Source organism: Variovorax soli NBRC 106424 (assembly GCF_001591385.1).
Taxonomy (GTDB): domain Bacteria; phylum Pseudomonadota; class Gammaproteobacteria; order Burkholderiales; family Burkholderiaceae_C; genus Variovorax; species Variovorax soli.
This window is the reverse complement of record NZ_BCUU01000044.1, coordinates 1-41,551: the sequence shown is the minus strand read 5'-3', so window position 1 is coordinate 41,551 and position 41,551 is coordinate 1. Positions and strand designations below refer to the sequence as shown.

Genomic DNA, 41,551 nt, shown 5'->3' with positions numbered 1-41,551 from the left:
CCGCCGGTGCCGTTGCTTCCGCCGCCGCCGCCGCAGGCCGCCAGCGCGAGCGCGCTCACGCAGCCGAGCAGGATCAGTTGGTGTTGCTTCACGAGAGTCTCCAATGCTTCTTGGGTGGGGCGCCGTGGTCGACGACCACACCCAGCGCCTTGGCGGCCGATGTTGGAGCGCTGCATGCGCGGCCGAAAGGTCGTGCGCGGAACGCGAGGAGTCATTTGCGGACAGCGCGGGAAAGCCCCAGGTCGGGTTTCCCAGGGGCCTGCGCAAGCGCTGGCCCGGCCAGCGAGCCGATGACATCGAAGCACCGGCAAATGTGTGTGTGCGGCACATAGGTCCGATGGCGTGCTTTGCAGAGACTTTCGCAGCACAAGACACCCGCCGCGTGGCGCGCCGAGGCGCCTGCTGCGTGCGGCCACCGTTCCAACACCACTGAAGAAGGAGACAAGTCCATGACCGTTGTTCGCCACCTTGCCCGCGCCGCGCTGCCGGCCTCGCTGCTGCTGCTGATGGCCGCGGCCCATGCCGCCCCCGTGAAGATCGGCATGGTCGAGACGCTGTCCGGCCCGCAGGCCTCGTCGGGCCAGGCCTACCGCGCCGGCGTGCGCTATGCCATCGACAAGTTCAATGCCGCGGGCGGCTGGAACGGCGAGCCGGTGCAGCTGGTCGAGTACGACAACCAGGGCGGGCCGGCCGGCGCGTCCGAGAAGCTGAAGGCGGCGATTGCCGACGGCGTGCAGATCATCGTGCAGGGTTCGTCATCGGCCATCGGCGGGCAGATCACGGAGGACGTGCGCAAGCACAACCTGCGCAACCCGGGCAAGGAGGTCGTCTACATCAACGTCGGCGCCGAGGCGCTGGAGCTCACCGGCGAGAAGTGCAACTTCTATCACTTCCGCTTCGCCGGCAATGCGCAGATCCGCGCCAAGGCCCTGGTGCAGGCAATGAAGGCATCCAACGCGCTGGGCACCAAGGTCTACGCCATCAACCAGAACTACTCCTGGGGCCAGGACATGGAGCAGGCCATTGTCGACAACGCGGGCGCCGGCGGCTACCAGGTGGTGGACAAGACGCTGCACGACGTCAACAAGATCCAGGACTTCGCGCCCTACGTGTCCAAGATCAGCGCCTCGGGCGCCGAGACGGTGATGACGGGCAACTGGTCCAACGACCTGCTGCTGATGATGAAGGCGGCCAAGGCCAGCGGCCTGAAGGCGCGCTTCGGCACCGTCTACCTCGACCAGCCCGGCAACGTGAGCAACGCGGGCGAACTGGCCATCGGCAACTACGTGGCGCATGCCTTCAATGCCGAGGCGGCCGGCGCCGCCGGCGAGCGCTTCGTGGCCGACTACACCGCCAAGATCGGGCATGCGCCGGTGTTCGTCGAGCCGCAGACGGTGTTCGGCCTCGAGATGGTGACCGATGCGCTCAAGCGCACCAAGCCGGTCAACGGCGCGCTCGATGTGAATGCCTTTGCCAAGGCGCTGGAAACCGGCAGGCTCAAGACGCCGATGGGCGAGATGAGCATGCGCGCGGCCGATCACCAGGTGCAGATGCCGCTGGTGGTGTCGGTGGTGTCCAAGGACGCGAAGTACAAGGCCGACGGCACCGACATGGGCTTCAAGCCGGTGAAGGTGTTCAGCGCGGAGGCGGTCTCGGTGCCGGCGCAGGCCAGCTGCAAGATGCAGCGCCCGGGCTGACGCCCTGCATCGGGAAAGGACCGGATCGCCGGGGTGGCCGCTTCGCCCCTACGATCCGGGCATGCAACCCCGCCGCATCCAGGCGGCAGCAGCAAAGCGGAGAAAAGATCCATGGCTACTTCATCCCTCGCAGGCCAGCTGGCCTGGGTCACCGGCGGCGGCAGCGGCATCGGCCTGGCCGGTGCCATCGAACTGGCGCGCGCAGGCTGCCGCGTCGTCATCTCGGGCCGCGACCCGGCCAAGCTGGAGGCCGCGCTGGCGACGGCGCGCGGCGCCGGCGTCGATGAGGCCGCCATCAGCGCGATGCCCCTGGATGTTGGCGACAAGGCCAGCGTGCAACGCGTGGCCGAGGGCATCCAGGCGGCGCACGGGCCGGTCGGCATCCTGGTCAACAGCGCGGGCATCAACTTTCCCAAGCGCTACTGGGGCGACACCGACGGCGAGACCTTCGACAAGGTGGTGGCCGTCAACCTCAGCGGCGCCACCTACTGCACGCTGGCGGTCCTCCACGGCATGCGCTCGCTCGGCCACGGCACTGTGATCAACGTGGCCTCGTTCGTGGGCTGGCACCTCACGCACCTGACCGGCCCGGCGTACACCGCCACCAAGGCCGGCATGATCGCGCTCAGCCATTCGTTCAACATCGAGGAAGGCATTCACGGCCTGCGCGCCACCGCGCTGTGCCCGGGCGAGGTGGCCACGCCCATCCTCAAGTCCCGCCCGGTGGCGCCGAGCGCCGAGGACATGGCGCGCATGCTGCAGGAAGAAGACCTGGGGCACACGATCCGCTTCATTGCCGAGCTGCCGCCGCATGTGTGCATCAACGAGCTGGTGATCTCGCCGGTGTTCAACCGGCTCTACCTCGGCGGCAAGGAGTTCCAGCGGGGCTAGTGTGCCGTCCCGCAAATAGCTACGCAGAAAAGCGCGCCTTTCAGGCCATGGCGGCGTTGCAAATCCTCGCGATACCACTGGGTATCGCTGCGGTTTGCGCCTTGCCATGACCTGAAACGCATCGCTTTTCTCTGCATAGCTATTTGCGGGACAGCACACTAGGACGCGCGCCCGCGCGCCGGCGTTTCACTGCGGCGCGATCAGGCTCCACAGGCGCAGCGCCATGTGGATCTCCAGCGCCCGCGCGGCGCTGCCCCAGTGGCCCAGCATGTCCTCGATGGTGGCGAGGCGCTGGCGCACGGTGTTCACATGGATGCCCAGGCGCTGCGCGGTGGTCTTGGCATTCTGGTTGCAGTCGAAATAGCACAGCAGCGTGGATGCCAGCTGCGCATTGCGCTTGCCGTCGTGCGCGATCACCGGGCCGATGGTCGCGTCGAGGAACTGCGAGAGGCTGGCCTGGTCGTGCGTCTCGAACAGCGCCGAATAGAGGGCCAGCTCGTTCTGCCCGAGCACCTGCCCCTGGATGCCCAGCCGCCCGAGCACGCCCAGCGCGCGCCGCAGCGTGGCATAGAGCGCCGGAATTTCGGCCGGCGACGCAGCCGGGCGGGACACCACGCCGCGGTGCATGGCTGACGCATTGCGCCGCGCCCAGCTGGACACCTCCTGGCGCAGGTCGAAGGCCCGCGGCGCGCCGCACAGGATGACCAGCACGCCGTCGATCTCGTCCACCAGCGCGCGCTCCGTCGACGCCATGGCGCGAAAGTGGCGCGCCGCGTAGCCGGCGCCGGGCCCTTCCATCTCCACCAGCAGCAGGGCCAGCGGCTGCGACAGGTCGAGCCCCAGCCGCTCGGCGCGATTGACCAGCTCGGCTGGCGCATCCTGGCGCGGCGACACCAGGGTGCGCAGCAGGGCCGCGGCATTGCGGCTCTTGGCGGCTTCCATGCGCTCCTGCGAGAGCAGCACAATGCCGATCACGCTCGAGCTGCGCTCGAAGGTGCGCACCGCGACCTCCTCGAGCGCGCCGCGATGGAACAGCGCAATGGCACCCAGCACGTCGTCGCCGCCGAGCACCGGCATCACGCGGCAGCACTCGCCATCTTCCTCGTAGGCCTGCACGGACCGGCCCATCTGGCGGCTCAGGCGCAGGGCGTTCGCCAGCTCGGCGCTGCGTGCGCCATGCGGCTCGTAGCCTTGGGCGCCCCGGTCCGCATAGCCCGTGGCCGCGCCCTGGCTGATGACCTGCGCCGCCTCGTCCAGCACCAGCAGGCTGCCGCCGAGCAGCTGCGCGACCGACTGGCACAGCGTGGACAGCGAGGCGCCGCGTGCCAGCAGCGATGTCATCTGCTCGTGCGCATCCGCCGCGGCCTGGATGCCGCGCAGGTGCCGCTCCAGTTCGGCGCGCGTCGCGTCGGCCTTGGCCAGCGCCGCATGCACGGCCTCGAAATCACGCGCGTTCTTCAGCGCCACCGCGCCGAGGGTGGCCAGCGTGCACAGGATCGACAGGCTCTGCGTGGTGTGCACCCGGTGGTAGCGATCGGCCACGAAGAGCAGGCCGATGACCTCGCCCTCCCAGATCAGCGGCACGCCGACCAGGGCGGCGATGCCGTCCTCCCGGAAGATGTCGTCCAGCCCCGCGTCATGGGTGAAGCGGGTGTCGTGCAGGTAGTCCGCGGTGGTGAAGGGCAGGCAGGTGGACATGACCACGCCTGCCACACCGCGGCCGCGCAGCGTCACCATGTCGGACACGCGCGGCGAGATTGCGCCCTGCGCCACCAGCACCCGGAATTCGTCGCGCGCCGGATCGTGCACCGACAGCCACGCCAGGTCCGAGCCGAGCAGCTTGCGTGCGCGCGCCACGATGGCGCCCAGCAGGCTGGTGAGGTCGAGCCGGCTCGAAAGCTCCTGCGCCGATTCGATCACGGCCAGCATGCCGCTTTCGCGCTGCTGCAGGAGCTCGAGCCGGTTGCGCACGGCCATCGCCATGCGCACCGCCTCGACCAGGTTGGACTTGCCGGGCAGCCCGGCGGGCAAGGCCTCGACCTCGACCATGCATTGCGTGAACTCGTCCGTGGAGGTGCCCTGATGCAGCAGCCGGACGAGCTGCAGGGCGATCTGCTCGCCGGTCTCCTTGTCAGTGGTGCGCATCGTGTTGTCTCGATTCTTGTGTCGGCGGAACATGGCAAATCTCGTCTCCGTCGCTGCAACGAGGCTAACAGAGGGTGTCGCCGCGCGCATGAGGCGCGATGACATCCGAGCCGGGGAAAAAGTGTGCGCGCGGCACATAGGGCGGCGAGCGCCGGGCGCAGAGACTCTGCTGCAGACGACGCGGCGCCATGGGTGGCGACGCGCGATCGTGGAGGAACCTCATGCCCCTGTACGAATCCCTTCGACCCCTGCCGGAGCTGCGCGTGCTCGTGACCGCCGGCGCCAGCGGAATCGGCGCCTGCATTGCGCGCGCCTTCCACGAGGCCGGCTCGCGTGTGCACGTGTGCGACATCGATCGCGCCGCGCTGGACCGCCTGGTGACCGAAACGCCCGGCATCACCGGCAGCATGGCCGACGTCTCGGTGGCGGCCGACGTGGACCAGGTGTTCGACGATGTGCGCGGCTGCCTGGGCGGGCTGGACGTGCTGATCAACAATGCGGGCATCGCCGGACCGACCGGGGCCATCGAGAACCTCGACGCGGGCGGCTGGGAGCGCACCGTGTCGGTCAACCTCAACAGCCAGTTCTACTTTGCGCGGCGCGCGGTGCCGCTCTTGAAGGCATCCGCGGCCAACCCCACGCTGATCACGATGAGCTCGGTGGCCGGGCGCCTGGGCTATGCCTTTCGCACGCCCTACGCGTCGACCAAGTGGGCCATCGTGGGCCTGACCAAGTCGCTGGCCATGGAACTGGGCCCGCAGGGCGTGCGCGTCAACGCGATCCTTCCTGGCGTGGTGGAGGGCGAGCGCATGGACGGCGTCATCGCCTCGCGGGCGGCGGCGCTGGGCATCAGCGTCGAGCAGATGCGCGAGGACTACCTGCGCAAGATCTCGCTGCGGCGCATGGTCAGCGCGAGCGACGTGGCGGCGATGGCGCTCTTCCTTTGCTCGCCCGCGGCGCACAACCTCAGCGGTCAGGCCATCAGCGTCGACGGCAACCTCGAGTACCTCTGAACCATGGACTGGATCGTCTTTTCGCTCTTGAACGGCGTGATCCACGGGCTGCTGCTGTTCATGGTCTCGGCCGGGCTCACGCTCATCTTCGGGATGATGGGCGTGCTCAACTTCGCGCACGCCTCGTTCTACATGCTGGGCGCCTACTTCGCCTACACGCTGCAGGGCATCGTGGGCTTCGGGCCGGCGGTGGTGCTGGCCACCTTGCTGGCCGGCGCGGTGGGCGCGGTGGTGGAGCGCTGGTTCCTGCGGCGCGTGCACCGCTACGGCCACGCGCACGAGCTGCTGCTGACCTTCGGCCTGTCCTTCATCATTGCCGAGACGATCAAGCTGTTCTTCGGCAACTACCCGGTGGACTACCGCATTCCGCCCGCGCTCGACTTTGCGGCCTTCGCGGTCGGCAGCCAGCAGTACCCGATGTACCGGGTGCTCATGGGGGCGGTGGCGCTGGCGATGTTCGCCGCGATCTACCTGCTGCTGACGCGCACGCGGGTCGGCATCGTGGTGCGCTCGGCCATCTACAAGCCGCGCATGGTGGAGGCGCTGGGCCACAACGTGCAGCTGGTCTTCATGGGCGTGTTCGGCGTCGGCGCCGCGCTCGCGGGGCTGGCCGGCGCGATCGCCGGCGCCTTCTACACCACCAACCCCAACATGGCGCTCGAAGTGGGCGTGATGGTCTTCGTGGTGGTGGTGGTGGGCGGCCTGGGCTCGCTGGGGGGCGCGATGCTCGCGTCGGTGCTCATCGGCGTGCTGACCTCGCTGGCCGTGGGTGTCGACCGCAGCCTGGCCGACGCGCTGGCGCTGGTGGGGGCGGGCGACTGGGCGCGCAGCACGGGGGGCCTGCTCACGCTCAAGCTGTCGAGCCTGGCGGCCACGCTGCCGTTTGCGCTGATGCTGCTCGTGCTGCTGGTGCGTCCCTCGGGCCTCATGGGGGAGAAGGCGTGATGTCGACGATGCGCACACCCCTCCTGTTCTCCCTCGCGGCCATCGCCTTGCTGGGCGCACTGCCGGTGCTGCTGCCGGCCGGCCTGCTCAACGCCTCGATCCAGGCGCTGATCGCGGCGCTGTTCGCCTGCGCCTACAGCTTGCTGGCGGGGCGCGCCGGCATGCTGTCCTTCGGCCACGCCGCCTACTTCGGCGTGGGCGCCTTCGCCACGGTGCATGCGATGAACGCGCTCGGCGGCACCGGCCTGCTGCCCACGCCCCTGATGCCGCTGGTGGGCGCCGTCGGCGGGCTGGGCTTCGGCCTGGTCGCCGGCTGGTTCGCCACCCAGCGCAGCGGCACGGCCTTCGCGATGATCACGCTGGCCATTGCCGAGCTGCTGCATGCGCTGGCGCCGCAGCTCAAGGGCTGGTTCGGCGGTGAATCGGGCATTTCCACCATGCGCATGCCGGCCTGGGGAATGAGCTTCGGCTCGACCACGCAGGTGTACTACCTCACGCTGGCCTGGGTGTTGGTCTCGCTGGCGCTCCTGTACTTCCACACCCGCACGCCGCTCGGCCGGCTCACGCTGGCGCTGCGCGAGAACGAGCACCGGCTGCACTTCCTCGGCTACGACGTGCACGGACTGGGCGTGTCGGCCTTCGCGATCTCGGCCATGTTCTCCGGCATTGCCGGCGGGCTGCAGGTGATGGGCAACGAGTCGGCCAACTACGTCGTCTTCGATGCGGGCGTGTCGGCCACGGTGGTGCTCAACAGCTACATCGGCGGTGTCGGCAGCTTCCTGGGCCCGGCGCTGGGCGCCGCGCTGATGAGCTTCTTCGGCTATGCGGTGTCCGACACCACGCAGTCCTGGCTGCTCTACCAGGGCGTGCTGTTCGTGCTGGTGATGATGTTCATGCCCCAGGGATTGACCGGCCTGGTGGCCGCGACAGTCCGCCTGATCACCCGGCACGGATTCGTTGCGGTGCTGCCCCTGGCCCTGAGTGCCGTCTTTGCCGGGCTGCTGCTGGCGGGCGGGGCGGTCTTCGTGGTGGAGATGCTGCAGCGGCTGTTCTCGCAGGACTATCGCTCGCTGGCCCGCATGGGCGGCAGCGCGCCACCGGTGCTGCTCTTCGGCCGAGCCTGGTCCGCCGCGGCGCTTGGCACCTGGATCGTGCCGGCCGGCCTGCTGGCGGCCGGCGCGCTGATGACCGGCGTGGCCCAGCGCTGCCATCGCGCGCTGGCGCTGGCCGCTGCTTCGCGCGAGGCGCCGGCGCCTGCCGCAACCCTGGGTGAACGAGTCCTGCCATGAACGACGACGCCATTCTTTCCCTGCGCGGCCTGCGCAAGTCCTTCGGCGACACCGAGATCATCCGCGGCGTGGACCTGGCGCTTGGCGCCGGCGAGCGGCGCGCCCTGATCGGCCCCAACGGCGCCGGCAAGTCGACCCTGTTCCACCTGGTGTCGGGCAATCTCGCGCCGACCTCGGGCGAGGTGGTGTTCGACGGCCAGCGCATCACCGGCTGGACGCCGCAGCGCATCAACCGCCTCGGGCTCGCGCGTTCATTCCAAATCACCAACATCTTCCCCAAGCTCACGGTGTTCGAGAACATCCGGCTCGCGGTGATGCGCCACCACGAGCGCCAGTACACCTTCTGGCGCCCCATCGATCGCCTGTCCGGGCTGCGCGCGGCCACCGAGGCGCTGCTCGAGAAGGTGCGGCTGCAGGCCCAGGCCGGCACGCTCGCGGGCGAGATGTCTTACTCCGAACAGCGCTCGCTCGAGCTGGCGATGACGCTGGCCTCCGACCCCAAGGCCATCCTGCTGGACGAGCCCATGGCGGGCATGTCCACCGAGGAGACCCACTACACCATGGAACTGATCCGCGAAGTGACGGCGGGCCGCGCGCTGCTCATCGTCGAGCACGACATGGACGTGGTGTTCGCCCTGGCCGACCGCATCAGCGTGCTGGTCTATGGCGAGGTGATCGCCACCGGCACGCCGCAGGAGATCCGCAGCCACCAGGGCGTGCGCGAGGCCTACCTGGGCGAGGAGGCCGCGGCATGAGCGCGACGGCAACGCCTTCTTCTCTGCTGCATGTCGAGGACCTGCAGGCCCACTACGGCAAGAGCCACATCCTGCGCGGGGTCAGCTTCCGTGTCGCGCAGGGCGAGGTCGTCAGCCTGCTCGGGCGCAACGGCTCGGGCCGCTCGACGGCGCTCAAGGCCATCATGGGCCTGGTGCCGCCGAGCGCGGGCCGGGTCTCGCTGGGCGGACGCGAGCTGGCCGGTGCGAAGCCGCATGCCATCTGCCGCGCCGGCCTGGCCTACGTGCCGGAGGAGCGCGAGGTGTTCGCCAACCTCACGGTGGACGAGAACCTGCGCATGGGCGAGCAGCCGCCGGTGCAAGGTGCGCGGCGCTGGACCGTGCAGCAGATGTTCGACTACTTCCCGCGCCTGAAGGAGCGCCGCGGCACCAAGGCCGGCAGCCTCTCGGGCGGCGAGCAGCAGATGCTGACCATCTGCCGGTCGCTGCTCGGCAACCCGCTGGCCATCCTGATCGACGAGCCCACCGAGGGCCTGGCGCCCAGGATCGTCGCGCAGGTGGGCGAGTGCATCCAGGACATGCGGCGCCAGGGTGTGTCCGTGGTGCTGGTCGAGCAGAAGCTGGCGATCGCCCTCAAGGTGTCGTCGAGGGTGTGCGTGATGGGGCACGGCCGCATCGTGTTCGAGGGCACGCCCGCGCAATTGGAGGCCGACCGGGGCTTGCTGTCCCAGTGGCTGGCGGTTTGAACATCAGGAGAAAAGCAATGGCGCCAAGCCAGGACAAAGTGATCATCAGCTGCGCCGTCACCGGCTCGGTCCACACGCCCACCATGTCGCCCTACCTGGCGCTGACGCCGGACCAGATCGCCGAGCAGGCGATCGAGGCCGCGCAGGCGGGCGCGGCGATCTTGCATCTGCATGCGCGCGACCCGCGCGACGGCCGGCCGAGCGCCGACCCGCGCGTGTTCGACCAGTTCGTGCCGCGCATCAAGGCGGCCACCGATGCCGTGATCAACATCACCACCGGCGGCAGCACGCGCATGACGCTGGAAGAGCGCCTGGCCTATCCGCTGCAGGCCAAGCCCGAGATGTGCTCGCTCAACATGGGCTCGATGAACTTCTCGGTGCACCCGCTGGCGCGCAAGTACAGCCAGTGGCAGCACGACTGGGAGAAGCCTTACGTGGAAGGCATGGAGGACCTGATCTTCCGCAACACCTTCCGCGACATCAAGCACATCCTGCAGGTGCTGGGCAAGGAGTGCGGCACGCGCTTCGAGTTCGAGTGCTACGACGTGGGGCATCTCTACAGCCTCGCGCATTTCGTCGACGAGGGGCTGGTCGAGGGCCCGCTGTTCATCCAGGGCATCCTGGGCATCCTGGGCGGGCTGGGGTCGGATCCCGAGAACCTGGTCACCCTCAAGAGCACCGCCGACCGGCTGTTCGGCCGCGGCGGCTACCGCTTCTCGGTGCTCGGCGCGGGCCGGCACCAGATGCCGCTGCTGACCATGGGCGCGGTGCTCGGCGGCAGTGTGCGGGTCGGCCTGGAAGACAGCCTGTACCTCGGCAAGGGCCAGCTGGCGCGCAACTGCGCGGAGCAGGTCCGCAAGATTCGACGCATCCTGGAAGAGCTGTCGCTGGAAGTGGCGACGCCCGCCGAAGCCCGCGCCATGCTGGGCCTCAAGGGCCAGGACGCGGTGGCTTTCTAGAAACTGGAGATGAAGACGCGATGAACAAGAAACTGTTGCAGGGCCGCGTGGCCATTGTCACCGGAGCCGGCGGCGGCCTGGGCCGCACGCATGCGCTCGAGCTGGCGCGGCATGGAGCGCGCGTGGTGGTCAACGACCTGGCGCACGAGCGCAATGCCGCGGCGGCCAGCGCGGTGGTCGATGAAATCCGGCGCGCAGGAGGCGAGGCCATCGCTGTTGCAGGCGACGTCACGCGCCCCGGGGAGATGGAGGCCATGGCGGCGCATGCCGCAGAGACGTGGGGCCGCATCGACATCCTGGTGAACAACGCCGGCATCCTGCGCGACCGCACTTTCGCAAAGATGTCGCTCGACGACTTCCGCCTGGTGATGGATGTGCATGTGATGGGCGCCGTGCATTGCACCAAGGCGGTGTGGGCGCGGATGCAGGAGCAGCAGTACGGCCGCATCGTGATGACCACCTCGTCCTCCGGCCTGTACGGCAACTTCGGCCAGTCCAACTACGGCGCGGCCAAGATGGCGCTGGTGGGCCTGATGCAGACCCTGGCCCTGGAAGGCGAGCGGCGCAACATCCGCGTGAACTGCCTGGCGCCCAGCGCGGCGACCGCCATGACCGAGAGCATCCTGCCGCCCGAGGCGCTGGCGCGCCTGACGCCCGAGCAGGTGAGCCCGGGCCTGGTGGCGCTGGTGGGCGAGGATGCGCCGACGCGCATGATCCTGCTGGCGGGCGCCGGCAGCTTCGAGTGCGCGCACATCACGATGACCCAGGGCGTGCACCTGGCCGACCGCGCGCAGGCCGGCGAGGCGCTGTGCGGGCAGCTGGAGGCGGTCAGGTCGCGCGTCGGGGAGCGGGTGCCGGGCTCGGGCTGGGAGCAGTACGAGCTCGAAGTGGCCAAGGCGTCGGCAAGCCAGCATCCGATCCGCCCAATGGCGGCGGTCACCCGCGGATGAAGGCCAGCAGGTCGGCGTTGATGACGTCCGCGTTCACCGTGCACATGCCGTGCGAGAAGCCGGGGTAGATCTTGAGCTCGCTGTTCCTGATCAGCTTGGCCTGCAGCAGCGCACCCGTCTTGTAGGGAACGATCTGGTCGTCGTCGCCGGCCATGACGAGCGTGGGCACCTCGATGGCCTTCAGGTCCTCGGTCTGGTCCGTTTCCGAGAACGCCTTGATGCCTTCGTAGTGGGCCTTGGCGCTGCCCATCATGCCCTGGCGCCACCAGTTCTGGATGACGCCCTGCGAGACCTGGGCGCCCGGGCGATTGAAGCCGTAGAAGGGGCCCGATGGCACGTCGATGAAGAACTGGGCGCGATTGGCGGCCAGCGCGGCGCGAAAGCCGTCGAACACTTCGAGCGGCGTGCCGTCGGGGTTGCCCGCCGTCTTCACCATGATGGGCGGTACCGCGCTGATGAGCACCGCCTTGGCGACGCGCTTTTGCGGCTGCCCATGTTGGGCGACGTAGCGCGCGACCTGGCCGCCGCCGGTCGAATGGCCGATGTGGACCGAGTTCTTCAAATCCAGGTGCTCCACGACGGCGGACGCATCGGCCGCGTAGTGGTCCATGTCGTGCCCGTCGCTCACCTGCGCCGAACGGCCGTGGCCGCGGCGGTCGTGCGCCACGACCCGGAAGCCCTTGGCGAGGAAGAACAGCATCTGCGTATCCCAGTCGTCGGCACTCAGGGGCCAGCCGTGGTGGAACACGATGGGCTGCGCATCCTTGGGGCCCCAGTCCTTGTAGAAGATGTCGACTCCGTCCTTGGTCGTCACGTAGGTCATGGTTCCGGGTTCCTTGTGTTGGGGGAGGAAAAAAGGTGTGTGCTCAGCCGATGCCTTGCTCGCGCACTTTATCGGCTTCCCACACACCCGTGTCGATCATCTCGTGCATTTGCCGTGCCAGCGCGTCCATCACGACCTGGGTGGCGGCATCCACCGGCCGGCCCGCCTGCGTGGCCAGCGAGTAGGTGCGGTGCAGTTCGGGCCGCGCGACCCGCGCCACCACCCAGTCGGCGCGCGGCACCGGCTGGTCGTTCAGCGCGCAGGCCGGCGTGAAGGTGAAGCCGGCGCCGCACAGATAGAGGGAGCGGATCACGCGGGTCGAGTCCTGCTCGTGCGCGATGTTCAGGTGCAGGCCCTGCGCGGCGGCCGCGTCTTCCACCGCGCGGCGGATCGCGAAGCGGCGCGACTGCAGCACCAGCGGCTGGGCGACGGCATCGGCGAAGTCGATCACGGGGCGCTGCAGGGTCGGCGGGCCCTTCTTGCCGGGTTTCTTCTTCCCGGGCGCGCGCAGCAGCCGCTTCACGGAGCCGTCCGCATCATGGCCGCAGAAGTACATGGCCTCGCGCACCATGGGGCGGCAGTGCAGGCCGTCCACTTGCGGTGCATCGACCAGGATGCCGATGTCCGCGCGCCGGTCCAGCATGGCCTTCTTCACGCCCAGGCTCAGTTCGTCGAGCGCGAAGACGCGGATGCGCGGATGGGTCTTCTTCAGCCCGGCCAGCAGCGGGCCCATCAACAGCGAGGCCAGCAGAAAGGGCAGGGCCACCACCACCGAGCCTTCCGGCCCCTGCGGCAGGCGCTGGATGCGCTCGCGCACCGCATCGGCGTCGCTCAGCAGGCGCCGGGCGTCCTCGTACAGCTGCACGCCGGCCGGCGTGGGCGTGACGCCGGCATGCGAGCGGTCGAACAGCTGGGCGCCGAGTTCGGCCTCCAGCTTCTTGATCTGCGCGGTAAGGGCCGGCTGCGCGATGTAGAGGCTGCCGGCCGCGCGCGAGAGGCTGCCGGCTTCGAGGACGGTGATGAAGTAGCGGAGGGTGCGCAGGTCCACGGTCTTGTTCTTGCGTTGGGCGGTGGTCGAGGTGAGCACACTAGCAGCCAAGGCGCGCGGTCTGCCGATGCCTTTGCATGCCCCGGATAAACCCTGTATGACAAATGATCAAATGCCTGAATCTTGGTCGGTTAAATTGGGTGAAACATGGGCAGACCGGGCGTGCCCCGCCTGCGCGCCGCCAGGCTGCGTGCCCGGGCGCCTTCGGCATGAGACTTGCACCCGCACAGGCTCATGTCGTCTGCAAACGCGCCCTCGATGAACAACGCCCCGGAGCAGCACCCCGCCTTGCTGCTCGAAGCCGACATCGCCATTCTTGGCCTGTCGGTGCGCGCCACCAACGTCCTGAGGCGCAACCAGGTGAACACGGTGGGCGAGCTGACCCGCGTTTCTCCCCGCATGCTGTTCGGCATGACGCGCCTGGGCCGCAACATGGTCGTGCAGATCGCGTCCAGCGTCGAACGCCGGGGACTTCGCCTGGCTGACTAGCCGCGCGCCGGCACTCGATCAATCAAGACAGGTGCGTGCGCCGCGCGAAGGCCACCACGTCCGCCAGCTCCGCCACGTGCTGCGCAAACTCGCTGGCCAGGGCCTCCAGCTTTTTGCGCCCTGCCGGCAGCAGGTGAACCTCCACCTGCCGGCGGTCGATGACGCTGGGCCGGCGCTCCACCAGGCCGGCCTCTTCACAGCGCGAGACCAGCGCCACCACGCCATGCGGCTGCGCCTGCAGGCGCTCCGCGATCTCGCTGATCGAGGCCCAGTCGCGCCCCGGAAATCCCTGCGTGTGAAGCAGCACCTGGTACTGCAGCACGGTGATGCCCTCGCTGCGCGCCGCGTCCTCGCTGAAGCGCAGAAAGCTGCGCAGCCTGAACCGGAAATCCGACAAGGCCTCCAGGCGTTGCTTGTCGATGGGTGGGCTGGGGCTGGACATGTTCTGCAATGAGGAAGAGGCGCCAGCGAATGTATCAGCGGCCCAGGGGCGCCAAGGGTATTTACTCACAACATGATGCAATAAACCTCATAACATGAGGTATTCAAAAGCGGCTTGGAAGATTCGGGCCGCAACCACGCAGGACACCCCAGCGGGTCCTCGCGGCGGCCAGGCCTTTCACGCCACGGCCCGCGCATCCCATCACAGAGCGGTCACCACCAGCCATGCATTTCAGGATCAAGAGCAAGAGAAACTTCGCCGCGGGCCTCATGTTCGCCTGCGTCGGCGCGGCGTTTGCCATCGGCGCCACCAACTACAACGTCGGCAGTGCCGCGCGCATGGGGCCGGGCTATTTCCCGCTGATGGTGGGCACGCTGCTGGCGCTGCTGGGCCTGGGCGTGGCGGTGGCGTCGATCGGGGCCCGGCAAGGAGACGGCGACCCCATCGGCCAGATCGCCTGGAAGCCGCTGGGCTTCATCATCGGCGCCAACCTGCTGTTCGGCGTGCTGCTGGCCGGGCTGCACGGCATCGGCCTGCCTGCCATGGGCCTCATCGCGGCGATCTACGCACTGGTTGTCGTCGCCTGCATGGCCGGCAGCCACTTCAGCATGAAGTCGGCGCTGATCCTGGCCACCGTGCTGGCGGTCGGCAGCTACCTCACCTTCATCGTCGGATTGAGCCTGCAGTTCCAGGTGTGGCCGACCTTCATCACCGGCTGAGCACCACCCATGGAAGATCTCATCAACAACCTCTCGATCGGTTTTGCGACGGCCGTGAGCCTGCAGAACCTGCTCTATGCGTTCATCGGCTGCCTGCTGGGCACGCTGATCGGCGTGCTGCCCGGCATCGGACCCACGGCCACCATCGCCATGCTGCTGCCGGCCACCTACGCGCTGCCGCCGGTGGCGGCGCTGATCATGCTGGCGGGCATCTACTACGGCTCGCAATACGGCGGCTCCACCACCGCCATCCTGGTGAACCTGCCGGGCGAGTCGTCGTCGGTGGTGACCGTGATCGACGGCCACCAGATGGCCAAGCAGGGGCGGGGCGGGCCGGCGCTGGCGGCCGCCGGCCTGGGCTCGTTCTTCGCGGGCTGCGTGGGCACGCTCATCCTGGCCGCCTTCGCGCCGCCGCTCACCGAAATCGCCTTCAAGTTCGGCCCGGCCGAATATTTCTCGCTGATGATCCTGGGCCTGATCGGCGCGGTGGTGCTGGCGTCGGGCTCGCTCATCAAGGCCATCTGCATGATCCTGCTGGGACTGCTGCTCGGCCTGGTGGGCACCGACGTCAACTCGGGCGTGGCGCGCTTCACCTTCGACATCCCCGAACTCACCGACGGCCTGGGCTTCATCGCGGTGGCCATGGGTGTGTTCGGCTACGGCGAGATCATCGCCAACCTCGCGCGGCCGGAGGAAGAGCGCGAGGTGTTCACTGCCAAGGTGTCGGGCCTGTTCCCCACCAAGGAAGACTTCAAGCGCATGCTGCCTGCCGTGCTGCGCGGCACGGCGCTGGGCTCGTCGCTGGGCATCCTGCCCGGCGGCGGCGCGCTGCTGTCGGCCTTTGCGGCCTACACGCTGGAAAAGAAGATCCAGCTCAAGGCCGGCGAGGTGCCGTTCGGCCGCGGCAACATCCGCGGCGTGGCCGGCCCCGAGGCGGCCAACAATGCGGGCGCGCAGACCTCCTTCATTCCCATGCTGACGCTGGGCATTCCGCCCAACCCGGTGATGGCGCTGATGGTGGGCGCCATGACCATCCACAACATCCAGCCGGGCCCGCAGGTGATGACCAGCAACCCTGAGCTGTTCTGGGGCCTGATCGCCTCGATGTGGATCGGCAACCTGATGCTGGTCATCCTGAACCTGCCGCTGATCGGCCTGTGGATCAAGCTGCTGACCATTCCCTACCGCTGGCTGTTCCCGGCCATCGTGCTGTTCTGCGCCATCGGCGTGTACTCCACCAACAACAACGTGTTCGACATCTGGCTGGTGGCCATCTTCGGCATCGTCGGCTATTCCTTCATCAAGCTCGGGTGCGAGCCCGCGCCGCTGCTGCTGGGGCTGATCCTGGGGCCGATGATGGAAGAGAACCTGCGGCGTGCACTGCTGCTCTCGCGCGGCGACTGGAGCGTGTTCGGCACGCGGCCCATCTCGCTGGGCCTGCTGGTCGCGGCCGTGATGCTGCTGGTGATCGTGCTGGCGCCTTCGGTGCGCTCCAAGCGCGAGGAGGCGTTTGTCGAAGAAGCGGGATAGGGCCCGCTCGGTTCATGCAAGCGCTGTTTCGTCGTCCGTCTTGCGGATCAGCACGTCCGCAGAGATTCCAAGGCCGGTGGAAAGCCTGCGGATCATGTTCAGCGTCAGAGGCCGCTTGCGCGCAAGGACTTCATACACACGGTTCGTCGGCCCGATATATGGACCCATGTCGCCGACCGTGTGTCCGGCTTGGCCGACATCAGCACTTCAATTTCCGCAAGCGCGGCTTGGTGGCTGGCTTCGTCCTTGATTGGCTTGATGTCCATGATGAACTCCTCAAATGATCTGCGCGTCGATCTGGTCGTACTGCGCGTGAGTGCCGATGAATCGGATATAGACCGTCGCGAAGTCGTTTGGGACCAATGCCATCCTCCTCCCGTTTGACGGCCTACAACACCTCATCCCGCAACTGCGGAAACACCTTCGACACCTTGGCCAGCAGGTAGTCGCCGTAGCGCCCGTTGAAGGCGTGCACGTTGGCCCGGTCCCAGCGCTGCGCGCTGTCGTCGAGTGCGGCGGCCCCGGGCAGGCCCTCGATGCGCTGCACGCGGGCTTCGAAGTCCGGGTCGAAGAACAGCGGAAACGACAGCCGGTCGCGCCCCGAGGTATTGCGGATCACCCGGTGCGGCGTGGACTTGTAGAGCCCGCCCGTCATGCGGTCGAGCATGTCGCCGATATTGCAGACAAAGGTGCCGGGCACCGGTGGGGCTTCGATCCATCCGCCGGGCGTGTGCACGGCCAGGCCGCCCACGGTGTCCTGGTGCAGGATGGTGAGCAGGCCGTAGTCGGTGTGCTCGCCCACGCCCCACGGGGCATCCACGCCTTGGGGCACGTCCTGCGTGGGGTAGTTGAAGATGCGAAACAGGATGAGCGGATCGGCTGTGTAGCGGTCGCTGAAGTAGCTGGCCGGCAGGCCCAGGCTCAGGGCGATGCCTTCCATCAGCCGATGGCCGAGCTGCGTCACCTGCGCCATGTAGGCCAGGATGGTCTCGCGAAAATCTTCCAGGCCCGGCGCCTGCGGAAACAGGTTGGGGCCGTGCACCGGCATGCGCGCCGCCACGCGCGGATGCTCGGGCGGCAGCTCGGTGCCCAGGTACAGCCCTTCCTTCCAGTCGGGCCGGCCGGAGGTGAGTTCGCCGCCCAGCGGAAAGTAGCCGCGCCAGGCGCGGCCGCCCAGCGCCATGCGCCATTGCATCTTGGTGGGCTCGGGCAGGTCGAAGAAGCGGTGGCTCAGCGTTTCGAGCCGCGCGACCAGCTGCGCATCGACCCCATGGCCGCTGACGTAGAAAAAGCCATGCTCGCGGCAGGCGGCGCCGATGCGCTCGGCAACGGCGCCGCGCTCGGGCCTGCCGGCCACCAGCGGTGCGACGTCGATGATCGGAAGGGAAGGGGAAGCGGACGTGGAAGTGCTCATGTCGGCTGCAAGCTCAGGTCGTGGCATCCGCAAAGGGCGAGCGGATGTCGGCAAGAAACTGCCGCGTGCGCGGATGCTGCGGGCGGTTGAAGAAATCGGCCGGCGTCGCGCGCTCCAGCACGCGGCCCTGGTCCATGAAGAAGATGCGGTCGGCCACCTCGCGGGCAAAGCCCATCTCGTGGGTGACGCACACCATGGTCATGCCGTCTTCGGCCAGGTCGCGCATCACCAGCAGCACCTCGCCCACCATCTCCGGGTCGAGCGCGCTGGTGGGTTCGTCAAAGAGCATGAGCGGCGGCTGCATGGCCAGCGCGCGCGCAATGGCCACGCGCTGCTGCTGCCCGCCCGAGAGCTCTGACGGCCAGGCATGGGCCTTCTCGGCCAGGCCCACGCGCTCGAGCAAGGCCATGGCACGCTCCTCGGCCTGCGCGCGCGACAGGCCGCGCAGCTGGATGGGTGCCAGCGTGCAGTTGCCCAGCACGCTGAGGTGCGGAAAGAGGTTGAACTGCTGGAACACGAAGCCGATCTTCGAGCGGAACGCGTTCACGTCGGTGCCGGGCGCATGAATGTCCTGCCCGCCGATGAGGATGCGGCCCGACTGGATGGGCTCCAGGCGGTTGAGCGTGCGGATGAGCGTGGACTTGCCCGAGCCCGACGGCCCGCACACCACCACCACCTCGCCGGCCTGCACGGTTTCGCTCACGTCCACCAGCGCGTGGTAGGCGCCGTACCACTTGTTGACGCCCTGCATCTCGATCATGCCGATACCTCCCGATTGACCTTGCTTGCTGTTGTTGTTGAAACGGCGCGCCGCGCCAGCCGGCGCTCGAGCCAGTAGGCCGCGCGCGACAGGCCGAAGCACATCAGGAAGTAGGTCAGCCCCAGGATGCCGTAGACCTCGGCGGGGCGAGTGAAGACCTGCGTGTTGATCTGCGTGGTGATGAAGGACACCTCGGCCAGGCCGATGATGTAGCCCAGCGATGTCTCCTTGATGGTGGAGACGAACTGGTTCACCAGCGAAGGCAGCATGCTGCGCAGCGCCTGCGGCAGCAGCACCAGCCGCATGGTGCGCGCATAGCTCAGGCCCAGTGCGCGCGATGCCTCGGCCTGGCCGCGCGGCAGGCCCTGCACGCCGGCGCGCACGATCTCGGCCAGGTAGGCCGCGTCGAACACCACGAGCGCGATGAGCATGGTGCTGAACTGGTCCGTCTTCACGCCGGTCACGCTGGGCAGGAAGAAGTAGGCCCAGAACACCACCATGAGCAGCGGCACGCCGCGCACCGCGTACACCAGCGCAGTGACGGGCCAGCGCAGCCAGCGCCACGGGCTCAGCCGTGCCAGGCCGAAGGCGATACCAAGCGGCAGCGCCAGCACCAGCGCGCAGCTGGCCAGCAGCACGGTGAGCACCAGGCCGCCCAGCGGCCCGTTGGGGTACTGGCCGACCAGGAAGTACAGCCAGTAGGTCTGGATGATCTCAAGCATGCGCCGCTGCCCCCGTCGTCATGCCACGCGCACCGGAAAGCGGTGCTGGTACCAGGCGGCCAGGCCGGTGATGAAGAGCGACACGCTCAGGTAGGCCGCGCTCGCGAAGGCGAAGGATTCGAAGCTGCGAAAGCTCGCGCTTTCCACCTGGCCGGCCTGGTACATGAGCTCGGCCACGCCGATCACGGTGGCGATGGAGGTGTTCTTCCACAGGTTGAGCGTCTGCGAGATGAGCGGCGGCACCGTCACCCGCAGGGCCTGCGGCAGCACCACGCGCCGCATGGTCGCCAGGAAGCTGAAGCCCAGCGCCCGCCCGGCCTCGAACTGCACCGCCGGAATGGATCGGATGCCGCTGCGGATGTCCTCGGCCATGTAGGCGGCGCTGTAGAGCGCCAGCGCAATGACGGCGCTCACGGCCTCGATGTTGCCCGCATAGAGCCATTCCTTGAGCGCCACCGGCAGCAGCTCGGGCGCGCCGAAGTACCAGAACAGCATGTGCGCCAGAAGCGGAATGTTGCGGATGACTTCCACATAAGTGAAGCCGATGCGCTGCAGCCAGGGCAGGGGCGACAGGCGCAGCAGCGCCACCGCAATGGCAATGGGCAGCGCCAGCACGAACGCCGCGGCCAGCAGCTGCAGCGACAGCCACAGGCCGGCCACGAGCATGTCGTGGTAGCGCCCGGTGAGGAGCAGGGTGTAGTCGAACGGGGGCATGAGGGGCGACAGTATCACTGCCGCGCGCCGCCTTGCCCCCGGTGCGCCGGGGAATGCCGCGGCGTCAGTCGATCTTGTCGGTCTCGAGCTTGAAGTCGCGGCTCTGGAAGCCCGATGCCGTGCTGGGCCCGTACCACTTGAAGAAAATCTTTTCGGCTTCGCCGGATTTCTCCAGCTCGCGCAGCGTGTCGTCCACCACCGCCTTCAGGCGGGCCTCGCCCTTCTTGATGCCGATGGCCAGCGCCTCGGTGCTGAGGTTCTGCTTGAGCACCACGTACTGCGCCTTTTGCGGGCCCAGCTTGGCATAGCTGCGCAGGAGCGCCGCCTCGTCGTCCACATAGCCCACGCCCTTGCCCTGCTGCAGCGCCTGGAAGGCCTGCTGGCTGGTGTCGAAGGTGACCACCTCCACGCCCGGCACGGCCTTGCGTACGTTCGGCTCCTGCGTGCCGCCGCGAATGGTGAGCACCTTCTTGCCGGCCAGCTGCGGCAGCTCGGTGATGCCGCTGCTCTTCTTCACGATGGCCTTCTGGCCGGTGACGAAGGTGGTGAGCGAGAAATCGATCTGCGCCTCGCGCTCCTTGTTGTGCGTGAGGCCGGCGGCCACCAGGTCCACATGGCCCTGCTGCAATTCCGGAATGCGCGCGGCCACGGCGATCTGCTTGAGCACCGGCTTCACGCCGATCTTCTTGGCGATGGCGCTGGCCAGGTCGACTTCGTAGCCGACGATCTGGCGCGTCTTGGGGTCGACGAAGGTGGCGGGCTCGTCGGTGCCGAGCACGCCCACCACCAGTTCTCCGCGCTTCCTGATGTCGTCCAGCTGGTCGGCATGGGCGCTGAGCGCGGGAAGGAAGGCAGCGGCCGCGAGTGCGGCTGCGAGAAGGGTGCGGCGCATGGTGTGGTGTTCTCCTGAGTGGATGCGGCCTGCCACGATACCAAGCATCGGCCGCATGTCGAAATGGGCAATTCGCATATGCAAATGGCAACCGGGCAGCCGCGCATCCAGGCCGCCGGCGGGCCCGGGCGCAGGCTCAGGCCGCGCCGCGGAAGCAGGACAGGCCCCAGGGCGTGAGCTTGACCGGCAGGTGGTAGTGGTGCGTGAGGTCGGCCAGGCCGAAGCGGAACACCTGCACCTCCATGAAGGCCGGCTCGGGCAATTCCTGGCCGCGCTTGCGGTAGTAGTCGCCCACGTGCAGGCGCATTTCGTACACCCCGCGCTCGAAGGCCTGGTCATGGCTTTCGATGCCGTCCACCACGCCATTGCGGCCCACCTTGCCCGAGACCATGGGTGCCCACTGCTCGGGCTTGCCGCCTTCGCCGGCCACCCGGCGAAGCACCTCGACCTTCATGCCCGTGGCCACCACACCGTTGGCCACGTCCACCACGTGAATTGAAACAGCTTGCATCCTTGCCTCTTCGTCTCCGAGCGCACCGCGCCTTGGGGACGAACTGTAGTGGATTGCGGCTATCGGTTCGCGGGTGCGGCGTTCGCTGGCATGGCTGCTGTGGGCCTGGCCAGCGCGTCGAAGCGCGCGCAGGCGGCCAGCCACTGGTCCGCTGGCATCTGCAGCGTGGCCGCCCGCATGGCGGACTTGATGCCGGCCACGCCCTGGGCAGGGTGGCTGCCGATGGTGCGGGCCATCGCCTGCGCACGCGCCACCACTTCGGCATCGGCGACCACTTCGGTCGCCAGGCCCAGGCGCAGGAGTTCGGCAGCAGGCATGCGCTCACCCAGCAGGCACACGCGCGCGGCCACCGCCTCCGAGTGGCGCAACGCCAGCCATGCCGCATTGCGCGGTGCGGCCATGCCCAGGGCGACCTCGCCCACCTGCAGGAAGGCCGATTCGCCGCACACCATGAGGTCGCCCGCCAGGGCCAGGGCCGCGCCGCCGTTGATGGCATAGCGCTCCAGCGCCACGATCCAGGCCTTGCGGCTGGCGAGCAACTGGGTGTGGACCCGGTCCCACAGGGCCGGAAACTTCGCCACCCAATCGGGCGTGGGCTGTTCGCCGAAGGCCTTCAGGTCCAGGCCCGAGCAGAAGGCCGCATCGGCACCGCGCAGCACCACGGCGCGCACATCGTCGTTGCGCTCCAGTGCGTCCAGCGCTTCCTGCATGGCCTGGGCCAGGGTGCCTTCGATGGCGTTGCGGCGCTCGGGGCGGTTGAGCACCAGCTCTGCCCAGCCGCCATCGTGCACATGGGTGAGTGCGGCGCTCATCGAATGGCTCCTTGCACCGCCGCGGCCTGCGCCGGCGGCAAGCCGGCCGCGCCCGCGGCAAGCAGCTGCGCAATGTCGGCCGGGCCGTAGCCGCACTCCTGCAGCACCTGGCCGGTGTGGGCGCCCAGCGGTGGTACTTCCGGTGCGCCCGGCGTCGCTTGTGCATCCGCCAGGCTGAAGGGCAGGCCCGGCAGCTCGACCTGGCCGCCCGCGCCGTCGCCCACGGGCTGGAACAGGCGCATGGCCTGCACGTCGGGGCTCGCCATCACCTGCGCGTAGTCGCGCACCACGCCGACCACCACCTGGTGCCTTTCGAGCAGGGACTGCGCTTCGGCGCCGCAAAAGCCGCCCAGCGCCTCCTGCAGCGCGCCGATGAGCGCGGCGCGGTTTTGCACGCGCGCGTTGTTGTCGGCAAAGCGCGGGTCCGTCGCCAGCTGCGGCCGGTCGATGGCCTGGCACAGGCGCCGCCAGTGGTCTTGCAGGTAGGCAGAGATGACGATGTAGCCGTCCTGCACCGCTATGACGTCGGCGGCCGGCGCCACCAGCGGTTGCGCATTGCCGTTGCGCGCCGGCAGCTGGCCGGTGAGCTGGTACTCGGCCAGGATCTGCGCCTGCATCGCAATGGCCGAAGCCAGCAGCGAAGTCTCGATGGTCTCGCCCCGGCCGGTGCGTGCGCGGCGCAGCAGCGCAGCCAGGATGGCGTTGGCGGTGAACGCCGCGGTGCTTGCGTCGGCCACCGGAAAGCCGGTCTTCAGCGGGTTGCCGCCGCGCTCGCCGGTGATGGCCATGACGCCGCTCTCGGCTTGCGCCGCAATGTCCAGGCCAGGCCGCGTGCGCGACGGCCCCTGCGTGCCGAAGCCGGAAATGGAGACGTGGATCAGTTCGGGCTTTTCCGTGCGCAGGCTGTGCGCATCCAGCCCCAGGCTTTCCATGACGCCGGCGCGCACGTTCTGCAGCACCACGTCGGCACCCAGGGCAATGCGCCGTGCCGCCGCCAGGCCTTCGGGCCGGCGCATGTCGAGCACCACCGAGCGCTTGCCGCGGTTGTAGGCCAGGAACAAGCCGCTGCGCCAGCCGGTGGATTCGCTCACGCCGAAGTGCCGGCCGTTGTCGCCATGGGCGCTTTCGATCTTGACGACGTCGGCGCCCAGGTCGGCCAGCGTCTGCGTGGCGCCGGGGCCGGCGATGAACTGGCCGAACTCGACCACCTTCACGCCCGAGAGCGGCCGGTCGTCCGTGGGCGGCGCAAGGAAGGCCGGTGCAGCGGCGCTCATTGCTCGGCCTTCACGCCGGCGGTCTTGGCCACGGCGGTCCACCGCTTCATTTCCGAGGCGAGCAGCTGGCCGAATTCCTCGCCGCTGCCGCCTGCCGTGCTCATGCCCAGGCCGTTGAAGGCATCGGCCACTTCCTTGGTCTGCAGCACGCGGTTGACGGCGGCATTGATCTTGTCGAGCACGGGCTTGGGCGTCTTCGCGGGTGCCATCAGGCCGAGGAAGCTGGCGGCGTCCAGGTCCTTCACGCCCGATTCGCGTGCGGTGGGCACGTTGGGCAGCCCGGGTGCGCGTGCGGTGCCTGGCGTGACGATGCCAGTGAGCTTGCCTTCCTTGATCAGCGTGCTGGTGATGCCGGCCACGTCGAAGGTGAGCGGCACGTCGCCGGCCATCACCGCCTGCGCAGCGCCGGCCGAGCCCTTGTAGGGCACATGGTCCAGGCGCAGCTTGTAGCGCTGGGCCAGCAGCTCGCCCCACAGCTGGGTGAGCGAGCCCGCGCCAGGGCTGGAGTAGGGCACCGGATTGCTCTGGCTGCGGATCCATTCGATGAGTGCCGGCAGGTCCTTGGCCGGCAGCTTTGGGTTGGCCGCCACCAGGATCGGCATCCACGCCAGGTTGGCCACCGGCGCCAAGTCGCGCATCGGGTCGTAGGGCGAGGGGATGCCGGTCGCGCTGTTGGTGACCAGCTGCGCGGCGACGACCACCAGCGCATAGCCGTCGGCAGGCTGGTTCACCACGTAGCCGGTGCCGATGGTGGCCGATGCGCCCGGTTTGTTGTCGACGATGACGGGCTGGCCCAGTTCGGCAGACAGGCCCTTGCCCACGATGCGCGCCACCGCGTCGGTGGGGCCGCCGGGCGTGTAGGGCACCACGATGCGGATCGGGCGGGCGGGGTAGTCGCCCTGCGCGTGGACCGCCAACGGAACGAGCGCGAGCGATGACAGCAGCGCGGCGGCCAGCAACTTCTTCATGTCTTGTCTCCGGTGATGTGGGGGGAATCCGCTTCTTGTCGTGGGGGAGCGGCGGTGTCGTCATGCGCCTGCAGCCGGGCGCGCACCTGCTGCGAGACGGGCGCGCCCAGCGCGCCGGCCACCATGTCGATCAGGTTCTCGATGGCGCGCTGCAGGTCGAAGCCGCGCTGGCGCTTGCTGCGCCGCGTGCCCATGCGCTCGTAGTCGGCCAGGCTGAACATGATGAAGCTCACGTTGGCCAGGTAGCGCTGGCGCAGCAGCAGCTCGGGCATGTCGGGCAGGGCGAGCTGCAGCTGCTCGAAGATGCGGCGAAAGCCCCGGTCTTCCTCTTCGCGGGTGGAGGCGGCCAGGTCGACGTCGGGGTGCATTTGCGCGGCGGCCAGGAAGCGGTTGTAGGTGTCGCCCCGCCCGCCCACCAGCCGCGCGGCCAGCGGCCACACGATGGCTTCGACCAGTGCGCGCAGTTCGAGGTGCCGCCCGGCGTTGAAGAGCTGGTCGATGTAGTCGTTGCGCAGCGCGTTCACCTCGGCCATGCCGCTGTGCAGGATGGCCTCAATCAGCGCTTCCTTGGAGCCGAAGTGGTAGTGCAGGGCGGAGTTGTTGCGCTGGCCTGCCTCGCGGGCGATCTCGCGCATCGACACGCCGTCGATGCCGCGCTCGGCGAACAGGCGCTGCGCGGTGTTGAGCAGGACGTCGGCGCCGCCCTGCGCGGGGCTCGCGGTGGTGGCGGCGCTCTGGCGCTTGAGCTTGCCCGGGATGCCGGTGGACATGGGTGCGTGTCTCCTTCGCGTTTGCATCGATTCTGGAAGTCGCGAAGTTTTAAGTCAAGTGATTTACAGGTAATAAATCAACTGATTTAATGAGGACTTCCACCAACGAAGAGGCAACGAGGTCACGCATGTCCGCTCCCGCTACCAGCACCACGCACGAGGTCTTCAACCAGCCCACGCCCTATGGCGGCTACAACTTCTTCGAGCGCGACGTCGCGCTGCGCCAGGCGCTGGCGCGCGAAAGCGCCGGCTGGGCGGCGCCGCGGCTTTCGGCCTTTGCGCAGGAGCTGGGCGATGCCGACATGCTGCGGCACGGCTACCTGGCCAACCGCCATGCGCCCGAGCTGCAGACGCACGACAACTTCGGCCACCGCATCAACGAGATCCACCTGCATCCGTCATGGCACGAGCTGATGCGCACCGCGCGCCGCCACCAGGTGCATTCGCTGCCGTGGACCGATGCGCAAACCGGCTCGCATGTGGCACGCGCGGGCATGAGCATGCTGATGGCGCAGGTGGAAAGCGGCGCGCTGTGCCCGCTGCACATGACCTACGCCGGCGTGCCCGTGCTGCGCAGCAACCCGCAGCTGGCCGCGCAGTGGGAGCCGCTGCTCACCTCCACCGGCTACGACCCGCGCTACAGGCCCGCGGCACAGAAGGGCGCGGCGCTCATCGGCATGGCCATGACCGAGAAGCAGGGCGGCTCCGACCTGCGCGCGAACACCACCGTGGCGCAGCCGACCGCGGAACCGGGCGTGTACGCCATCACCGGCCACAAGTGGTTCTATTCGGCGCCCATGTCCGACTGCTTTCTGACCGTGGCGCAGGTGGCGGACCAGCCGGGGCGCATCTCGTGCTTCCTGGTGCCCTTCTGGCTGCCGGACGGCACGCGCAACCGCTTCTCGATCATGCGGCTCAAGGACAAGCTGGGCAATCGCTCCAACCCGTCCAGCGAGATCGAATACAACGGCACGCTGGCCTGGCTGGTGGGGGAGGAGGGGCGCGGCATCCGCACCATCATCGAGATGGTCAACCTCACGCGGCTGGGCTGCGCATCGATTTCCACCGGCATCATCCGCCAGACGCTGTTCCGCGCGCTGCACCATGCGCAGCAGCGCTCGGCCTTCGGCGCCAAGCTGGTCGACAAGCCCTTGATGAGCAATGTGCTGGCCGACCTGGCCATCGAATCCGAAGCCGCCACCACCCTGCTCATGCGCCTGGCCGGCAGCGTGGACCGCGCCAACGCGGGCGATGCCGGCGAAAAGCGCTTCGCCCGCGCCGCGACCGCCATCACCAAGTACTGGCTGGCCAAGCGCGCCAGCCCCAGCAGCTTCGAGGCGCTGGAGTGCCACGGCGGCTACGGCTACATCGAGGATTCGTACATGCCGCGCTTCTACCGCGAGGCGCCGGTGCAGAGCATCTGGGAAGGCAGCGGCAACGTGATCTGCCTGGATGTGCTGCGCGCCATGGACCACGACCCCGAGGTGCTGGAGCCGGTGTTCGCAGACATCGCCTTGGCCAGGGGCCAGAACGCGCACCTGGACCGCACCGCCGACTGGCTGCGCAGCGCCACGGCCGACCGCACGCAGATGGAGCCCATGGCCCGCCGCATCGTCGAGAAGCTGGCGGTGTGCCTGCAGGCCTCGCTGCTGCTGCGCCACAGCACGCCGGGGGTGGCCGATGCCTTCTGCGCCTCCCGCCTGGGCGGCGACTGGGGGCAGGCCTTCGGCACGCTCAACGCGAGCGTGCCCTTTGCCGGCATCATCGCCCGCGCGTGGGGCGAGGCGGGCTGAACGACTAGCCGCGAAGCACTTCTTCCAGCGGAACAAGCCCCTTCATTGCGCCGCTGCCGGCGGCCGGCTGGCCGTCTTCCACCGCCAGTGCGAAGCGAAAAGCCGGGTCGGCCTCGACGCGCTGGCGCAAGGCCTGGATGCGCGGATAGTCGCGCGGATCGATCGCCTGGTGGAAGTCCGCCCAGCGCGCCACGCCGGCGAACACTGCGTCGGCCAGCGAGGGCTTTCTGCCCAGCAGGTAGTCGCCGTCGCCGATCATCGCCTCGAGCTGTTCGTGCCGCTTGGCGACGAGGCTGCGGCCGAACTTGCGCAGCGTTTCTTTCTCGCCTTCGGTGGCGTCCTCTGCTTCGAATGCGACCCACAAGTTGGTGTAGGCGGACGTGAAGCCGGTGTTGAGGAAGGCGATGTACTGATGCAGCCGATCGGCCTCGGGCGTGCCGGGCTCGAAGCTGATGCGGCGTTCGGTGTCGCGCGCCTCCAGCCACAGGGCGATGGCCATCGTCTCCGTGAGAACGCGGCCTTCGCCGGTGATGAGCACGGGCGTTTCCACCCTGCCGTTCAGGCGCTTGTAGGGCTCGGTGCGCATCTCCCCGAGCATGTCCACGCGGGTGATGCGGTAAGGCTGGCCGAGCCATTCGAAAGCCGTGACGAGCCCTGCCGAACTGCCCAGGGGGAAGCCGGAGGTGATGATGGGTTCAGATGCTGGATTCATTTCATTGCCTGGGTTGTTGACGGTTCGATGAATGTATGCACGTGGACGTTGGTCGTGAAGACGGCTAAATTCAGACTAAAAGTCCACGCATATAGACATTCATGCTGAATCTCAACGACCTGCATTTCTTCGCCCAGGCGGTCGACAGCGGCGGTTTCGCGGCGGCGGCCCGGCGTCTGGGCTGCCCGAAGTCGACGGTCAGCAAGCGGGTCGCGACGCTCGAAGCAACGCTTGGCGTGCAGCTGCTGCATCGAAGCTCACGCAGCTTCGTGCTGACCGAGGTGGGGCGCGATGTGTATGACCATGCCCGCGCGGCCATGATCGAAGCGGAGGCCGCCGAAGCAGTGGTGAACCGGCGGCTGGCGGAACCCAGCGGCACGGTGCGCATCACGGCATCGGTGCCGACCGCGCAGTTTCAGCTGGCCGATCGCCTGCCCGTGCTGGCGCGCAGGTATCCGAGGCTGCGCGTCCAGTTGCATGTCACCGACCGCTTCATCGACCTGGTGCAGGAGGGCTTCGACATCGCGGTCCGCAGCCACTTCGCGGCGCTGCCCGATTCCGAACTCATCCAGCGGCCCATGCATGAAGAGGACATCACGCTGGTGGCTGCGCCGTCGTACATCGCCCAGGGCGGCGAGCCCGCCACGCCGGAGGATCTGGAAGACCACAGCGGCCTGATGACCAGCCTGGCGATGAAGCCCTGGCGATTGAGCGATGCGACGGGGCGCACGGTGGAAGTCGCGCCGCGGCCGCAGTTTCATGCCGACGAATCAGTCGCGTTGATGCGGGCGGCGGAAGCGGGGCTCGGCATTGTCTGCCTGCCCGAATCGATCTCGGCTCAGGGCGTGCGGGACGGGCGCCTGGTCCAGGTGCTGCCGGCATGGACGGCCGGCAGGGTGAGGACGACCATCCTCACGCCGCACAAGCGCGGGCAGCTTCCGGCCGTGCGCGCGGTGATCGATTTCCTTGCGCAAAAGGATGCGGCCGGCGCGCATCCATCAGCGGCGCACTAGGCAGTCGGCATGCGCTCGAAAGCCTGCAGCGCGGGGTCGATGGAATCCCACGGCAGGCCGCGCACGCGAAACGTCAGCGCCTGCGGCTCGAAGCGGCGAGGCTCGTCCAGGCTGGCGGCCGGCACCGCGATGAACTGGGGCGCGTTGGCAAAGCGCAGGTACACCGGCGTGCCGCACACCGGGCAGAAGGCGTGGCGCTTCATGTTGCCGTTGTCGGCCGCCACCTCCCAATGCGCGGCCTCGCCGGTGATCGCCATGTCGGCGCTGTCGGCAAAGGTCAGCCACGAGCCGTGTCCGGTGCCGCTTCGCCGCTGGCAGTCGCGGCACTGGCAGTGATTCTGGAAGATGGGTGCGTGCGGCGTGGTGTAGCGCACGGCGCCGCAGGCGCAGCCGCCGGTGTAGGGCTGGTGGGCCATGTGCAGGCTCCGGTTCAGGCGGCGGCCTTGGGCTTGGCGAAGACGTCGATGCCCTGGCCCGTTTCGAGCAGCGACTTCAGGCTGGACAGCACGATGGGCCAGCCCTGCTGGATGCCCTTGGCCATGCCACTGCCGGCCTCGAGTTCGTCGTGCGTCACGGTCAGGCGCACCATCTCGTCATACGGTGCGATGTCGAAGCTCACGCGGCTGTAGCCGGCCGGGTCGTCGGCGCGCGACGGATCGGCCCAGGTGATGACCAGCCGCGTGGGCGGCGACACCTCCACCACCTTGCCCACCAGCTGCACCTGGCGCTGCGCATCCGCGCGCACATGCTGCCAGCCCGAGCCGGGCTTCCAGTCGGACACGTTCTCGTGGCCCCAGTAGCGCCGTGCGATCTCGGGCTGCGTGATGGCGTCGAACACCTTCTGCGGCGTCGAGCGGATGTAGGTCACGTAGACGAAGCTCGTCTTTTCCTGGCTCATGCTCAATCTCCTTCGAGTTGCTTCTTCAGGTCGTGCAGCAGGGCGAGCCGCTGACGTTCGAACTTGCGCACCCACCGCTCGTAGACCTCGTGCAGCGGCACCGGGTTGATGAAGTGCAGCTTTTCGCGGCCGCGCCAGACGGTGCTCACCAGGTTGGCCGCCTCCAGCAGCCCGATGTGCTGGGTGACGGACTGGCGCGCCATGTCCAGGTGCTCGCAGAGCTCGCCCAGCGTCTGCCCGTTCTTTTCGCAGAGCAGGTCGAGCAGCTTTCTGCGGGTGGGGTCGCCCAGTGCCTTGAAAACCTTGTCTGCGTCCATTCGATCCGTTCGTGCGTGCAGGCATGATATGCAGGTAAATGCCTGCGTGTCAAGCAAGCGTCGGCCAGAGGATGGCGACGCGGCGAAGCTGGGGGAGGGCGAAGTTGCGGATCGGGCTCACGGGCCAGCGCTGCTGGCCCGCGGCCGAACGCTCACTGCTTGGCGTACTTCCAGAAGCGTCCCTTGCCCTCGGCAATCCAGGACAGCGCTTCCTCGATGCGCTTGTCGCGCGTGGCAGCCGTCTTCGCTTCGCCGATCCAGAGCTTGTATTCCTTCTGGAAGGATGGCGACTTGCTGTCGAAGATCTTCTTCACGGCCGGGTTGCCTTGCAGCTTTTCGTCAAAGGCCGCAGGCATCTCGGCTTCCTTGGGCGTGGTGGGCTTGCGTGCCGGAAGCTTCACGCCTTGCTCATTGAGCGCCATGGCCTCCTGGATCCAGGCTTTGAGCTGCTGGTCGGATGGGAGGTCTGCAGCACTCGTCACCTTGCCCATGAATCGCTTCGCGGCCGGGACGCTGTCGTTGGCCTTGAGGCGCGCATCGCTCATCAGCGCGTCCTTGTAGAACGTGAAGGAGCAGTGCGCCTTGTACGCAGCAAAGATGCACAGGATGTCGCCCTTATAGTCGAAGTGCGGGTTTCCCCATTTGATCTCTTCGACCACCTCCGGGCATGTGGCGTGAATGAGCGCGCGAAGATGGGCGAAGATGGGTTTGGCAAAGTCTTCGGCCTGGTCGGCATACGCATCGACCTTGGGATTGTGTTTGGGGGCGGGCATCGGTGTCGGCTCTTTCAATGCTCAGTTGAGTTGCAGGAGCAGTTCGTCCAGGCGCTCCAAGGTCGAGGTCAGGCCTTCCTTCATGCCCATCTGCATGACCTGCTCGAGCGCTTCGGCCGACGCGTACGAAACCACCGTCTGCACCAGGGTCTGCGTTGCAGCGTCCGAGAAGGTGACATGCCAGGTGGACCGGGGAAGCGCGGGGTTCAACGCGCCCGTGTCGTCGCAGAAACCGTCGAGCGCGGTGTAGCTGTCGATCGGATGGATCTTCTGGTAATCCATGCGGCCCCAGTATTCCTGGCCGCTGGGCTCGACCATGGCGTAGAGCCAATGCCCGCCCTCCTTGAACTCCATGGATCTGGTCTTCGTGGTCAGGGGCTTGGGCGCAAACCACCGGTCGAGGAGTTCGCTCCTGGTGTAGCAGTCCCAGACCAGTTGCCGCCTGGCAGCGAAGCTTCTCTTGATCGTGATGGTGTTCTTTTCCTTGTCGACCAGGAAATCGAATTGAACGTCAGCTTTCACCTTCTTCACCTTTCAGGGTAGTTAGCAAGTTGTCGAGGTTTTCAAAGCGGCTTTGCCAGGCCGCGCGTTGCTGTTCGAACCACTTTTCGGCAACGCTCAGGTTTTCGCGCCGCAGCCGGCAGGTGCGTACCCGGCCCACTTTTTCCGACGCGATGAGTCCGCTGCCTTCGAGAACCTTGATGTGCTTCAGGAATGAAGGCAGGCCCAGGCCGAAGGGTTCCGCCAGATCCTTGATGGAGGCGGAGCCCTTGCCGAGCCGCGCAATCACCGATCGCCGGGTGGGATCGGCCAGTGCGTGGAACACGTTGTCGAGCACCGGGGAATAGTTTTCCATGTGGCGAACTATATCGTGATAGTTCTCCGGTTGGCAAACTATTTTGAGGTAGGCCTTTTCATGCCAGGCCAGCCACAATCTGGTGACCCATGGAAACCCCACTGCTCGCACACGCCATGAACCTCACGACCCTCTCGGTCTTCGCGCTGGTTGCCTTGGTGGCTATTGCAACGCCCGGGCCGACCGTGTTGCTCGCGCTGGCCAACGGGTCGCGCTATGGCGTGCGCCGGTCCCTTCCCGGCATGTTCGGCGCCGTCATGTCCGACTTCGTGCTGGTCGGCGCCGTCGCGCTGGGGCTTGGCGCCTTGCTTGCTGCATCGGAGTTCTGGTTCTCCGTCGTCAAATGGGTGGGCGCGGCCTACCTCGCGTGGATCGGCCTGCGGCTGCTGCGCTCGAACGGCGCGCTGGACCTTTCGCAACCGGGCGCGGACATCGGCGATGCCGCCGCGCGACGCGTCTTCGCGAAGTCGTTCCTGGTCGCCGTCACCAACCCCAAGGGGTACCTGTTCTGTTCGGCATTGCTGCCGCAGTTCATCGACGCAGCCGCGCCGCAATGGCCGCAGTACGTCGTGATTGGCCTGGTGTTCGCTGGGCTGGACTTCGCCGTCATGCTGGGCTATGCCATGGTCGGAGCGCGGGCCGTCAGGCTGCTGCGCCAGCGGGCAGTGCGCTGGTTGGACCGTTCCTGCGGTGCGGCGTTGTTGACTTTGGCCGGCTCGCTGGCGTTCTACCGCCGAAGCGCGAGCTAGCGTCGATCCAAGTCCGGCGATGTGTGTCGTGCCGTGAGCGATGCAGTTCTTCTGGCCCTGCAGAGCCATGAATCTTCTGCGCAGTATGAAGCGTTGAAGTTCGCATTTGCGTGCGAATGTGCTGCGCGCGTCCGCCACTTGCTCGAGGATGAGCGTGTCATTCGCTGCCTCGACATCCTGGCGGCATACGTCAAGGGCGAGGCGGATCGCGGCGCGCTCGATCAGGCAGCGGCCGAGGCCATGGCCCTGGCCAATCGGCATCAAGGTTCCCGATCTTTGGACGGCGTGGGGCACGCAGCTGTATCGGCAAGCTATGCCGTGGCCAATGCACTGGCCGGCCGGGCTGTGCAGGCGGCAGACTACGCCGCGTATGCCGCGGTCTACGGTGCCGGAGGATATGGCGCAGTCTGCGATCCCGAGTCATTCGCCGCCGAGAGGGATTGGCAGCGCACGACACTGGAACGCATCGCGAACGCTCTCGCCACTCGATGAGCAGTCCCGCCGAGCGAGACGCCCATCGGTGTGAGTCATCAACTCGCTACGGCACGCTTCTGCTGAACGGAAAAGCGATCGACATCTCCGCCGGCGCGGGCTCAGCCGTCAGCGGTGGCGTTGCATTGCCCGGCTCGTAGGGCTCGATGTCGTAGGCGTAGAGCTTGACACTCGTGCCCTCCTTGGAACTCTTCGCCTGCATGGCGACGAACCCGCCAACGGACCCCTGCCGCTGGCTGATGGCGTTCCCGGCGTCCCGGTTCGGCGTCTGGCCATCGGCCACTTCCTTCAGAACGTGATGTTGCTTGGCGCCGTCCTTGTCGGTGTACAGGAACATGGTCATCTCGCCCGTCTTCGGGTCGATGGGCGTGTTGAACCAGACCGCCTGATCCAGCGCTCTTTCCGCGATCTGCGAACCCTCCTGGCCATTGGTCTGCCGCGAGATCAGCGAATGCTGGCCCGCCACGACGGTGCCAGCCGCTCCGTTGCCCCTGAACACGACATGCGGATAAGCATTGGTGCCATGGATGAAGCTTTGCATCGTGTGCCCTTCCTGGGCCGCATACGGTCCTGCGGCGGGGCTCTTCGCCTCCTCGAAGACGAACTTGAGGTTGTCCTGGGCCAGGGCCGGCTCACTCGGGGGCGCATTCGAATTGCGCAATGGCACAAGGATGTTGCCGCGGAGGATGACAGGTGTGCGCGACAGCGATTCGGGCGAGGCCGTCGTCGCGGGCTTGCTTCTGTTGGTCAAGGCCGCGGCCTGCGTCTGTCCGTTGAAGGCAGACTCCCCGGACACGACCATGTACGTCCTCCCGGGCTCGATTCTCGTGACGAGTCGCCAGGCTTTCTCGGTCGCTGCATGCTTGTGCAAGCGCAGTCCGAATGGGCTGGCGACCGGATCTCGCGGTGACAGGACGAGCGTGCTGCGGCCATGCTTGGGCACAGGCCTCGTTTCCGCAACGCCGGACGCTCTCGCGATGCCGTCGCTCCCATAGGCGGTCGTGTACTGCTTGAACGGGGTCATGCCGTCACTGAAGCGAACTTCCGCATAGGACAGCGGTGCTTCCAGCGCGTTGGCGGCATCCATCCACCCGACCGTCATCTTGCCGAAGGACAGGACGAACGTCGCCGTGTTCTCCGCATAGGTCGTTGCCGGTGCGGGCCCCCTCGCGCTCACCGTCACATGGCAGGGCTTGCCGGGCGTCACGGCGCAGTCGGGCGGGTTGAACTTCATGCTCTCGACGGCAAACCCCGCGGGCAGGGAGACGTTGCCGGCGTTGAAGACGACGTTCTTCGTTTCAACCGGCACGTTGATGTCAAGCATCGCCCGAGCGTTCTTGCCGCCCCAGGTCCTGGCCTTGAAGGTTTCTCCGCCATAGTTGAAGGTCGCGGTGACCCCATTCGGCGGCAAGCCTGCATCGATGAGGTACTGCTCCGGGTTCGTGGTGGCCCAGTACGCCTCCTTGGGGCGGCCGACGCCAGACCACGGATACCCGTTGGTGTGATAGCCCGGGTCCGTCATCCCCCACCAGGTCACCCGGTGCACGCCCCCCTTGTATTCGGGGTGGCGACCGCCCGGGCCGGCGGCGTACTCCTTGAGCAGGCTGAAAAGCTTCGCGTACTGGATACCCTGCTCCATGAACAGGGCGTCCATTTCAGGGCCGTTCTGAATCCGTTGGCCTTTGTCCAGACCCAGGGTCGGCGCGAGATCCAGTTCGGTCAGGTCGACATTCGCCCCGGTTTCGAGATAGGTCTTGATGGTCCTCTCGAAGGCGTCCAGATTGAGCCGCATGTCCCAGTGCCCCTGCGTGCCGATGACGTCGATCAGCGGCCTGGGCTTTCCTTTGGCATCCAGGAGGATGCGCCCTTTGCCCGCGGCCGATTCAGCCGCGTACCGTTCATTGAACTCCTTGACCATGGCGGCGATCGCCGTGGCCTTCGAGGCCCGCTCGTTGTCGTTGAAGTCGTTGTAGTTCAGGATCGCGGTCGTGTTCTGGCGCGCGTAGTAGAAGGCGTCATACATGTACTCCCAGCTTTTCCCGCCTTTGGCATAGGCCTGGGCCCATCGGGACGGCCGCTCTTCGGGGCTGTAGCCGGTTCGCAGGGCGTTCCTCCAGTCGGCGGGGTTGTCGGGGTTGTCCTTGAACGCTTCGTTGACGACGTCCCACGAGTACGCCTTGAAGGGTTCCCGATCGAAGTGGCCGGCCACGGTCCGGATGTAGTACTCCAGGTTGGTCTTCGCCGTTGCGTAGTCCCACGGCGTTTCCCACCCGCCAGTCGAAGTCAGGACGTTCGGGGCGGGCCATTGGCCCGACTGGTTGTGCCAGAGCAGCACGTGCCCGGTGACCTTGACGCCGCGCGCATTGGCCGCGCTGATGTCAGCGTTGATGCCCGAGGTCAGGTTGGTGAGGAAATTCGGGGTTGGATTGCTCGCCCCGCCATTCCAGAAGTCCGGCTTCATCGCGTTGCTGGGCGTTACCGCGTTGAAGTGTTTCAAGGTCATGGCGGCGACCGAGTTTTCGCCTGGCACCACCTCGGCGCCGAAATTGCGCGCGTCGAGATTGGTGCTGCCGATCAGGAAGTAGTTCTTGTACACATCCTTCAGCGCCGGCCAATCGGCGGGGTTCGCTGGCCGATCAGCCGCCCAGGCGGCGTTCGCGATCACAAGTCCGGTTGGCAGAGCAATCAGAAAGCTCTTGATGTCAAGTTGGCTGAACATGATCCCAATCCTTTCAATGGTTTCGACGGACGATCGGTAAGTTCTCGTTGCGCGACTCCTGGACAACGCGTTCGGCGGGACTGCGCCCTGGGCTTCAATAGAACCAGCGCAGCGGCGCCAGCACCGTCTGCGGGAAGATGATCATGACGAACATCACCGCGAACTGGGCCGCCATGAAGGGCAGCACCCCGAGCGTCACGTCGTCCATCTTCATGCGGCCGACGCCGGCCACCACGTTGAGGATGGTGCCCACCGGCGGCGTGATCAGGCCGATGGAGTTGTTGATGATGAACAGCACGCCGAAGTAGACCGGGTCGATGCCGGCCGCCTTGATCAACGGCATCAGCACCGGTGTCATGATCAGGATGGTGGGCGTCATGTCCATGGCCGTCCCCACGAGCATCACCAGCAGCATGATGGCAATCAGCAGCAGCGTCTGGTTGTCCAGCAGCGGGCGCAGAAGCTCCACCGTCTGCGCCGGCAGGTTGGCGACCGTGACCAGCCAGGCAGACACCATGGCCGCGGCCACCAGGAACATCACCACCGCCGTGGTACGGGCCGCCGCGACGAAGATGCGGAACAGCGCCTGCAGCGACAGCTCGCGGTAAATCACGGTGGCGACAAACAGCGCGTAGACGGCTGCGACGACGGCCGCTTCGGTGGGCGTGAACACGCCCATGCGCAGGCCCACCAGGATGAACACCGGCAGCATCAGCGCCCACACCGATTCGCGTGCGGCGGCCCAGACTTCGGCGCGCGTCTTGCGTTGGGGCAGTGCCAGCGTCTCCTTGCGGCCCACCCACCACCAGGTCAGCGCCAGGCCCAGGCCGATCATGATGCCGGGGAAGATGCCGGCGATGAACAGCTTGCTGATCGACACATTGGCGGCGACGCCGAAGATGACGAAGCCGATGCTGGGCGGAATGATGGGACCGATGACACCCGACGCCGCGATCAGTCCGCCCGACACCTCCTTCTTGTGCCCAGCCTTGATCATCATCGGCAGCAGCAGCGCCGTCAGCGCCGCGGCGTCGGCCACGGCCGATCCCGACAGCGCCGACAGCAGGCAGGCCGCGAGGATCACGACATAGCCCAGCCCGCCCTTGACGTGGCCGACGAGCGCCAGCGCGAAGTTGACGATGCGCTGCGACAGCCCGCCGACGTTCATGATCTCGCCGGCGAGCATGAAGAAGGGCACCGCCAGCAGCGGGAAGCTGTCGGCACCGTTGATGAAGTTCTGCGCCAGGATCTGCGCGTCGAACAGGTCCAGGTGCCACATCAGGGCCACGCCGCTGGCCAGCAGGGCGTAGGCGATGGGGATGCCCAGCGCCATCGAGCCGACGAGGCTGCCCAGGAAGATGAAAACGGTCATGAACGGGCCCCCTTGGGCGCGCCGCTGGAAAGGTTGACGTGGAGCAGGTCCCGCTGTGCGAGCTCGGCCTGAAGGTTGTCGAACTCGGCCTGCTCTTCCGATTCCTTGACCATCACGAGTTCGGCTTCGCGGATGTGGCCGGTCAGCAGACGCATGAGCTGCAGCAGCAGCAGGATGCCGGCGCAGGCCGAGAAGACCACGCCCGATGCGTAGAAGATGGCCATCGGCGCGCCGGTCACCGGCGCCTCCATGTCCAGGTTGAGGCGGGCCTGCTGCCAGCTGCCGGCCAGGAACAGCCAGGTCACGTACAGCATCAGCAGGTGGCCCAGCAGCATGCACGCCTTCTTGCCGGCCACCGGCAGGCGAGACACCAGCATGTCGGTGCCCAGGTGCCCGCCTTCCTTCAGCGCGGTCACCGCGCCCAGGAAGCACAGCCAGACGAACAGCCAGCGCGAAACTTCTTCGCTGACCGCAATGCCAGAGTTGAAGACGTAGCGCAATACGACGTTGCCGAACACCAGCACCACCATCACGGCAAGTGCTGCGGCGATCAGCACGTCGATGGCACGGCAGAACCGATCGATGGCGGCGTCGATCATGGCCCTGTCCCGATGAGGTGCCCGGCCGTCACAGCCGCGCGCCCTGCAGCAGGCCGCGGTCGGCCAGGTTGCCGATGAGCGCACGCAGGCCGAAGCGCCAGGGCGGCGCGGCCTCGCAATGCGTCACTCGGTTGCGCAGGGTGCCCAGCCAGTGGCTGTGGATGGTGACCACGTCGCCCAGCTTGTGGGTGAAGCCGCCGCCCGGCTCGTCACGGTCTTCGGTGGGCGCGAACAGCGTGCCCAGGAACAGCATGAAGCCGTCGGGGTACTGGTGGCAGGCCAGCGTCTGCGCCACCAGGTCGACCGGGTCGCGGCTGATGCTGGCCATGGTGTTGATGCCGCGCAGCGTGTAGCCATCGTCGCCGGTCACCTGCAGGTGCACGGTCTCGCGGCGCAGCTGGTCCAGGCCGAAGTGGCCGTCGAACAAGCGGATGAAGGGGCCGATGGCGCAGGACGCGTTGTTGTCCTTGGCCTTGCCCAGCAGCAGCGCGCTGCGGCCTTCGATGTCGCGCAGGTTGACGTCGTTGCCCAGCGCCGCGCCGACGATGCCACCGCGGCTGTTGACGGCCAGCACCACCTCGGGCTCGGGGTTGTTCCAGGTCGATTCGGCGCGGATGCCGATGTCCTGCCCATGCCCCACCGATGCCAGCACCGGCGCCTTGGTGAAGACCTCGGCATCGGGCCCGATGCCGACCTCCAGGTATTGCGACCACAGCTTCTTCTGCTGCAGCAGGTTCTTCAGCGCCTGTGCCTGGGCCGAGCCGGGGCGGATGTCGGACAGGTCGGTGCCGATCAAGGACGTGACCTGGCTGCGCAGCCCTTCTGCACGACTGGGGTCGCCGCCGGCCTGCTCCTCGATCACGCGTTCGATCAGGCTGGTGGCGAAGGTCACGCCGCCGGCCTTGACGACCTGCAGGTCGCAGGGCGCCAGCAGCCACGGCACGGTCGCGTCCTGGCCTTCCGCCTTGCTGTTGTCGAGCAGCGCATCGATGCTGCACAGGTACTCTCCGGCAACCGAACGCACGGCTTGCGCCGGATCGTCGGCCTCCAGCAGCGTGCTCATGGTGGGGAAATGCCTGCTCAGATCGAACACGCCATCGGGGCGCAACACCACCACGGCCGGGCCGGCGGGCGTGCCGGGGCGCCAGACACGACCCACGAGCGTGCCGGCCAGGCCGTCCTGCGGCAGCACCTGGTGCAGGCCATCGGTGCGCGCCGGCATGGCCGTGGTCGTTGCAGTCATTCAGTTTTCCTTTGGTGTGGTCGGTGGTGTGGCGAGGTGCGGCCGAGGTGGACGTCGTGAATGGAAGGCGGCCGCGCCGCCTCCCACGAGAAGTGAACTACTTCTTGGCTGTCGTGGCGCCGCCGCGCACCTTGGCCAGTTCGGCATTCATTTCGGCGGTGGTGTCCTCGCCGAACTCCTTGCTGAACTTGGCCAGCACCGGCTGCAGCTTGGTGCGCATCCTGGCCTGTTCGGCCAGCGGCAATTCGGTGATCTGCATGCCGGCCTTCTTCAGCTGAGCCAAGGCCGTGTCGGAGAATGCCCGGATGGTCTTGCGTTCGTACAGGGTGGCTTCGCGCGCTGCGTCCTGCACGATCTTCTGTTCCTCGGGCGACAGGCCGTCCCAGGTCTTCTTGGACATCAGCAGCACCCATGCGCTGTACATGTGTCGCGACAGCACCAGGTGCTTCTGCACTTCGTAGAACTTGCTGGCCAGGATGGTGGCCGGCGGGTTCTCCTGCCCATCCACCGCACCCTGCTCCATGGCCGAATACAGCTCGGTGAAGGGCATGGGGGTCGCATTGGCGCCCAGTGCGTTGAAGGTGTCCAGGAACAGCGGGCTCTGGATGACGCGCAGCTTCAGGCCGCTCAGGTCATCGGCGCGCTGCACCGGGCGACGGGAGTTGGTGACGTGGCGAAAGCCGTTCTCCCAGAAGCCCAGTCCGATCAGGCCCTTTTCGGGCAGCTTGGCCAGCAGCTTTTGCCCGAAGGGGCCATCCAGCACTGCATCGGCTTCCTGCTCGTTGTTGAAGGTCAAGGGCAGGTTCAGCACACCGAAGGGCTTGATCAGCGACACCAGCGTGGAGCTGTCGGGAACGGTCATCTCCAGCGTGCCGCCGCGCAGCGCCGAGGTCATGCTGATGTCATTGCCCAGCGAGCCGCTGGTGTAGACGCGCGCCACCAGCTTGCCGCCGCTCTTGTCCGCCAGCTGCGCGGCAAAGTACTTCAGGGCCTGCGCCTGCGGATGGTCTTCGCTCAGGCCGATGCCGACCTTGAACACGTGTTCCTTGATCTGCGCCGAAGCGGGGGCGGCCAATGCGGCGAGCAGCGCTGCCGCCAAGCCTAACGATCTGATTTTCATGATGTCTCCGGAATGGGAATATGCGGGGTGCGACGACCTTGCCGCGACGCGCCGGCTCTCTGCGAAGCCGTACTTGGTGGACCCGAAGGCTAGGTGACGGCCCCCTGCCGGTCCACTGACTTTTTCGCTAGCATCCATTCCAAATGCTTATGAGTTCAGGCCAAACCTCTGGCAGACCCCTCATGCTGGCGCAGGTCTCGCGCCTGCGTTTCCGGCATCTGCAGTTCCTCGACATCCTGGGAAAGACGCGCAATTTGCGCATGACCGCCGAGCAGATGTACATCACGCAGCCGGCAGCCACCAAGGTGTTGATGGACATCGAGGAAATGCTGGAAGCGCGCCTGTTCGATCGCCTGCCGCGCGGCATGCAACCGAATGAGCTGGGACTCTTCACTTTGCGCTATGCGCACTCGACACTGGACGGCCACCGCAAGTTCGTGGACGAGTTCAGCACCCTGAAACAGGGTGGGCACGGCCATTTGTCAATCGGCGCCATCTCGGGTGCGGCGGCGCATCTGCTGATTGCCGCAGTCGCCGAGCTGCAGCGCCTGCGGCCGCTGCTGGTGGTGAAGGTGCTGGAACAGAGCAGCGACCAGCTGATCGAGTGGCTGGCCGAGCGCAAGATCGACGTGATGATCGGCCGCTTCACCGACGAGTCTCATCGCGACCAGTTCCATTACGAAAACCTGACCGGTGAAGGGTTGCAGATCGCCGCGGGCGCGCACCATCCGCTGCGCGGACCGAACCCCCCGGGGCTCAAGGAGTTGTCGAACTGGCCGTGGATTCTGTATCCGACCTCCACGGCGCTGCGCAAGGTGTCGGACGACATCTTCCGCAGCACGGGCCTGTCGCTTACCTCGGGCATCGTCGAGACGCCGTCGTTTCTGTTCGCGCTGGAGCTGATGCAGAGCACGACCATGCTGTCGCTGCAGCCCGCCGCGCTGGTGGACAAGTACGTACGGCGCGGGCTGCTGACGCGCATCGCGGCCGAGCTCCCCAACCGCATGCCCGACTTCGGCCTGATCACGCTGCAAGGCGAGCCGCCCAGCACGGCCGTGCGGGCGTTCGTGGACGTGATCCGCAACATGGCGGACCACGGGGCCGAAGCGGCATTGGCCGCCGACAGCGCGACGCCCGGTGTCAGGCCCAAGCCACGGGGGCGCGCGTCTTCTCGCTGTTGACCAGACGGTGGAGGCGCGGCCAAAACCTGACATTTCCTCACGCCCTCTTCGCTGCCAGATGACCCGCAAGATTCGGACGCATCACAGAGCACTTCCCTTGCGAAGGCCTTTGGCTTCTGGGCCGTCGAAGTGCCGGCGACGTGGGCGTGGCCACATGTGGCTACGGCTGCTTTTCCGCCAGACCATCGCTGCACACAAGCCAAGCCTGAAAGGCAGAAATCAGCAATGACATCTGCTTCACAGCGATAGCGGTTTTCGACCCCCGCTCAGACGAGCCAGCCCTTGATGCGCGAGCCCAGCGCCTCGCGACTGATGCCGTACCGATCGTGCAATGTGGGCAGCGCACCGGCGTCGAGGAACGCATCCGGCAGGCCGGCAAGCTGGAAGCCCGCGGGCTGCACCTTATGGCGCAGCAGCGCGCTGGCCACCGCTTCTCCCAGTCCTCCGACCACTGAGT

Annotated in this window: 43 protein-coding genes and 2 pseudogenes; 17 read left to right on the top strand and 28 right to left on the bottom strand. The window is 67.3% G+C overall.

What is annotated here, in order from left to right; genetic code table 11:
- Positions 1-449: 449 nt before the first annotated feature.
- Together VSO01S_RS14420 and VSO01S_RS14415 are read left to right on the top strand one after the other, a co-directional pair.
- Positions 450-1,697: a branched-chain amino acid ABC transporter substrate-binding protein gene (locus VSO01S_RS14420; RefSeq protein WP_068643509.1), complete on the top strand. Its 1,248-nt coding sequence runs from the start codon at positions 450-452 to the stop codon at positions 1,695-1,697.
- Between the two features lie 111 nt (positions 1,698-1,808).
- On the top strand, positions 1,809-2,588 hold the full coding sequence (locus VSO01S_RS14415) for an SDR family oxidoreductase (protein WP_068643508.1): 780 nt from the start codon (positions 1,809-1,811) through the stop codon (positions 2,586-2,588).
- A 186-nt stretch (positions 2,589-2,774) separates the two neighbouring features.
- Here the strand turns inward: VSO01S_RS14415 and VSO01S_RS14410 are convergent, their stop codons facing one another.
- Positions 2,775-4,733 (bottom strand): helix-turn-helix domain-containing protein, encoded by a 1,959-nt coding sequence (locus tag VSO01S_RS14410; protein ID WP_068643507.1) that lies wholly within the window; start codon positions 4,731-4,733, stop codon positions 2,775-2,777.
- 221 nt (positions 4,734-4,954) lie between these two features.
- On the opposite strand from VSO01S_RS14410, the gene VSO01S_RS14405 reads away from it, so the two are divergent.
- Genes VSO01S_RS14405 through VSO01S_RS14375 form a run of 7 tightly spaced genes read left to right on the top strand, consistent with a single transcriptional unit; the run spans position 4,955 to position 11,369 of the window.
- Positions 4,955-5,746 carry an SDR family oxidoreductase gene (locus tag VSO01S_RS14405; RefSeq protein ID WP_068643506.1) on the top strand — a complete coding sequence of 264 codons (792 nt, stop codon included), beginning with the start codon at positions 4,955-4,957 and terminating at the stop codon, positions 5,744-5,746.
- Between the two features lie 3 nt (positions 5,747-5,749).
- Positions 5,750-6,691, top strand: coding sequence for a branched-chain amino acid ABC transporter permease (locus VSO01S_RS14400; protein ID WP_068643505.1), 942 nt, complete (start codon positions 5,750-5,752; stop codon positions 6,689-6,691).
- Between the two features lie 8 nt (positions 6,692-6,699).
- Entirely contained in the window at positions 6,700-7,980 is a 1,281-nt protein-coding gene (locus VSO01S_RS14395; RefSeq protein WP_084241876.1) for a branched-chain amino acid ABC transporter permease, read from the top strand.
- Positions 7,977-8,735, top strand: coding sequence for an ABC transporter ATP-binding protein (locus VSO01S_RS14390; RefSeq protein WP_068643504.1), 759 nt, complete (start codon positions 7,977-7,979; stop codon positions 8,733-8,735). The genes VSO01S_RS14395 and VSO01S_RS14390 overlap by 4 nt, the downstream gene beginning before the upstream one ends.
- Positions 8,732-9,460 (top strand): ABC transporter ATP-binding protein, encoded by a 729-nt coding sequence (locus VSO01S_RS14385; RefSeq protein WP_068643503.1) that lies wholly within the window; start codon positions 8,732-8,734, stop codon positions 9,458-9,460. The genes VSO01S_RS14390 and VSO01S_RS14385 overlap by 4 nt, the downstream gene beginning before the upstream one ends.
- A 17-nt stretch (positions 9,461-9,477) precedes the next feature.
- Complete coding sequence (gene kce, locus VSO01S_RS14380; protein WP_068643502.1) at positions 9,478-10,419, top strand: 3,5-dioxohexanoate:acetyl-CoA acetone transferase; 942 nt, start codon at positions 9,478-9,480, stop codon at positions 10,417-10,419.
- Positions 10,420-10,439: 20 nt separating this feature from the next.
- Positions 10,440-11,369, top strand: a complete 930-nt coding sequence (locus tag VSO01S_RS14375) for an SDR family NAD(P)-dependent oxidoreductase (protein WP_068643501.1) — start codon at positions 10,440-10,442, stop codon at positions 11,367-11,369.
- On the opposite strand, the gene VSO01S_RS14370 is transcribed toward VSO01S_RS14375, so the two are convergent.
- A complete protein-coding gene (locus VSO01S_RS14370; RefSeq protein WP_068643500.1) occupies positions 11,356-12,192 on the bottom strand; it encodes an alpha/beta fold hydrolase in 837 nt (278 codons plus the stop codon). The genes VSO01S_RS14375 and VSO01S_RS14370 overlap by 14 nt on opposite strands.
- A gap of 43 nt (positions 12,193-12,235) precedes the next feature.
- Entirely contained in the window at positions 12,236-13,240 is a 1,005-nt protein-coding gene (locus VSO01S_RS14365; protein ID WP_068643511.1) for a LysR family transcriptional regulator, read from the bottom strand.
- Positions 13,241-13,498: 258 nt separating this feature from the next.
- Here VSO01S_RS14365 and VSO01S_RS14360 point away from each other — a divergent pair, with 258 nt between their 5' ends.
- The gene (locus VSO01S_RS14360) at positions 13,499-13,729 is read left to right on the top strand and encodes a DNA-directed RNA polymerase subunit alpha C-terminal domain-containing protein (protein WP_068643499.1); all 231 of its coding nucleotides are present in this window, start codon (positions 13,499-13,501) and stop codon (positions 13,727-13,729) included.
- A 22-nt stretch (positions 13,730-13,751) separates the two neighbouring features.
- On the opposite strand, the gene VSO01S_RS14355 is transcribed toward VSO01S_RS14360, so the two are convergent.
- Positions 13,752-14,171, bottom strand: coding sequence for a MarR family winged helix-turn-helix transcriptional regulator (locus tag VSO01S_RS14355; protein ID WP_068643498.1), 420 nt, complete (start codon positions 14,169-14,171; stop codon positions 13,752-13,754).
- Between the two features lie 224 nt (positions 14,172-14,395).
- On the opposite strand from VSO01S_RS14355, the gene VSO01S_RS14350 reads away from it, so the two are divergent.
- Both VSO01S_RS14350 and VSO01S_RS14345 read left to right on the top strand, forming a co-directional pair.
- Positions 14,396-14,890 carry a tripartite tricarboxylate transporter TctB family protein gene (locus VSO01S_RS14350; protein WP_068643497.1) on the top strand — a complete coding sequence of 165 codons (495 nt, stop codon included), beginning with the start codon at positions 14,396-14,398 and terminating at the stop codon, positions 14,888-14,890.
- Between the two features lie 9 nt (positions 14,891-14,899).
- The gene (locus tag VSO01S_RS14345; RefSeq protein WP_068643496.1) at positions 14,900-16,420 is read left to right on the top strand and encodes a tripartite tricarboxylate transporter permease; all 1,521 of its coding nucleotides are present in this window, start codon (positions 14,900-14,902) and stop codon (positions 16,418-16,420) included.
- Positions 16,421-16,432: 12 nt separating this feature from the next.
- Here the strand turns inward: VSO01S_RS14345 and VSO01S_RS28275 are convergent.
- The 11 genes and pseudogenes from VSO01S_RS28275 to VSO01S_RS14295 form a co-directional block, all read right to left on the bottom strand.
- Positions 16,433-16,612, bottom strand: a pseudogene (locus VSO01S_RS28275) (transcriptional regulator); the annotation flags it as partial.
- Positions 16,613-16,808: 196 nt separating this feature from the next.
- A complete protein-coding gene (locus VSO01S_RS14340) occupies positions 16,809-17,834 on the bottom strand; it encodes an isopenicillin N synthase family dioxygenase (RefSeq protein ID WP_068643495.1) in 1,026 nt (341 codons plus the stop codon).
- A gap of 13 nt (positions 17,835-17,847) precedes the next feature.
- On the bottom strand, positions 17,848-18,594 hold the full coding sequence (locus tag VSO01S_RS14335) for an amino acid ABC transporter ATP-binding protein (protein ID WP_068643494.1): 747 nt from the start codon (positions 18,592-18,594) through the stop codon (positions 17,848-17,850).
- Positions 18,591-19,316, bottom strand: a complete 726-nt coding sequence (locus VSO01S_RS14330) for an amino acid ABC transporter permease (protein WP_068643493.1) — start codon at positions 19,314-19,316, stop codon at positions 18,591-18,593. The genes VSO01S_RS14335 and VSO01S_RS14330 overlap by 4 nt, the downstream gene beginning before the upstream one ends.
- A gap of 18 nt (positions 19,317-19,334) precedes the next feature.
- Positions 19,335-20,030, bottom strand: coding sequence for an amino acid ABC transporter permease (locus VSO01S_RS14325; RefSeq protein WP_068643492.1), 696 nt, complete (start codon positions 20,028-20,030; stop codon positions 19,335-19,337).
- Between the two features lie 64 nt (positions 20,031-20,094).
- The gene (locus VSO01S_RS14320) at positions 20,095-20,922 is read right to left on the bottom strand and encodes an ABC transporter substrate-binding protein (RefSeq protein WP_068643491.1); all 828 of its coding nucleotides are present in this window, start codon (positions 20,920-20,922) and stop codon (positions 20,095-20,097) included.
- Between the two features lie 136 nt (positions 20,923-21,058).
- Entirely contained in the window at positions 21,059-21,433 is a 375-nt protein-coding gene (locus tag VSO01S_RS14315; protein WP_084241873.1) for a hydroxyisourate hydrolase, read from the bottom strand.
- A 59-nt stretch (positions 21,434-21,492) separates the two neighbouring features.
- Entirely contained in the window at positions 21,493-22,245 is a 753-nt protein-coding gene (locus tag VSO01S_RS14310; protein WP_084241872.1) for an enoyl-CoA hydratase/isomerase family protein, read from the bottom strand.
- Complete coding sequence (locus tag VSO01S_RS14305; protein WP_068643489.1) at positions 22,242-23,519, bottom strand: CaiB/BaiF CoA transferase family protein; 1,278 nt, start codon at positions 23,517-23,519, stop codon at positions 22,242-22,244. Before VSO01S_RS14305 ends, VSO01S_RS14310 begins: the two co-directional genes overlap by 4 nt.
- The gene (locus VSO01S_RS14300; RefSeq protein ID WP_068643488.1) at positions 23,516-24,487 is read right to left on the bottom strand and encodes a Bug family tripartite tricarboxylate transporter substrate binding protein; all 972 of its coding nucleotides are present in this window, start codon (positions 24,485-24,487) and stop codon (positions 23,516-23,518) included. The genes VSO01S_RS14305 and VSO01S_RS14300 overlap by 4 nt, the downstream gene beginning before the upstream one ends.
- Positions 24,484-25,257: a TetR/AcrR family transcriptional regulator gene (locus VSO01S_RS14295; protein ID WP_068643487.1), complete on the bottom strand. Its 774-nt coding sequence runs from the start codon at positions 25,255-25,257 to the stop codon at positions 24,484-24,486. Before VSO01S_RS14295 ends, VSO01S_RS14300 begins: the two co-directional genes overlap by 4 nt.
- Positions 25,258-25,385: 128 nt before the next feature.
- Between VSO01S_RS14295 and VSO01S_RS14290 the strand changes: the two genes are divergently transcribed.
- On the top strand, positions 25,386-27,050 hold the full coding sequence (locus tag VSO01S_RS14290; RefSeq protein WP_174544734.1) for an acyl-CoA dehydrogenase family protein: 1,665 nt from the start codon (positions 25,386-25,388) through the stop codon (positions 27,048-27,050).
- 4 nt (positions 27,051-27,054) lie between these two features.
- Here VSO01S_RS14290 and VSO01S_RS14285 read toward each other — a convergent pair whose 3' ends face one another.
- Positions 27,055-27,762 (bottom strand): glutathione S-transferase family protein, encoded by a 708-nt coding sequence (locus VSO01S_RS14285; RefSeq protein ID WP_068643485.1) that lies wholly within the window; start codon positions 27,760-27,762, stop codon positions 27,055-27,057.
- A 101-nt stretch (positions 27,763-27,863) separates the two neighbouring features.
- Here VSO01S_RS14285 and VSO01S_RS14280 point away from each other — a divergent pair, with 101 nt between their 5' ends.
- Positions 27,864-28,775: a LysR family transcriptional regulator gene (locus VSO01S_RS14280; protein ID WP_068643484.1), complete on the top strand. Its 912-nt coding sequence runs from the start codon at positions 27,864-27,866 to the stop codon at positions 28,773-28,775.
- On the opposite strand, the gene VSO01S_RS14275 is transcribed toward VSO01S_RS14280, so the two are convergent.
- The 6 genes from VSO01S_RS14275 to VSO01S_RS14250 form a co-directional block, all read right to left on the bottom strand.
- Positions 28,772-29,191: a GFA family protein gene (locus VSO01S_RS14275; protein ID WP_068643483.1), complete on the bottom strand. Its 420-nt coding sequence runs from the start codon at positions 29,189-29,191 to the stop codon at positions 28,772-28,774. The two genes, VSO01S_RS14280 and VSO01S_RS14275, sit on opposite strands and share 4 nt — an antisense overlap.
- 14 nt (positions 29,192-29,205) lie before the next feature.
- The gene (locus VSO01S_RS14270; protein ID WP_068643482.1) at positions 29,206-29,673 is read right to left on the bottom strand and encodes an SRPBCC family protein; all 468 of its coding nucleotides are present in this window, start codon (positions 29,671-29,673) and stop codon (positions 29,206-29,208) included.
- A 2-nt stretch (positions 29,674-29,675) separates the two neighbouring features.
- Positions 29,676-29,990 (bottom strand): ArsR/SmtB family transcription factor, encoded by a 315-nt coding sequence (locus VSO01S_RS14265; protein WP_068643481.1) that lies wholly within the window; start codon positions 29,988-29,990, stop codon positions 29,676-29,678.
- A gap of 152 nt (positions 29,991-30,142) precedes the next feature.
- Positions 30,143-30,763: a YdeI/OmpD-associated family protein gene (locus tag VSO01S_RS14260; protein WP_068643480.1), complete on the bottom strand. Its 621-nt coding sequence runs from the start codon at positions 30,761-30,763 to the stop codon at positions 30,143-30,145.
- A gap of 21 nt (positions 30,764-30,784) precedes the next feature.
- Complete coding sequence (locus VSO01S_RS14255; RefSeq protein ID WP_068643510.1) at positions 30,785-31,285, bottom strand: SRPBCC family protein; 501 nt, start codon at positions 31,283-31,285, stop codon at positions 30,785-30,787.
- Positions 31,275-31,619 (bottom strand): ArsR/SmtB family transcription factor, encoded by a 345-nt coding sequence (locus VSO01S_RS14250; RefSeq protein ID WP_068643479.1) that lies wholly within the window; start codon positions 31,617-31,619, stop codon positions 31,275-31,277. Before VSO01S_RS14250 ends, VSO01S_RS14255 begins: the two co-directional genes overlap by 11 nt.
- Before the next feature lie 116 nt (positions 31,620-31,735).
- Here VSO01S_RS14250 and VSO01S_RS14245 point away from each other — a divergent pair, with 116 nt between their 5' ends.
- Positions 31,736-32,368 carry a LysE family translocator gene (locus VSO01S_RS14245; protein WP_068643478.1) on the top strand — a complete coding sequence of 211 codons (633 nt, stop codon included), beginning with the start codon at positions 31,736-31,738 and terminating at the stop codon, positions 32,366-32,368.
- Positions 32,369-32,401: 33 nt separating this feature from the next.
- Positions 32,402-32,860, top strand: coding sequence for a putative immunity protein (locus tag VSO01S_RS14240; protein ID WP_068643477.1), 459 nt, complete (start codon positions 32,402-32,404; stop codon positions 32,858-32,860).
- Between the two features lie 46 nt (positions 32,861-32,906).
- Here VSO01S_RS14240 and VSO01S_RS14235 read toward each other — a convergent pair whose 3' ends face one another.
- From VSO01S_RS14235 to VSO01S_RS14215, 5 genes are all read right to left on the bottom strand, one after another.
- Positions 32,907-35,579 (bottom strand): endo-1,4-beta-xylanase, encoded by a 2,673-nt coding sequence (locus tag VSO01S_RS14235; protein WP_068643476.1) that lies wholly within the window; start codon positions 35,577-35,579, stop codon positions 32,907-32,909.
- Positions 35,580-35,673: 94 nt separating this feature from the next.
- A complete protein-coding gene (locus VSO01S_RS14230) occupies positions 35,674-36,951 on the bottom strand; it encodes a TRAP transporter large permease subunit (RefSeq protein WP_068643475.1) in 1,278 nt (425 codons plus the stop codon).
- On the bottom strand, positions 36,948-37,550 hold the full coding sequence (locus tag VSO01S_RS14225) for a TRAP transporter small permease (protein WP_068643474.1): 603 nt from the start codon (positions 37,548-37,550) through the stop codon (positions 36,948-36,950). The genes VSO01S_RS14230 and VSO01S_RS14225 overlap by 4 nt, the downstream gene beginning before the upstream one ends.
- A gap of 28 nt (positions 37,551-37,578) precedes the next feature.
- Positions 37,579-38,793: a fumarylacetoacetate hydrolase family protein gene (locus VSO01S_RS14220; RefSeq protein WP_068643473.1), complete on the bottom strand. Its 1,215-nt coding sequence runs from the start codon at positions 38,791-38,793 to the stop codon at positions 37,579-37,581.
- A 97-nt stretch (positions 38,794-38,890) separates the two neighbouring features.
- Positions 38,891-39,913 (bottom strand): TRAP transporter substrate-binding protein, encoded by a 1,023-nt coding sequence (locus VSO01S_RS14215; RefSeq protein ID WP_068643472.1) that lies wholly within the window; start codon positions 39,911-39,913, stop codon positions 38,891-38,893.
- Between the two features lie 182 nt (positions 39,914-40,095).
- Between VSO01S_RS14215 and VSO01S_RS14210 the strand changes: the two genes are divergently transcribed.
- Positions 40,096-41,094 (top strand): LysR family transcriptional regulator, encoded by a 999-nt coding sequence (locus tag VSO01S_RS14210; RefSeq protein ID WP_068643470.1) that lies wholly within the window; start codon positions 40,096-40,098, stop codon positions 41,092-41,094.
- Between the two features lie 266 nt (positions 41,095-41,360).
- On the opposite strand, the pseudogene VSO01S_RS26750 reads toward VSO01S_RS14210, so the two are convergent.
- Positions 41,361-41,551: pseudogene (locus VSO01S_RS26750) on the bottom strand (transketolase family protein); the annotation flags it as partial.

Coding starts and splice junctions, on each gene's coding strand:
- VSO01S_RS14315 (WP_084241873.1), bottom strand. CDS start 21,433: ATGCAAGCTGTTTCAATTCACGTGGTGGACGTGGCCAACGGTGTGGTG.
- VSO01S_RS14280 (WP_068643484.1), top strand. CDS start 27,864: ATGCTGAATCTCAACGACCTGCATTTCTTCGCCCAGGCGGTCGACAGC.
- VSO01S_RS14340 (WP_068643495.1), bottom strand. CDS start 17,834: ATGAGCACTTCCACGTCCGCTTCCCCTTCCCTTCCGATCATCGACGTC.
- VSO01S_RS14420 (WP_068643509.1), top strand. CDS start 450: ATGACCGTTGTTCGCCACCTTGCCCGCGCCGCGCTGCCGGCCTCGCTG.
- VSO01S_RS14310 (WP_084241872.1), bottom strand. CDS start 22,245: ATGAGCGCCGCACTCACCCATGTGCACGATGGCGGCTGGGCAGAGCTG.
- VSO01S_RS14300 (WP_068643488.1), bottom strand. CDS start 24,487: ATGAAGAAGTTGCTGGCCGCCGCGCTGCTGTCATCGCTCGCGCTCGTT.
- VSO01S_RS14225 (WP_068643474.1), bottom strand. CDS start 37,550: ATGATCGACGCCGCCATCGATCGGTTCTGCCGTGCCATCGACGTGCTG.
- VSO01S_RS14370 (WP_068643500.1), bottom strand. CDS start 12,192: ATGACCTACGTGACGACCAAGGACGGAGTCGACATCTTCTACAAGGAC.
- VSO01S_RS14230 (WP_068643475.1), bottom strand. CDS start 36,951: ATGACCGTTTTCATCTTCCTGGGCAGCCTCGTCGGCTCGATGGCGCTG.
- VSO01S_RS14210 (WP_068643470.1), top strand. CDS start 40,096: ATGCTGGCGCAGGTCTCGCGCCTGCGTTTCCGGCATCTGCAGTTCCTC.
- VSO01S_RS14345 (WP_068643496.1), top strand. CDS start 14,900: ATGGAAGATCTCATCAACAACCTCTCGATCGGTTTTGCGACGGCCGTG.
- VSO01S_RS14385 (WP_068643503.1), top strand. CDS start 8,732: ATGAGCGCGACGGCAACGCCTTCTTCTCTGCTGCATGTCGAGGACCTG.
- VSO01S_RS14320 (WP_068643491.1), bottom strand. CDS start 20,922: ATGCGCCGCACCCTTCTCGCAGCCGCACTCGCGGCCGCTGCCTTCCTT.
- VSO01S_RS14405 (WP_068643506.1), top strand. CDS start 4,955: ATGCCCCTGTACGAATCCCTTCGACCCCTGCCGGAGCTGCGCGTGCTC.
- VSO01S_RS14265 (WP_068643481.1), bottom strand. CDS start 29,990: ATGGACGCAGACAAGGTTTTCAAGGCACTGGGCGACCCCACCCGCAGA.
- VSO01S_RS14220 (WP_068643473.1), bottom strand. CDS start 38,793: ATGACTGCAACGACCACGGCCATGCCGGCGCGCACCGATGGCCTGCAC.
- VSO01S_RS14375 (WP_068643501.1), top strand. CDS start 10,440: ATGAACAAGAAACTGTTGCAGGGCCGCGTGGCCATTGTCACCGGAGCC.
- VSO01S_RS14395 (WP_084241876.1), top strand. CDS start 6,700: ATGCGCACACCCCTCCTGTTCTCCCTCGCGGCCATCGCCTTGCTGGGC.
- VSO01S_RS14235 (WP_068643476.1), bottom strand. CDS start 35,579: ATGTTCAGCCAACTTGACATCAAGAGCTTTCTGATTGCTCTGCCAACC.
- VSO01S_RS14360 (WP_068643499.1), top strand. CDS start 13,499: ATGAACAACGCCCCGGAGCAGCACCCCGCCTTGCTGCTCGAAGCCGAC.
- VSO01S_RS14335 (WP_068643494.1), bottom strand. CDS start 18,594: ATGATCGAGATGCAGGGCGTCAACAAGTGGTACGGCGCCTACCACGCG.
- VSO01S_RS14330 (WP_068643493.1), bottom strand. CDS start 19,316: ATGCTTGAGATCATCCAGACCTACTGGCTGTACTTCCTGGTCGGCCAG.
- VSO01S_RS14270 (WP_068643482.1), bottom strand. CDS start 29,673: ATGAGCCAGGAAAAGACGAGCTTCGTCTACGTGACCTACATCCGCTCG.
- VSO01S_RS14415 (WP_068643508.1), top strand. CDS start 1,809: ATGGCTACTTCATCCCTCGCAGGCCAGCTGGCCTGGGTCACCGGCGGC.
- kce (WP_068643502.1), top strand. CDS start 9,478: ATGGCGCCAAGCCAGGACAAAGTGATCATCAGCTGCGCCGTCACCGGC.
- VSO01S_RS14305 (WP_068643489.1), bottom strand. CDS start 23,519: ATGAGCGCCGCTGCACCGGCCTTCCTTGCGCCGCCCACGGACGACCGG.
- VSO01S_RS14260 (WP_068643480.1), bottom strand. CDS start 30,763: ATGCCCGCCCCCAAACACAATCCCAAGGTCGATGCGTATGCCGACCAG.
- VSO01S_RS14295 (WP_068643487.1), bottom strand. CDS start 25,257: ATGTCCACCGGCATCCCGGGCAAGCTCAAGCGCCAGAGCGCCGCCACC.
- VSO01S_RS14325 (WP_068643492.1), bottom strand. CDS start 20,030: ATGCCCCCGTTCGACTACACCCTGCTCCTCACCGGGCGCTACCACGAC.
- VSO01S_RS14410 (WP_068643507.1), bottom strand. CDS start 4,733: ATGCGCACCACTGACAAGGAGACCGGCGAGCAGATCGCCCTGCAGCTC.
- VSO01S_RS14250 (WP_068643479.1), bottom strand. CDS start 31,619: ATGGAAAACTATTCCCCGGTGCTCGACAACGTGTTCCACGCACTGGCC.
- VSO01S_RS14290 (WP_174544734.1), top strand. CDS start 25,386: ATGTCCGCTCCCGCTACCAGCACCACGCACGAGGTCTTCAACCAGCCC.
- VSO01S_RS14275 (WP_068643483.1), bottom strand. CDS start 29,191: ATGGCCCACCAGCCCTACACCGGCGGCTGCGCCTGCGGCGCCGTGCGC.
- VSO01S_RS14245 (WP_068643478.1), top strand. CDS start 31,736: ATGAACCTCACGACCCTCTCGGTCTTCGCGCTGGTTGCCTTGGTGGCT.
- VSO01S_RS14400 (WP_068643505.1), top strand. CDS start 5,750: ATGGACTGGATCGTCTTTTCGCTCTTGAACGGCGTGATCCACGGGCTG.
- VSO01S_RS14215 (WP_068643472.1), bottom strand. CDS start 39,913: ATGAAAATCAGATCGTTAGGCTTGGCGGCAGCGCTGCTCGCCGCATTG.
- VSO01S_RS14355 (WP_068643498.1), bottom strand. CDS start 14,171: ATGTCCAGCCCCAGCCCACCCATCGACAAGCAACGCCTGGAGGCCTTG.
- VSO01S_RS14390 (WP_068643504.1), top strand. CDS start 7,977: ATGAACGACGACGCCATTCTTTCCCTGCGCGGCCTGCGCAAGTCCTTC.
- VSO01S_RS14285 (WP_068643485.1), bottom strand. CDS start 27,762: ATGAATCCAGCATCTGAACCCATCATCACCTCCGGCTTCCCCCTGGGC.
- VSO01S_RS14350 (WP_068643497.1), top strand. CDS start 14,396: ATGCATTTCAGGATCAAGAGCAAGAGAAACTTCGCCGCGGGCCTCATG.